Source organism: Pseudomonas piscis (assembly GCF_009380155.1).
Taxonomy (GTDB): Bacteria; Pseudomonadota; Gammaproteobacteria; order Pseudomonadales; family Pseudomonadaceae; genus Aquipseudomonas; species Aquipseudomonas piscis.
On sequence record NZ_WHUV01000008.1, the window covers coordinates 57,069 to 112,478 of the forward strand.

A 55,410-nucleotide genomic window follows, 5' to 3' on the forward strand; every position below is an offset into this window, starting at 1 on the left:
CGCCCAAAGGTGGTGTACCTGGCGGCCTGCGTGTCGCGGGTGATGGGGCCGGCGGCAGGCGACAAGGAGCAAGGCTCGCTGTACGAGAAAACCCGCGGCCTGCTGGAAAAGGCCGGCTACCAGGTAGTGCTGCCGGACAACCTGGACAACCTCTGCTGCGGCCAGCCGTTCGCTTCCAAGGGTTATGCGACCCAGGCCGAGGACAAGCGCCAGGAACTGATCGGCGCCCTGCTCCACGCCAGCCGTGGCGGCCTCGACCCGATCTACTGCGATACCAGCCCCTGCACCCTGCGCCTGGTGCAGGACCTGGGCGACGTGCGCCTGGACCTCTACGATCCGGTGCGCTTCATCCGCACCCACCTGCTGGATCGCCTGGAGTTCACCCCCCAGGAAGCACCGATCGCCGTGCACGTCACCTGCAGCACCCAGCACCTGGGGGAAAGCCAGGCGCTGATCGAACTGGCCCGACGTTGCAGCAACAACGTGGTGATCCCCGAAGGCATCCACTGCTGCGGTTTCGCCGGCGACAAGGGCTTCACCACCCCGGAGCTCAATGCCCATTCGCTGCGCAGCCTCAAGGACGCGGTGCAGTACTGCAGCGAAGGCATCTCCACCAGCCGCACCTGTGAAATCGGCCTCAGCCAGCATGGCGGGATCGACTATCACGGGCTGGTCTACCTGGTGGACCGGGTCACCCGCGCCAAGTCCGCCTGAGGCCCAAGGTGCCCGGCGACGGGCGCCTGCTCCGGCCTTTTCGTACAAAAAACGAACCCCGGCCCACGGGCGCAGTCCACTCTCCAGGCCCACGATAAAAGTGGGCCTTCCCCCTGTGATCCAAGGAGACGACCATGAAGCGCTCTGCACTGGCTGGACTGTTCATCACTGCTGCAATGTTGGCCTCACCGGCGTTCGCCGCCGGACAAGAAGACCTATGCCAGATCAACCTGCAAAAGATCCGCGACGCCAAGGTCAGCACCGAAGCCATGAGCTCGGACCTGAGCAGCGACATCGACTCCAAGGTCCAGCAAGCCACCGCCGAACAGGCCAAGGGCACCGAGCAGGGCACCAAGAACTGCATCTCCCTGACCACCCAGGCGATCCAGATGTTGCAGAACAACACCAAGGGCGATCAGTAGCGCACCACCAAGGCCAACCTTCGGGTTGGCCTTCTGACGACGATTAGCGTAGAATCCGCCAACCTGTTGTCGATGCATGACAGGCTCGGGGCCGTTTTGGATTCGACGCCGGTTGCGAAACTTTAGGTGCATGCCGAGTTGGTAACAGAACTCGTAAATCCACTGTTGCAACTTCCTATAGTTGCCAATGACGAAACCTACGGGGATTACGCTCTCGCTGCGTAAGCGGCGCTAGCCCTTCCCCCCTGGTACCTTCGGGTCCAGCAATCATCAGGGGATGTCTGTAAACCCGAAATGATTGTCATATAGAACAGAATCGCCGTGCAGTACGTTGTGGACGAAGCGGCTAAAACTTACACAACTCGCCCAAAGCACCCTGCCCGTCGGGTCGCTGAGGGTTAACTCAATAGACACGGCTAAGCATGTAGGACCGACAGCGGAGTACTGGCGGACGGGGGTTCAAATCCCCCCGGCTCCACCAAATGATCAATCAAAGACGTCCACGGACGTCTTTTTTTGTGCCCAAAATCCGCCAATTCAAGGGCGATCCCAAACAGCACCGCCCCCTCCAGGCGATCATGCAGGGACAACGCCGAGCGCTCTCCCTGCATCGTCCATCACCCTCAGTTCTTCACCGTCTCTTCCAGCGACAGACGGCCCAATGGGCTCTGCTGGAAGTGCTCGATGTTTTTGCGCGAGATGTTGATGTACGGGCTGTAGTAGAGGTCGATCCAGTGGGTGTCCTGCTTGGCGATGGCCTGCAGCTCGGTGTACATCTGCTGGCGCTTGGCCGGGTCGGCCTCGACCCGGGCATCGGCTACCAGGGCCTTGACCTTGTCGTTCTTGTAGCGGGTCATGTAGTTCATGTTGGTGTCGTGCCCGAGGACGAAGGTGCTCTTCTGGTCGGGGTCGAGGATGTCGTTGGTCCAGTACATCACCGACAGGTCGTAGTCGCCGTCCACCAGCATCTGCCAGCTCTGGGTCGGGTCGACTTTCTGCAGGTTGGCAGTCACGCCCACGGCGGCCAGTTGCTGCTGGACCAGGACGGCGATCTGCTCGTCGGCCTCGTTGCCGGCATTGACCACGTAGTTGAGCTTCAGGCCCGAGGCCCCGGCATCCTTCAACAGCTGCTTGGCCTTGACCGGGTCATAGGGGCGCTGCGGGTTGTTGGCGTTGTGATACAGCGCGCCCTTGGGGATGTAGGAATAGGCCACCTGGCCCAGGCCGAAGGTCACGGTGTCGACCAGGGATTTCTTGTCGATCGCCATGTCCAGGGCCTGGCGCACTTCGGGTTTGCCCAGCAGGCCGTGATCGTGGTTGATCAACAAGTGATCTTCACGGGTGGACGGGTCCATGTGGATCACCAGGTTCGGGTCTTTCTTCAGGGTCTCGACCCGGGAGAACGGCACGAAGATCGCCGAGTCCAGCTCGCCGGCCTGGACCTTCAGCATGCGGGTGTTGTCGTCCGGGATGGAGATCCACTCCACGCCATCCAGGCTCACCTTGTCGGCCTGCCAGAAGTGCGGGTTCTTCTCCAGCACCACGCGCTCGCCGCGCAGCCATTCCTTGACGATGAAGGCACCCGAGGCCACGGGCTCCTGGGCATAGGCGTCCTCGCCGAGTTTCTCCATGGCCTTCTGCGACAGGATCGAGACGTTGGGCGTGGCCAGTTGCGCGAGGAAAGGCACGGACGGTGCCTTGAGGGTCACCACCAGGGTCTGCGGGTCGGTGGCTTGGGCCTTGTCGATGATCTTGTAGGAATCGCTCCACAGCGAGCCCTTGTTGTCGCGAATCCGCAGCAGGCTGAACGCGGCATCGCCAGCAGTGATCGGCGAGCCGTCGGAGAATTTGGCCGGTCGCAGCTTGAAGGTGTAGGTCAGGCCGTCGGCAGATACTTGCCAGCTTTCCGCCAAACCCGGCAGCAGCTTGGTGCCGGTGTTGTCGACCCGCACCAGCACGTCGTAGACGTTGGCAAAGACCCAGCTGTCGCGGTTCTGCGCGCTCTTGATCGGGTCGAAGGTGGTGCTTTCCTCACGGCAACCGATGGTCAGTACCCCAGCCGCCTGGGCGATACCGGCGGCCAACGAACAGAGGGTCAATGTGGCGGCGGTCAGCAACCGCAGGTGTTTCGAACGCATGGTCAAACTCCTTTTTGATGAACGTATTTCAAAGCACGGGTTCGGCGAGCACACAACGGTAGCTGTGCCCACCCAGGTTTCGATGGGGTGGCGGTGTTGCGGCGCAGGTGGATCGGGCCTGCCGGCAGCGCGGATGGAAGGCACAGCCGCCTGGCAGTTCCAAGGGGCTGGGTGGCTCACCCGGCAAGGGTTCGCTCGCCAAAGGCCGATGGGGGTCGATATGCGGGATCGACTGGATCAACGCAGCGGTATAGGGATGGCGCGGGGCACCGAACACCGCATCGGTAGGCCCTTGCTCGACGATCTGCCCCAGATACATCACCGCCACCCGGCTGCACAGGCGCTGGACGATCGCCAGGTCGTGGGCGATGAACAGGATCGCCAGGTTCATGCGCTCGCGCAGCTCCAGCAGCAGGTTGATGATCTGCCCCTGAATGGACACGTCCAGCGCCGCCACGCATTCATCGGCGACGATCAAGCGCGGTTCCACTGCCAGCGCCCGGGCGATCCCCACACGCTGGCACTGGCCGCCACTGAGCTCGCCCGGCTTGCGCCCGGCCAGTTCAGGGCGCAGCCCGACCAGGGTCAGCAACTCGTCGACCCGGCGCGCAATCAACGGCGCCGCGATCACGCCCTGTACCCGCAGCACTTCGGCTATGGCCTGGCCGATACTCAGGCGCGGGTTGAGCGCGGCATAGGGGTCCTGGAAGATCATCGCGGTCTGCCGGCGCAGGTGCTGGATATCCGGCTTGCGGCCGCGTGTCACGTCCACGCCATCGAACAGCACCTGGCCTGCGTGGATGTCATTCAGGCGCAGGATGGCGCGGCCCAAGGTGCTCTTGCCGCTGCCCGACTCGCCCACCAGCCCCAGGATTTCCCCGGGGGCAAGGTGCAGCGACACCCCGTTGACCGCTTGCAGCCACTGAGGCTTGAAACCGAACAGACCCGTGCCGGGAGCGGCGAAGCGCACCTCTAGGTCCTTCACTTGCAGCAGGTTCATGACGGGCTTCCAGCCAGCAAGGGGTAATGACAGGCCACCCGCGTGCCCTGCCCCAGGGCTTGCATGTCCGGCAGCGCCTGCGCGCAACGGCTGCCCGGCTGGAGGCAGCGGGGATTGAAACGGCAACCCGCCGGCAGGGCATCGAGCAACGGCGGCTGGCCGGCGATGGTACGCAGCCGGGCTTCACCGGCGCCATGGGTCGGCTGGCAACCGATCAGCGCCGCGGTATAGGGATGTCGTGGATGGGCCAGCAGCGCCTGCTTGTCGCCGTGTTCGCAGAGCCGGCCGGCGTACATCACCGCGATGGCATCGCAGGTCTGGGCGACCACGCCCAGGTCGTGGGTGATCATGATGATCGACAGCCCATGCCGGTCGCGCAGGTCCAGCAGCAGGCGCAGGATCTGCGCCTGCACGGTGACGTCCAGGGCCGTAGTCGGCTCGTCGGCGATCAGCACCTGGGGATTGCAGCCCAGGGCCACGGCGATCATCGCTCGCTGGCGCATGCCGCCGGAAAACTCGTGGGGGTAGCTGTCGATCCGCCGCTGCGGGTCGGGAATGCCTACCTGGCGCAGCACATCGATGGCCTTGGCCCGCGCCTCGCGCCTGGAGGCGCCCTGGTGCAGACGGATACCCTCGGATATCTGCTCGCCGATGCGCATCAGCGGGTCGAGATGACTGCTGGGGTTCTGGAAGATCATCCCCAGGCGCCGACCGCGCACACTGCGCATACCGCCCTCATCCAGTTGCAGCAAGTCCTGGCCGGCCAGTTGCACGGCCTTGCCCTGGACCCGCAGGTTGGTCGCCGGCAACAGGCGCATCAGCGCCCGGCAGGCCATGGTCTTGCCCGAGCCGCTCTCGCCCACCAGGCCAAGGATCTCGCCCTCGGCCAGGTCGAATGACAAGCGATCCACCAGGGTGACCTCACGGCCATCGTTTTGGGCGATCACGCTGAGTTCTTCGACACGCAATACCGGCGAGCTCATGGGCGCCCCCCGAAGTGCTCGGCGACGCCGTCGGCCAACAGGCTGAAGCCCATGGCCAGGGTGACGATGGCCAATCCCGGGAAAGTGCAGAGCCACCAGGCCGAGGTGATGAAGCTCTGGCCCTCGGCGACCATGGTGCCCCACTCCGCAGTAGGTGGTTGCACACCAAGGCCCAGGTAGCTGACCGCTGCGCCATTGAGCAGCACCAGCACCGCGTCGGACATGGAGAACACTATCGAGCCGAACAGCGCATTGGGCAGCAAATGGCGGAACAGGATGCGCCCATGGCCGAACCCCAGGCTCTTGGCCGCCAGGACGAAATCGCTGTGCTTGAGCACCAGGATCTGCGAGCGGATCAGCCGCGCGTAGGACACCCAGCCCACCAGGGCCATGGCGATGTAGAAGTTGCTCAGGCCCGGCCCGAGGATGGCCATGATCGCCAGCATCAGCACCAGGAACGGGAAGGCCAGGATCACATCGATCAAGCGCATGCACACCGTGTCGAAACGCCCGCCGATGTAACCGGCCAAGGCGCCGATGCAAGTGCCGATGAGGAACGGGAACAACACGCCGATCACCGCCAGTTGCAAGTCGATGCGCGCGCCCCAGATCACCCGGGAGAGGATGTCGCGCCCGAAGTTGTCGGTGCCAAAGGGATGGGCCAGGCTCGGCGCCAACAGGCGGATATCGGTGTTCTGCGCGATCGGGTCGAAAGGCGCGACCCAGGGCGCGCAGAGCGCCAGCAGCAACCAGCCGCCGACGATGGCCAGGCCCAGCACCGTGGCCAACCGGCCATTGCGCAAGCCCAGGCCCAGGCGCCCGGCGGGGATCGAGGCCTGGACGCTCATCGCATGTTCACCCGGGGATCGATCGCCACCGTCACCACGTCGGCGAGGAAGTTGACCAGCACCGTGGCGCAGGCCAGCACCATGGCCACGCCCTGCACCACCATGTAGTCACGGGTGAAGATGCCACGCACCAGCAACTGGCCGATGCCGGGAATGGCGAACAGGCTTTCGATGACCACCGTGCCGCTGATCAGCCAGCCGATGTTCACCGCCAGCAGGTTGACCGCCGGCACCAGCGAGTTGGGCAAGACATGCCGGCGAAAGATCGCCCCTTCGGACAAGCCTCGGGCCCGGGCAGCAGTGGCGTGGTCGGCCTGCAGCTCCATGAGCATGCTGGCCCGCAGGTTGCGCACCAGCACCGCCGATAGCGCCAGGGCAATGGTCAGGCACGGCAGGACCATGTGGTGCAGCTTGTCGGCCAGGGTGCGGCCATAACCCGAGACCGGGAACAGCCCCAACTGCACGCTCAACAGCAGGATCAGCATGATCCCCAGCCAGAACGCCGGCATCCCGAGGCCGGCGGTGGTGAACAGGCGGATCAGGTGATCGCTCCAGCCGCCCTTGTTGCGCGCCGCCAGCGTGGCCAGGGGAATGGCGATCAACAGCGCCAGCACCACGCTGCCGGACACCAGCAACAGCGTCGGCTCGATGCGGCTGGCAATCAGCTTGAGGGCATCGACCTTGTACAGCAGCGACTGGCCGAGATCGCCCTTGAGCAGGTTCTTGAGGAAATAGAAGTACTGCAGCCACAACGGCTGGTCGAGGCCGTACTGGGCACGGATCTTGATCAACGCATCCGGGGTACTGCGCGAGCCCAGCAACGCCCGTGCCGGGTCGCCAGGAATCGAGCGCACCAGCACGAAGGTGATCAGGCTGATGCCGAACAACACCGGCAACAGCTGCAGCGGGCGCGACAGGATGAAGCGATAACGCGCCAGGTTCATGCACTAGCTCCGGTGGCGCTGCAGAAAGTCCAGCAACACCGGGAAGTAGGCCTGGGGTTCTTCGTAGAACGGCATATGGCTGCTGTTGGGGAAGACATGCAACTGGGCATCCTTGAGCGCCATCTTCATGCGCATGGCGCAGGCCGGGGTCAGCTCGTCGTGCTGGCCGGTGGTGATCAGTACCGGCATCTGGAAGCTGGCCATCTCCTGGATGCGGTTCCAGTCCTTGAGATTACCGGTATAGAGGAATTCGTTGGGGCCCTGCATGGTGACGTACGGCCCCATGTTCCAGTCGCCCAGGGAACGGTTCACCGGTGCCGGCCATTGGTCCAGGCGGCACACGTGCCGGTAGTTGAGCAGGGTGACCGCGGCCTGGTACTGGGGATGATCCAGGGTGCCCATGGCCTCGTGGCGCTGCATCATGGCCAAGGTCTCGCTGCCCAGGGCGCTGCGCAGGCGCTCCAGTTCCAGGGACAGGTGCGGCAGGTCGCCGGCGGTGTTCTCCAGGATCAGGGTCTTGAGGGCCTGGGGATGATGGATAGCGTATTCGATCCCCAGCCAGCCACCCCAGGAATGCCCCAGCAGGTGGACCTGGCCCAGCTCCAGGGTCTGGCGCACGGTCTCCACCTCGGCCACGTAGCGGCCGATATCCCACAGCGCCGGATCGGTGGGCCGGTCCGAGGCGCCGGTGCCCAGCTGGTCGAAGGCAATCACCCGCAACCCATGCTCCTTGAGCCAGCCATGGCTATCGCGCAGGTAATCGCAGGGCAGGCCCGGGCCGCCGTTCAGGCACAACAGCACCTCATCGCCTTCGCCAAAGCCATAGGCCACCAGTTTGTGACCATCGACTTGCACTTCGTATCGCTGGTCTGGCTCGACTTCACGCCACATCCTTGTTCTCCATCTGGTCAATGCCCTTTTGGCGAAACCTTACCGAGGAAGCCGTACGTCCATAACCTAGTATTTCCTATAGGTTTGGTCTGGCAGTCCTTTGTCCGGGCGTGGCATTCTACCGGCCCGATTTCAGGATTGAAATTGCCAAGGGAGCTGAATGGATGCAGACCAAGCTGTCTGATTTCAATGCCCGTCTCGTGTCCGGCAGGAGCCTGGACGAACAGATGGACAACGTATTGCGCATGGCCCAGGCGCTGGGCTTCGATGCCCTGGTCTACGACTACAGTCCGGTACCGCTGGACCACGAGGGAATATTGCTCACCCCTTCGGTGGTCAGGCTGCGCAACACCCCCGATGACTGGCAGTCGCTCTGGTGCCAGGAAGGCTTCTACCAGATCGATCCCGTCCAGCACGTGGCGGTCGATGCCGTTTCCCCTTTTGCCTGGTCCTATCGCCCGGAAGACGAGACAGTGCTGCAGCGGTTCATGGACCGCAACCATGCGCCCGTGATCAGCTACCTGCATGATTCGCAGATGACTTGCGGGGTCACGGTGCCGATCCATCTGCCCAAGGGCGGTTTCGCCACCCTGACGGGGCTGCGCTCGGACACCAGCGCCAGTTCCCTCGCCGATGCCCGCCAGGCCCTGGGGGATTTCACCCTGATCTCCCACGCCCTGCAGGAGGCGGCCTTCCCGCTGCTGGCCAAGGAGTCCCCGGCCTGCCGGATCCACCTGACCAAACGCGAGCGCGAGTGCTTGAAACTCGCGGCCGACGGGCTGACAGCGGCCGAAATCGCCAGCCGCCTGAACCGCTCGCTGGCCACCATCACCCTGCACCTGACCTCGGCGATGCACAAGCTGGGTGCCAAGAACCGGGTCCAGGCCGTGGTCAGGGCGACCCACTACCGCCTCCTGGATAGCTGAGCCGGCAAAAACCTATCTGTTTCTCTAGTTATCCCGAGGACCGCGCCCCGGTATCTTGTGTTGCAGGGTTTTTCACAGAGCGGCATGAAATGGAATTTCTCGCAACACGCGAAGGCTTTGCATCTTTTGGTCCCTATCAGACCTGGTATCGCATCACCGGCGACCTGGACAGCGGCTACACGCCGCTGGTGATCATCCATGGCGGCCCGGGCTGCACGCACGACTACCTCGACGCCTTCAGCGACATCGCCAGCAGCGGGCGCCCGGTGATCCACTACGACCAACTGGGCAACGGCCACTCGACCCACCTGCCGGAAAAAGACCCTGCGTTCTGGAACCTGCAACTGTTCCTCGAAGAACTGGACAACCTGCTCGACCACCTGCGTATCAGCAACGACTACGCGCTGCTGGGGCAGTCCTGGGGCGGCATGCTGGCCAGCGCCCATGCGGCCCGGCAGCCGGCCGGCCTGCGCGCGCTGATCGTCGCCAACTCCCCGGCGGACATGCGCACCTGGGTCGAGGAAGCCAATCGTCTGCGCCAGCTCCTGCCAGAGGATGTGCAGCAGACGCTGCTCGAGCACGAGCGGGTTGGTAACTACGGGGCCGCCGAATACCTCGCCGCATCACGGGTGTTCTACGACCGCCATGTGTGCCGGATCAGCCCCTGGCCGGACGAAGTGGCGCGCACCTTCGCCCAGGTCGATGCCGACCCGACCGTCTACCACGCCATGACCGGCCCCAACGAATTCCACATCATCGGCAACACCAAGGACCTGTCCATCGTCGATGGCCTGCACCGGATCAAGGTGCCGACCCTGTTGATTTCCGGGCGCCACGACGAAGCCACGCCAACCGTGGTCAAGCCGTTCCTGGATCTCGTGCCGGATATTCGCTGGGCGCTGTTCGAAGCCTCCAGCCACATGCCCCACATCGAGGAGCGCATGGCCTGCATGGGCACCGTGGTGAAATTCCTCGACGAATCCCTGGCCCGCTGATTTCCCCCTCGCCCCAGGCCTCTCGCGGCCTGGGCCGGCAGGCGCCGGGCTCAGCGCTCGGACATCACCACCATCACCTCGGCGTCTTCCACGCCTTCGGCCAGGTAGATATGGCCGATGCTGCTGTTGAAGTAGGCGGTTTCCTGCGGCCCGATGCTCACCTGCTCCCCCGTCTCGAACTGGATGCGCACCCTCCCGGACAGCACCAGGGCGAACTCCTGCCCGGGGTGGCGGATGTAGTCCTCGAACTGCTGCAGCTCACGGGCGAAGATCCGCGCATACATGGGCGTCATGTTGCGCCCGGGAAAGTCGCCGGCCATGGGGTGGTAGTCATAGTTGCCGGTGCTGTAGCCCGGGGCATCGGCGATGGTGGTGCTGACCACCGTGGGCTGCACCGCCCGGCTGGCCATGGCCGACGGGGCGAATAGCTGGGCGATGTCCACACCCAAGGCCCGGGCCGCCGCCGCGAGCTTTTCATAACTCACCGAAACCTGGGCCAGCTCCATTTTCGACAAGGTCGACAGCGCCACGCCGGAGCGCTCCGAGAGCTGCTTGAGGGTCAGTTTCTGCGCCTTGCGGATGCTGCGCAGGCGCGCCCCGACCTGGGTCCGGTCGGTCAGTGGATGGGCGGGGGAGCACGAGGCGGGCTGGGCTCGGTCGGCACTCATGGAGGCTCTCTGTCAGGCGGATAAGGACTGCCGCGACAGGAGCCGGGGCCAATGGCGAAATATTACCCCATGATTCCCGGTTGACTGGAAAATTCTCATATCTTAGATTTCTCGTATGCGAGAATTTATCTCGCAGCCCTTTTCCGGACAATGAAGGTAGTTCGCCATGCACGACACCCAATGCTTCGATTTCGTCATCATCGGCGGCGGTATCGCCGGAGCCTCCCTGGCCTACCGCCTGGCCGGCCAGGCCAGCGTGCTGGTGCTGGAACGCGAATCGCAGCCGGGCTATCACGCCACCGGGCGCTCGGCGGCGATGTTCATGGAGGCCTACGGCACCCCGCAGATCCAGGCCCTGACCCGCGCCAGCCGGGCCTTCTATCAACGGCCTCCGGAAGGCTTCAGCGAGCACCCGCTGCTCGAACCCCGGGGTTGCCTGTACGTCGCCAACCACGAACAGCTGGATCAATTGCAGCAGACCTACGACGAAACCCGCGCCCGCTCGGCCAATGTGCGCCTGATCGACGCCGACCAGGCCCAGGCGCTGGTGCCCTGCCTGCGTCCCGAGGCCATCGCTGGCGCCATGCTGGAAACCGCCGCCCAGGACCTGGACGTGCACGCCCTGCATCAGGGCTTCCTGCGGGCCATGCGCCGAGCCGGCGGGGTCTTGCAGTGCGACGCGCAGATAGTCGAGGCCACCCGCGAAGACCGCCAATGGCTCCTCAGGCTCAAGGATGGCCGGCAGGTGCAGGCCCGCAGCCTGGTGAACGCCGCCGGCGCCTGGGCCGACGAAGTGGCCCGGTTGTGCGGCGTGGCGCCCGTGGGCCTGCAACCTTGCCGGCGCAGCGCCTTCACCTTCGAAGGTCCACAAGACACCGACTTCAGCCGCTGGCCGGCAGTGATCGGCATCGACGAAAGCTTCTACTTCAAGCCCGATGCCGGCCAGCTGCTCGGTTCCCCGGCCAACGCCGACCCGGTGCCGCCCCAGGACGTGATGCCCGAGGAGCTGGACATCGCCACCGGCATCTACCACATCCAGAACGCCACCTCGCTGAACATCCGCCGTCCGCGCCACAGCTGGGCCGGCCTGCGCTCCTTCGTCGCCGATGGCGACCTGGTGGTGGGCTGGGACGACGACCGCGAAGGCTTCTTCTGGCTCGCGGCCCAGGGCGGCTACGGCATCCAGTCGGCCGCCGGTGTCTCGCAACTGGCCTGTGCCCTGTTGCTCGGCCAACCGGTCCCCGAAGAACTGCTCAGCCAGGGCGTCGACCCGCAGCGCCTGGCCCCGGCACGCTTGCGTTAATCCAAACCCCGTCCACGAGGAATACTCCATGTCCAACGAAATCCAGCGTTACCCCAGCTCCCTGCCCCTGCCCTTCTCCAGGGCGATCCGGGTCGGCGGCTTCCTGTTTCTCTCCGGGCAGATCCCCATGAGCGCCGAAGGCGAAGTGGTACGTGGCGATATTCGCGTCCAGACCGACGCGGCCATGCAGCGCATCGGCGACACCCTGGCCGAGTGCGGCGCGAGCTTCGACCAGGTGGTGAAAAGCACCGTCTGGATCACCGACATGCAGCACTTCGCCGGCTTCAACGAGGTGTACCAGGGCTACTTCAAGAACGGTTTCCCGGTGCGCTCCACGGTCGCTGCGCAACTGGCGCTGGGCGTGGACGTAGAGATCGAAGTCCAGGTCTGGGTCGGGGACAACTGAGCCACCCGCCCAACCTTCAAGTGCGATGCCCAGGATGACCACGGCCCTCCAGCGCCGTGGCGTCCTCCTTACATAACAAGAACAATCCGAGGCCAATCGTCATGAAAGAAAGTCTGAAGATCGCCGGCGCCTTCGTCGGTGTGATTGTCGGGGCGGGGTTCGCCTCCGGCCGGGAGCTGCTGCTGATGTTCGTCGACTTCGGCGTCTGGGGCTTGCTCGGGGCCGTGGTCAGCGCCGCGCTGTTCACCTTCCTCGGCATGGCCCTGGCCAGCCTGGGCAGCCGCTTGCGGGCTGCTTCGCATAAAGACGTGGTGCATGCCCTGTGCGGCCGGCACCTGGGCGCCCTGGTGGACCTGATGATCACCTTCTTCATGTTCGCCGTGACCGTGGTCATGCTCGCCGGCGGCGGCGCCCTGCTGGAGCAGCAGTTCGGCATCCCGGCCATCACCGGCAGCGTGCTGGTGACCCTGGTGGTGGTGGCCATCGTCTGCCTGGACGTGCACAAAGTGATCGGCATGATCGGCGCGGTGACCCCGTTTCTCATCATCACCGCCGTGGGCATCGCCCTGTACGGCGCCGCGACCCGCCACCTGGACTTCGAGCAACTCGACCACCTGGCCAGCCAGCAACAGGCCGGGGCCAGCCACTGGCTGCTGGGCGCCCTGCTCTACGTCTCCTACAACATCGTCGCCGGGGTGCCGATCCTGGCGATCATGGGTGGTGCGGCCAAGGGTGAGAAACAGGCAATGTGGGGCGGCATCCTTGGTGGCGCCTTGCTGGGCGTCTTGATGCTGGTGATGAGTCTGGGCCTGCTGTCGCGCCTGGACAGCGTGGCACAGTTGCCAATGCCGATGCTGTCGATCGCCAGCGAAGTCTCGCCGACCCTGGGCCTGCTGATGGCGCTGATCATCTTCTGCATGATCCTCAACACCGCCGTCGGCACCCTGTACTCCTTCTCCGCCCGCCTGCTGCCCGCCGGCACCCGGCAGTTCCGCATCGGCTCGATCCTGGCCGGGGCCCTGGCCTTCGTCGGCAGCCTGGTGGGCTTCATCAGCCTGGTGGGCCAGGTCTACCCGTTCTTCGGCTACCTGGGGTTCCTGCTGATCGCCGCCGTGATCATCGGCTGGCTGCGCCCACGGCGGCTGGCCATGGCGTAAGGCGCCAGCTCGGATAGGCTCGGTACAAGCCACAAAAGCCCGGCCTGAACCGACAGCGGGTGCCCGAAGGCACCCGCTGTCTCGTTGCGCCAGGCAGCCCTACGGCTGAACCGGCTCGGCCTGCGCCAGGGCATGCACCGAGCCACCGGCCAGCTTGCGCAGGGTCACGTAGAACACCGGGGTCAGGAACAAGCCCAGGAGCGTCACCCCGAGCATGCCGAAGAACACCGTAATCCCGGTCGCGGCGCGAATCTCGCTACCGGCGCCCGTACCGATCAGCAACGGCACAGCCCCGGCGATGAAGGCCACCGAAGTCATGACGATCGGCCGCAGACGCAGGCGGCAGGCCTCCAGCGCCGCGTCGACGATACCCCAGCCCTGGGCTTCCAGCTCCCGGGCGAACTCGACGATGAGGATCGCGTTCTTGCAGGCCAGGCCCATCAGCACCACCAACCCGACCTGGACGAACACGTTGTTGTCGCCACCGCTGAGCCATACCCCGCTCAGCGCCGCCAGCATGCACACCGGCACGATCAGGATCACCGCCAGGGGCAGGGTCCAGCTTTCATAGAGCGCCGCCAGCACCAGGAACACCAGCATCACCGCAAGGGGGAAGACCACCAGCGCCGCATGGCTCTGGGTCACCTGTTGATAACTCAGGTCGGTCCACTCCAGGACGATGCCCTTGGGCAGCACCTGGTCGGCGATCTCCTGCAACTTGACCAGGGCCTGGGCCGAGGACAGCTGCTTGGGGTTGGCATCGCCGATCATCCCCGCCGCCGGGTAGCCGTTGTAGCGCACCACCGGGTCCGGGCCGAAGGTGTGGGTGACGGTGATCATCGCTGCCAGCGGCACCATCTCGCCCCGGTCGTTGCGTACCCGCAGCGCGCCGATGTCCTCGGCGCTCTGGCGATAACGGGCGTCGGCCTGGGCCATCACCCGGTACACCCGCCCGAACAGGTTGAAGTCGTTGACGTAGGCCGAGCCCAGGTAGACCTGCAAGGTGTTGAACACATCGCTCAGGGCCACACCCTGGGCCTTGGCCTTGACCCGGTCGACCTGCACCTCCAGCTGGGGAATGTTGGCCTGGTAGGAACTCACCGGGAAGCTCATGCCCGGGGTCCGGGCCACGGCCGCCTGGAAGGCGCTCATGGCCCCTTGCAGGGCGCCGTAGCCCAGGCCCTCGCGATCCTCCAGGTACAAGGCGTAGCCCGAGCCGTTGCCCAGGCCCTGGATCGGTGGCGGCAACAGCGCATAGGCGAAGCCTTCATGCAGTTGCGACAGCTTGGCGTTGAGCTCGGCGTTGATCTGCGCGGCGCTGCGGGTGCGCTGGTCGAACGGCTTGAGGATGATGTACGCCGCCATCACGTTGGGCGTATTCACCCCCTGCAAGGCATTCAGGCCACTGAAGGCCGGCGCCATGTCCACGCCTTCCACGCTCAGGGCGGTCTCGATGACCTTGCGCGTCAGCTCGTCGGTGCGCGACAGCGACGACCCCTCGGGCAGCTTGGTGCCGGCGAACAGGTAGAGCTTGTCCTGGGTCGGGATGAAACCGCCGGGCACGATCTGGAACAGCCAGACCGTGGCCACCAGCAACAGGCCGTAGATCGCGAAGACACTGCCGCGATGACGCAGGATCCCGGTGACCGATCCCTGGTAGCGCTCGGAGCTGCGATTGAAGAAGCGGTTGAAGACCTTGAAGAAGCCGCCCAGCAGGCGCTGGATCAAGCGTTCCAGAGGGTCCTTGGGGGCATCGTGGGGCTTGAGCAGCTTGGCCGCCAGCGCCGGCGACAGAGTCAGCGAGTTGATCGCCGAGATCACCGTGGAGATGGCGATGGTCACCGCGAACTGCTTGTAGAACTGCCCGGTGACGCCCGAGAGGAAGGCCATGGGCACGAACACCGCACACAGCACCAGGGCGATGGCGACGATCGGCCCGGAGACCTCCTTCATCGCCCGGTGCGCGGCCTCCCGCGGGCGCAGGCCCTGGGCGATGAAGCGCTCGACGTTCTCCACCACCACGATGGCGTCGTCCACCACGATGCCGATGGCCAGCACCATGCCGAACAGCGTCAGGGTGTTGATCGAGTACCCCAGCAGGTAGAGCCAGGCGAAGGTGCCGATGATCGACACCGGCACCGCCAGCAGCGGAATGATCGAAGCCCGCCAGGTCTGCAGGAACACGATCACCACCAGCACCACCAGGATCACTGCCTCGATCAAGGTGTGCTGCACTGCGGCGATGGACTCGCGGACGAACACCGTCGGGTCCCAGATCGCCTTGTAGGCCACATCCTCGGGGAAGGTCTGCGCCAGCTCGTCGAACTTGGCATAGACCGCATCGGCCACCTGCAAGGCGTTGGCCCCCGGCAGCAGGAAGATGCCCACGGTGGCCTGCTCCTTGCCGTCCAGGGAGGCACGCAGGGTGTAGTCGCCAGCCCCCAGCTCGATGCGCGCCACGTCGGACAACCGCACCACCTGGCCGTCCCTGCCGGACTTGAGCACGATATCGCCGAACTCCTGCTCGCTGCGCAGGCGTCCGCGAACGTTGATCGACAACAGGAAATCGGCCTTCTGCGGCGATGGTTCGGCCCCCAGCTGGCCCGCCGAGACCTGCACGTTCTGCTCGCGCACGGCGCTCAGCACGTCGGCCGCCGTCAACCCGCGAGACGCCAAAGCATCGGGGTCCAGCCACAGGCGCATGGCGTAGTCGCCGGAGCCATAGACCCCGACATCACCGATGCCGGGCAGGCGCGACAGCGCATCCTTGACGTGCAGGGTCAGGTAGTTGCGCAAGTACAGCGAGTCGTAGTGGCCTTCCTTGGAATACAGGCTGACGTACATCAGCGGGGTCGGCGACTGCTTCTGGGTGGTGACGCCGTATTGCCGCACCTCCTCTGGCAAGCGTGACAACGCCTGGCTGACGCGGTTCTGCACCCGCACTGCGGCGGCGTCCGGATCGATGCCGGGGCTGAAGGTCACGGTCAGGGCCAGGGTGCCGTTGGAGCCGGCCACCGACTTCATGTACATGATGCCTTCGACGCCGTTGATCGCCTCCTCCAGGGGCACCGCCACCGACTCGGCGATTTCCTTGGGGTTGGCGCCGGGATAGGTGGCGCGGACCATGACGCTGGGCGGCACCACCTCGGGGTATTCCCCGGAGGGCAGCAGCGGGATCGAGATCAGCCCCAGGGCGAAAATGATGATCGACAAGACAATGGCGAAGATCGGCCGGTCGATGAAGAACTTCGAGAAATCCATGTTCCGTCTCCGTCAGTGGGCCGACAACGCCGGGGCATCAGGGCTCAACGACGGCTTCGCGACGGGCGGCGCCACCTCCTTGGGGCGGATCGGCATGCCGGGGTAGAAGATCTTCTGTGCGCCGCTGACCACCACCTGGTCGCCTGGGGCCAGGCCCGACTCGATCACCCGCAAGCCATCGAGCAAGCGCCCGAGGGTCACGTCCTTGCGCACGGCCTTGTCCTCCGGGCCCAGCACATACACGTACTTGCGGTTCTGGTCGGTGAGGATCGCGCGATCGTCCACCAGCAGCGCCTGGGTTTCCCCGGCGCCCTCCAGGCGCACCCGCGCATACAGCCCGGGGGTCAGCTTGCCGTCGGGGTTAGGTAGCACCGCCCGGGCGCGGATGGTGCCGGTGGTGGCATCCACCCGGTTATCCAGGAAGTCCACCTGGCCGCTGAAGGGGAAACTGTCGCGCTGGCTGGCCAGGCCGACCCGCACCTGATGGGCCAGCCCCGGGCGGGCACCCGCCACGGCCTGGTCGCTGTAACGCAGGAAGCTGTGCTCGTCGGCATCGAAGTAGACGTATATCGGGTCCTGGGACACCACTGTGGTCAGTACTGTCTGGTCGGCTTGGGCCAGGTTGCCCGCGGTGATCTGCGCCCGCCCGGCGCGCCCGGCGAACGGCGCCCGTACCTGGGTGAACCCCAGGTTGAGCCGGGCCATGGCGACATCGGCGATGGCCGCATTGACCTGGGCCTGGCCCTGGCCCAGGGAGGCGCTGCGGATATCGCCCTCCTCGCGAGAAATCGCCGCCTGGCGAACCAGCGCCTGGCCGCGCTGGTCCTGGGCCTTGGCCAGGCGCAGCGAAGCCTGGGCCTGCTGCAGGCGCGCCTCGGCGCTGGCCAGGGCCTCACGGTAAGGCCGCGGATCGATCTCGAACAGCACCTGGCCCTGGCGCACCTGTTCACCATCGCGAAACGCCACCCGGTCGACATAACCGCTGACCCGAGGCCGCAGGTCGACGGTGTCCACCGCACTGATGCGCCCATTGAACTGGTCCCACTCGCGGATACTGCGCAAGGCCAGGGTACTGACCTCCACCTCCGGAGCCTGCGCCGCCGGGGGCGCCTTGCTTTCACCACAGGCCGCCAAGGCCAGGACCACGCCGTACAACGCCACACCTCGCGATACACCACGGGCCCGGTAGAGAACTCGCTGGGCTGAATTCACGAACATGCACTCCCCGACAATCGAACATTGGTTTTTTGCTGCCGGCACGGTACAAGTTAAAGTCAACTTTAAGTAAAGCCCTCCCAGGAGCGAGCATGTATTCCCAAGGCGATCCTCACCTGACCATCACCGAAATCGCCCGACGCAGCGGAGTCAACGCCTCGGCGCTGCGTTTCTACGAGTCCCGCGGGCTGATCAATTCAGCCCGTTCCGGCAGCGGCCACCGGCGCTATCCACGCTCGGTGCTGCGGCGCGTGGCCTACATAGTGTTCGCCCAGCGGGTGGGCTTCTCCCTGGAGGAAATCAGCGAGCAGCTCGACGGCCTGCCCAACAACCACGCCCCCATGGGCGAAGACTGGCAACGCCTGTCCGCCACCTGGAAAGCCCGGGTGCAACAGCGCATCGCCGAGCTGGAACGGCTGAACATGAGCCTGGAGGAATGCATCGGCTGCGGCTGCATGTCCATGGACCATTGCAAGATGAACAACCCGGGGGACATCTACTCGCGCAACGGCTGCGGCGCCCGGCGCTGGATCGGCGACGAGAAGATCGATGTGGAGGAATTGCGGGGGGAAGCTTGAGTTTCTGGCAGCTCAGTGGCTATCGGGGCTGCCAGCGTGTGCCTGGAGCTAGCCGAAGGTTCTCATGAACGGCTCGGCACACTGCCTGATTGCGGCGACGACCTGCGGTGCTTGTTCAACCCATTCTGGCGAACGGGCCAACACTCGCTCCACAACTTGTAGCTGCTCGCGAATGACCTCTTCAGGCCGCGCTACATCACAGACCCTGGCAAATTCCAGCAAGCCTTGGCGCGAAGAGAACAGAGACTTGTTGCCAAGCAGATCCAGTGCAAGGACATCTTCCGGAATGTACGCGGTGGTATTGACGATGTCGTAGGCCGGCGCAAGCCGTGCGTTGCGCTGGGTAGGATCGGAGTACAACAGGCCAAAATTCTTCAGGTGGGCATCGCCATTACCCACGATGCAACTCAGGCTTACCATGGCAAACAACTGGTCTAGCGAGCCCCGCACGTGCTCGGGCGCACAGAACAGGCGGACTGCCTTGGCAATCGCCGAATAACTCTTGCTGTACTTCTGTTCGGTGCCCAGCCCCATCAGCGCAGCCATGTCCTCGAACCCCAGTGGGTCGAGCCGCTCGTCCCGATCGAAGCGACGCATGACGAACAATTTGCCGTTGGCGGATAGATAGAACTCCGGAACCGCAATTCCCGCCTCCCGGGCCATGGACATACAAAGAAATTCGTTGATCGCCAGCCCTGGAAACTCATCCCGGCCACTTTTGATGATCAAGTCGGAAGTCTTCGAGGTAAAACGCGCTGGCATGGTGTCCTGCTGCTCAGGCACCAGCACCTTGGGCTGAACACCCGAGATACCGGCGCGCAGGATGTAGCGATCCACCAGGCCAGCGAAAATATCCTCGGTACCGTCCCAGGCCAGGATTTCCTCAAGCCGTTCTCCGGCAAACTGCTGGCGTTGCAAGAGCGCATCGATTTCAGGGGAGTGCACCATTACCCGGCCGATGGGAGAACTGCTGCCAGACAGGGCCAACAGCAACATGGGATCGATGCTCACCAACTTGGCCAGACGGTTGCGCAACTGCTCCAGAACATAACCTTCCGGCAGGTTCATCTGGAAAATCGGGTGCAGTTCGCGGTAGCGGTATTCCTCCAGGCGCACAGGCATCAACAGACTGATAGCGGCCTGGGCCACGGCGTCTTCGTGGTAGCGAAACAGATAGTCCCCGGCGGTATTGAAGACCTTTCCGCTCCCACCCTCTGGCGTTGCCACTTGCAGCATGGCCGGCATCACTCGAACACTCCCTGGATCTCGTCCAACGTGGGCATGGCGGCAGGCATCAGAGTGAACTCACAGTCCAGAGCTGCCAGTACTCGTGCGTACGCCATCATGCCCACCGACAAATCGCCCCTTTCGATGGTTATGACTTTCTGCCGGGTAATGCCCGCCAGGGAGGCCAAGCTGGCCTGGGTCAACCCGCGGTTCAGGCGGCGCTGGCGAATCTGCTCACCTAGACGCAATGTGATGAGTGCATGATCCATGTTCTATATACGTAACAATCAAATATAAAAGTAACGTATACATTACCTATAAAAAACATCAAAGCGACTCCGACCAGTTGCATTCGAGGCCCCAGGAAAAGCAGCTTCTGACCATCGGCGATACGGATTCCAGCCGCTATTGCTGACTTCTACGAACAACTGTATTGAGCATACCTGCCTGTTTCCCCCAGGCCGCGCCACGTACCTTGGCCCCACTGCAACCTGCCAAGGATTTTCCCATGTTCAATCGCTTGATCCTGCCCTTCACCCTGGTGTTTTCCATCGGTGCGGCCCATGCCGCCGATACCCAGAAGTGGTACCCCTCCAAATACGGCGCGCAAGACGAGATCGGCGCGGTCAACCTGCTGGATGCCCAATCGGTGCTCGATGCCGCGAAGCTGATCAAGACCGGCAAGACCTACCCGCTGGCGGTGCCCATCGACAAGAACCTGCCGGCCTTCCGCCACCGCAGCTTCCACCTGACCAACGTGCAACCCGGCGAAGCCGGCGGTACCTCCCTGGGGCCCAACAAGTTCACCTTCAACGATGAACTGGTGGTGGGCTGGACCGGGGTCGGCACCCAGCTCAACGGGATCGGCCACATCGGTATCGACAACGTCTACTACAACGGCAATCGCGCGGCGGACTTCGTCAGCGTCGAGGGCGTGAAGAAGCTCGGCATCGAGAAAGTGCCGCCGATCGTGACCCGGGGCGTGGTGCTGGACATGACCGCCGTCTACGGCGAGGCCATAGTCCCGGAGAAGACCGAGTTCACCGTCGCTGACATCCAGAAAGCCCTCGACCTGCAGGGCGTCAGCATCCGCAAGGGCGACGTGGTGCTGTTCAACACCGGCTGGCTGGAGCTGATCGGCAAGGACAACCAGAAATTCCTCGCGGTCGAGCCCGGTATCGGCATGGAGGCCGCCAAGTGGCTGGTGGACAAGCAGATCGTGGCCTTCGGCGGCGACACCTGGGCCTCGGAAATCTACCCGGCCAAAGATGGCCAGGAGTTCCCGGTCAACCAGTACATGCTGGCCAAGAACGGCATCTACAACCTGGAGCTGATCGACAGCCGGGCGCTGGTCCGGGACAAGGCCTGGGAGTTCATGTTCGTCCTCGGCCAACCGCTGTACAAAGGCTCGACCCAGGTCAACATCAACCCGGTGGCGATCCACTGATCGGCTGACCCGGATACGACCCGGCCGCGCCCTTCTCGGAAGGCGCGGCTTTTTTATCGCCCTTCCTCAAAGCGGGCGCTCCATGACCAGGGTCCGCTCCTCGCCGTCGAACTGCTCGCGCACCGTGCGAAACCCCAGGCGCGCGTAAAAACCTTCGGCGGTGATCGAGGCCGGGACAATCAACGACTGCTCGCCGGCCTCCCTGGCCGCTTGCTGCAAGACGGTCATCAGGTGCCGACCGACACCGCGCTTATGCCAGGAGGGCTCGACGAACATGGTACGCACCACATTGGCGTCCAGGCTGGCGGTACCCACCAGCACGCCATCGACCCAGGCGACGAACATCCGCCGGCGCTGCATCAGTTGCAGTACCCCGGCGGCGGTGAAACTGTGCCGGACCCGTTCGATCACGCTTGCCGGGTAATCCCGGGCATTGCTGGTGAGCAGCGCCGCCAGGATCACCTGGCTGATCCGCGTGGCATCGGCCGCTGCGGCTTCCCGTACCTGACACTGCATGAGCGCTCCCTGCCTGGCCCTGGTCAAAGGGTCAAATTACGTTGTGGAGTGCCGGTTGCCAAGGCGCTAGGGCAACTTGAACACCAGGCTGGCATTGTCGTTCAGGCGTCCCTCGTACACCGGTTGGAGCTGTTCCAGCGAGGTGCCTCGGAGCTTGTCGCGCTCCTTGCGTGCAACTATCACCCAGGAGCCGTGGGGGAGCCGGTTCAACTGGTCTGCAGCATCGCCCATGACGAACAGCGGACGCTCGTCGTAGTCCAGGTTCATCATGTAGCGCACCGCCCCCGTGTCCTGGCCGAGGTCGAAGAACACCAATGGCCCTGGGCGCTCGGCACGCAAGCGCTCGACCTGGGAGACGAAGCCCCGGGTGTCGTATTGCCGGTCCTTGGCCGGGTCCAGCACCGATACCAGCAGCAACCATTGCGCCGCCAGGGCCAGGCCACTGAGCAGCACCAGGCGGCGTCCCTGGTCTGCCACGGTGCGCCGCCAGTGATACAACGCCAGCGCTTGCAGCAAGGCGAAGATGACGACCAGCAACGGCATCGACACCGGCGGCCAGTAGCCGTGCTTGTGCCAGCTGTGGCGCAGGATGAACAACACCACGATGCATAGCCCCGGCAACAAGGCCACCAGCCACTGGTAACCCTGGCCCAGGCGGGCCAGCCACCCCTTGGCGTTGAGCAAGCCATAGGCCGCCACGGCAGCGAACATCGGCACCATGGGCAGGATGTAGTAGGCGCGCTTGAAGTGGGGCAGCGACAGCCCGACCAGGATCATCAAGCCACAAGCTCCCAGGCGCAGCACCAGTTGCAACTGCGCATCGACATGGCGTCGGGCCCACTGGCGCCGTAGCACCCAGAGCGTGGCCAGGGCCAGGGGCACGACCGGAAAGTAACGGTACAGCGACAGCTGGAAGTAGAAGTAGAACGGCTCGCCGCTTTCATCCAGGCGCCCACGCACCTGCATGCCGTAGACCTGCTGGACAAAACCGTCACCGCCACTGATATAGGCAAGCTTCATCAACAGCCACCAGCAGCCGGCCAGGAGCACCAGCCCCGCGATGCCGTAACCCACTACACGTGTGAACATCGCCTTGCGCGCTTCTGGGGTACGAGCATCGCCCAGCAACCAGTAGAAGCAGATCACGCCACACACCTCCACCAACCCCAGGGGCCCGCGGATGGCAAAAGCCAGCACCAGCAGCGGCAACACCGCCAGTTGTCGCCACCGCGAGCCCTGCTGCTCGCCGGAATGCAGCAGGTAGAAAGCGCCCAGGCACAACAGGGAAATCATCTGGTCCAGGCAAACCGAGCGCGACTTGTCGAGCAACTGGCTGGTCAGCGCCGTGAGCAGTACCGACAGCAGGGCCCAGGTCCGCCTCTGGGGCGCCAGCAAGCGATACAGCAGGGCCAGCACCCCGGCCGAGGCCAGGGCTGTGGGCAGGATATTGGCCAGATGGTTGGGGGCGCCGAATGCCTGGGCGAACAGGTAGCTGAGAAAGGTCGCGGTCCCGGGGTAATCCGGATAGGGCTGGCCATAGGTGGTGGGAAACAAACTGGCACCGTGGCGGAACATCTCCTGCAGGAAAAACGCCCAGCGCCCATCGAAGCCCTGGGGCTGCTCGTCCCAGATGCCCCAGGTGAACAACACCAGCGCCACCAGGTACACCGCCCAGGACTCTGCACCGAAACGTTTTTCTCGAACCATCTTCGCTCCACCAGAAAGTGCCGTTGCCAGGGCTCGGCGCAAAGCAGGCAATGTTGCCGGAGCGAGCACTGAACAGTGCCTGAACGTCCGTTGAAAACCGCTGCGCTTCGTCAGCGGGCCAGCGCCACCCGGCGCCAGCGCACCTGGCCCACCACCAGCGCCAGCAGGACCAGGGCCATGGACAATCCGTCGTCCAAGCTGATGCCTTGGCCCAGCAACAACATCGAGCCTGCGGTACCGAACAGCGGAATCAACAGCGACAAGGGCGCCACCCGTGACACCGGGTACTCACGCAGCAGCAGGTTCCACCCCCAGTAGCAGAAGTGCGTCGCGGCATAGACCTGGAACAACAGCGACAGCACGGCGCTCCAGCGGAGTTGCCCAAGCACTTGCACGAAGGGCGCCGGGCCATGGACCAACCAGGTCAGCGCCAGCAACGGCAGCGGCGCGAAGAGACTGGCCCAGACCACGAAGGCGAATACCTCGCGCACCCCGCAGCGCTTGATGATCACGTTGCCCAGGCTCCAGCTGAAAGCGCTGGCCAATAGCAAACCATAGCCCAGGCTGGTGGCCTGTCCGGGGCTGGAACCGATGATCCGCAGCAGGCCCCAAAGGGCGATCGCCATGGCCAGCCACTGTGCCGGGCGCAGGCGTTCGCCGAACAACAGGGCTCCCCAGCCCAGGGAAAAGAACGCGCTGAACTGAATCAGCAAGGATGCGGTGCCAGGGGCGACGCCCTGGTCGATCCCCAGGTTGATCAACGCCCACATGGCCACGCCGAAGATCAATCCGTAGGCCACCAGCCAACCCAGGGCCACCTGTGGCCGTGGCACCAGGAACACCCAGGGCAACGCCGCCAGGGTGAAACGCAGGGCCGTGAGCAGCAATGGGTCGATGCTCGCCAATCCGAGCTTGGTGATGGGAAAGTTCAAGCCCCACAAGGCCGTCACCAGCAAGGCCAGGAGCAAGTGTTTGTTCTGCATGTCGCACGATCCGTGGAAAGCGGCCGCGGGCCAATCCCCGACCGGGCTGGCACTATCACCTCGCGGCCTGCTGGCCCGCTTGCAGTATCAGGTCATATACCAGTAGATTCGGGCCATGCCACCAATCACCCTCGACCCCTACCAGGATTCCCCCCGGGATGCGCTGGTCACCGCCATCGACTACCAGGACGGACAGCACTTTGCCGAGCACCAACATCGGCGTGGGCAGTTCGCCTACGCCGCTTGCGGGGTGATCAGCGTATTCACCAACCAGGGCAACTGGGTGGTGCCGCCACGCCGGGCGATCTGGGTTCCCGCCGAAGTGCCCCACGCCATGCACATGAGCGGCCCGGTATTGATGCTCAACACCTATGTCCACCCGCAGGCGGCGCAACGCCTGGGCCTGCCGGGGCATTGCCAGGTGCTGGAGGTTTCCGAGCTGCTGCGCCAGTTGCTGCTGCGTGCCGTGGACATTCCCGCGCACTACGCCACCGAGGGGGCCCACGAGCAGTTGATGGGCCTGCTGCTGCACGAGATCGCGGCCATGGCGCCGCTGTCGCTCAATGCCCCGCTTCCCACCGAGCCACGCCTGATGAAGGCCTGCCGCACCCTGCTGGAACGGCCGTCGCTGCAATGGCCACTGGATGAAATGGCCCAACGGGCCGGCATGAGCCGCCGCACCTTCACCCGCCTGTTCCGCCAGCACACCGGCATCAGCTTCGTGGAATGGCGCCAGCAAGCCTGCCTGTTGGCCGCGGTGGTGCGCCTGGGCAATGGCGAGTCCGTGACCCGGGTGGCCATGGACCTGGGCTATAGCAGCCCGAGCGCCTTCACCGGGGTGTTTCGCAAGCTCCTGGGGCAGGCACCCAGTCGCTACTTCGTCCGGGACCGGGCTTGAAAGGCCGCAGGCCCGGCAGTTGAACTGCCAGGCCCGGCCTGCGAGATCCGCGCTACAGGAACACGGCGGACAACATGCCCAGCGCGCCCAGGCAGAAGCCGATCAGCGCACCGCGCCCGGGCATCTGCTGGAACAGCGCCCAGATCACCAGCGGTTCCAGGAGCAGCAGCGAAGTCACCGAGACCACGGTGACGATCCAGATATCCCCCACCGCCATGTATCCCAGCCAGTAGGCCGCCAGCAGGCAAAGGCCGCCCAGGCACATGATCAGCACCGGCACCAAGAGCCCGCTGCTCCCCGTGTTGCCGGCATGGGCCAGCCGCGCGACCACCACTTCACTGTAGATGGCGCAGAACTCGCCCAGCACCATCAGCCCTACAGCAGAAACTCCGAGTAATTCTTTGGACATGAAACAAACCCCTTCGTATTGAGAGCCCGATTTTTCAGCTCCCAGGCATTGATCGCTCCGTTGACGGAGCCGGCATGGCAATGCACAGGGGTACGGGGCAACTCGGTTACGTTGAGGAACTTGATCATCTCCATCTCCTTTTGGGGTGGGCTAAGCACAAGGCCCGCGGCAAGGTCGGCGGGCCGTCACCTGTATAGAGTATTTCGGCGATAGCTGTCATCCACCACCGGCAAGCGCCCCACACAAAACCCACACAAACTCCACTCAGCACCGCCGCCGCCGTCGATAACCTTGGACCGATCATCAACAGCTGGAAACGGACCCTTCCCATGCCTCATAACTCCCCGGCCATTCGCAGCGTGCAACCGCTGGAATGGTTCGCCACCTACTTCATCGGTATTGCAGCACTGGCCCTGGCGGTGGTGGTGTTGTGCTCGCTGCTGATCCTGGCCAGCAGCAGCGCATCCCTGTGGACGACCTTCACCGATATCTTCTCCATCGCGCTGCAGGCGATGCTGTTGATCACCGTGGTGGTCAGCATCCTGGCCGCCCTGCCCTGCGCGCTGTTCTTCTGGCTGGCCCAGCGCTTCGCCTGGCGCAACGTGCTGATCTATCTGTTCTGCGGCATCCTCGGCTCGCTGCCGACCATGCCGGTGGTGGCCAGCATGTTCTCGAGCAGCTTCTTCACCGACCCGCCCGAGGTCGAGCCCAAAGCAGGCGAGCTTGAAGACTACTTGGTCATGGCGCCGCTGTTCACAGGCTCCGGGGCCTTCCTGGGGGCGGTGTTCTGGTGGCGCACCGGGCGTCACCTGCGCCGAGCCTCGGCCTGATCGAATCCGGCTTCTCAGTGGTCGACACCGTCCTGTCGCGTCGGCCACCCGCTTGCCCGGCTGCCCACTTGCTCCCAGCCACCAACAGCTGAACCCGCGGAGCGGCCTGGCGCCCGCTCTGCTCCAGCGGGGCACGGCACCAAAACCCTCCACTTGTTCACAATTCGTTAAGACTCGCCTACGTATACTCCGGCGCTTGACCGCAGCCTTCGCCTGCCTCCCCGGACGCCATCCATGTCACGACCTGCCCCGCTGTTGTTCCTGCTGGCCTGCCTGCTGTTCTTCTTCGCCCTGGGCAACCATGAGTTGCAGGGCTCCACCGAAGCCCGGGTCGCCGGGATCGCCATGCAGATGCATCTAGACGATGACTGGGTCACCCCGCGCCTGTTTGGCGTGCCCTTCCTGGAGAAACCGCCGCTGAGCCTGTGGCTCGATGCCGGCGCCATTCGCGCCTTCGGCGGTACGCCCCTGGCGGTACGCCTGGCCTCGGCCTTTGCCGGGCTGTTCAGCGTCATGCTGCTGTATGGCCTGCTGCGGCGTTTCGGACGCCCTGCCGGGGTAGCGCTGATGGCCGGGCTGATGCTGGCGACCATGGCCAGCTACTGGAGCAACGTACGCGGCGTGGGCGAGGATGCGCTGCTGAGCCTGGGCGTGACCCTGGCCCTGCTGGCATTCTTCCAGGCCCACCGGCGCCAGCTGGAACGCCAGCCCGCCCCCCTGGCCTGGCTGGCATTCGCCACCGGCATCGCCATCGCCACCCTGAGCAAGGGAGTGCTGGGCCTGGCCATGCCGGGGGTGGTGATCTTCGCCTACCTGCTGGTGGACAGCCTGCTTGCCAAGCGCCTGGCCCTGGGCCACTGGGTGCGCCCTGCGTTGCTGACCCTGGTGGGCTTGGTACCCCTGGCGATCTGGCTGGCGCTGCTGTACCAGCGCGGCGGCACGGCCGCCCTGGCGGAAGTGCTGTGGACCAACAGCATCGGACGCTTCGGCGGCTCCTTCGTCGAGGCCGGCCACTACGAACCCTTCTATTACTACCTGGCCAAGCTGCCCCAGGCCTTCCTGCCGTGGAACATCCTGGTCTACCTGGGCCTGTGGCACTGGCGCAAGGAACTGGCGAACAACCGCTACCTGCTGTTCTTCGTGATCTGGCTGCTGGCGCAGTTCACCCTGCTGTGCCTGGCGTCGAGCAAGCGCACCGTGTACTTGATGTCGCTGACCCCGGCGGCAGCGGTGCTGGCGGCCGAGTACGGGGCGGTGCTGTACCAGCGCCTCGCCCGGCGTGCTGACGGCAATGGTTTCTGGAGCGCGGTGGGGCGCCGACGCAAGGGCCTGGTCATTGCCCTCATGAGCCTGGTGGTCGCCCTCTACCTGGCCAATGCACAGTGGTTCGCCCCGCGCCTGGACCGTGAACTGTCGTTCGTGCCGGTAACCGACCAGATCATGGCGCTCGAGGCCGACGGCCACCAGTTGGCGCTGTACCAGGCCAACGAGCGCATCGCCGGGGCCAGCGTGTTCTACACCCAGCGTCTGCTCGGAGATCTGCAGACCGAGTCGCAACTCATGGCATTTCTCGCCGAGTCGCCCCGCCACATGGCGGTGCTCGGCGGTGCCGAGGCTCCCAAACCACCGCTGCAAATACAAAAGACGCTGATGGTAGGACGCCAGGCCTACTACTTCGTCAACCTGGCGCCCGCCAACTGACAGAAACAAAAACGGCACCCATCCGGGTGCCGTCGAGCTTGTCGGGCCGAGTAGGTCGCACCCGGCAAGCGCAGGATTACTGCGGGTTCTTCAGCTTGACCACGTCACCGGAGACCTTGGTGGTGTAGCCGTTGAGCACCCAGGCCCAGAACCAGTTTTCCTGGACCTGGGTATTGATCAGCGCATCGCCGCCCTTGGCCTTGATGGCAGCATTCTGGGCGCGCACGAAACGGCTGTTCTGCTGGATCGGGATGAACCCGAACAGCATGATCCCGGTGGCGGTCGCTTCACTGTGGCCGATGACCGTGTACTGGCTGCTGTCCAGTTGCTGGGTTTTCATCGGGGTGCCAGTGCAACCGGCAAGCGCCAGGCCGAGACAGGCGCAAGCAACGACTTTACTGATGTATTTCACAACGCAACTCCATGGAAAAGCGCCCGGGATTCATTTCTCGGGCGCCGGCACTGTACTCGCCGCGCCCTGAAATGCCCATCCGCGCAGGCACACCCCTTGAATCCTTTCCCGCTGATACCCCCCCGCCACTGTTGCAACCATGACCGGCGCCCCCATGGGCATTCCCTCAAGGAGTCAGTCATGACCATCACTGTCAGCACCACCCGAAGCCAGGCCAAGGTTCGCAAACCGTCGACGAGCAAGGGCGGCACCGGGCTTGCCTAGCCCCCGCCAAGCCTTGCCTGTGGACGGCGCGATTGCGCCAAGATCCTTGCCCTGTTTGCGTACCAGCCCCGCGAGGGACTGGAAAGGAGTACCCCATGTTGATTCTGCGTTCACTGATCATTGCCCTGGGCCTGCTTGCCGGCGCCGCCCAGGCCCTGGAAACCACCAGCACCCCTCCTGCAACCCTGAAGGCCTACGCCGCCACACTGGAGCAAGCCGCCGCCGGCAACCAGTGGCAGCAGATGTGGAAACGCTCCCGGGACAACGGGGCATTTGCCCTGCAGGGCGAGCATCCGCGCTTCACCATCAGCCAGGACAAGCTGCCGGACATGGCCCATACCACCTTGGGCAGCGCCACCAGCGTCTGGGCCAAAAACACCACCCAGGCGCTGTACCGCTACGAATTCACCGCCCCCATCGGCAGCATCGCCAACCTGCCGGTCAACGCCCTGTGCCTGCTGGTGGACTGGCGCACCTTGCCCGCCAGCACTCGCCCCGATGACGCCGGCGCCATGGCCAGTGTCAGCCTGCTCCTCGCCTTGCCCTGCCCTTGAGAACCAGACCGCCCGGACCTTGGCCCGGGCGGTGCTGTTCACGGCTTGAGTTGCGAGCTCAGCAGGTCGGCCTCCTTGCCGCGCCGGCTCTTGTAGATATCACCGAAGTTGCGCAGGTTGGCCACCGCCTGGGCCCAGTCGCAAGCAATCACCTGGCGCCAGAAATTCGGCGTGCGGCTGGCCAGGTCTCCGTACTGAAAGGCCACCGAGGCAATCACCGTCTGCGCTGGCGCCGGCAACTGGGCGAAGTCCCGCCCACTGGCTGCGGCATATTTCTTCGCCAACTGCTCGATGAAGGGTGCCTTGAATGCCTCATCGATCAGGCGCGCTTCATCAGGGCTGATGGTCAAGGGGTTCTCGTCGAGTGCAGCCTGCGCGTCCACGGTGGTCAGGAACAGATAGGGGCTCAGGCGCCGCACCAGGTCCGCCGGCAGCTTGAGCGCCTGCAGATCCGCCAGCTTGCGCTGCCCCAGGTCGAAACCGGTGGCAATCGTGACCCCGCTCTTGCTATGGGCAATGGCGGGCACATACCCCTTGGTGCGGGCGCCGCCTTCTCGTTCGGAGATGAAATTGAAATCGATCGAATAGCGCGACATGGGAATTCCCTCATCCAGTTGAAGAAAATCCAGTGCAACACCCACGACCGATACAGCGTCAGGCTGTAATAGTTCCCCGCAATAAGGGGGATATTTCCCACTGCAAAGAGGAACCAACACCTCCTTAGGATCGAACCGGCTTTATCCATAATTCCAAGGAGGTACCAAATGGACGTAAAAGACCTCAGCCTTATCGATGTTCGCCAACTTCCCCATTCGCTCCAGGCCCTCATCGATTGCATTGGCCTGGAAAACGCCTATCGCCTGACCTGCGAATACGGTGGCCGCCCCAAGTACATCCCCAAGCACGCCGAACGCACGTCCCTGGCCCTGCTCCTGCCACCGGAAGCCCTCGACGCGCTGATCGAGCGTTTCGCCGGCCTGGCCCTGGAAATTCCCAAGGCCGATCACTTCTGCCGGCAGATCCGCAACCAACATATCCAGCTGGAAAGCCTGGGAGGGATCTCCCGCAGCGTACTGGCCGACAAGTACGGCCTGAGCCTGCGGCAGATCGGCAACATCCGTCGCCTGGACGCCAACACTCCCCGGTAATCGCTTCCCGCTGAAGCGTCGACAGCGGCCCGCATAGGCTGCAAGTGCGCAACCAGCGCATAGACGACAAGGAGAAAGACCATGGCAGAAATAGACAAGGGCCTGATCGGCGGCGTGATAGCCGCCCTGCCCCTGGACAAGATGATCACCGGTCCATTGATGGCGATGATCCAGGCGCAGGTCGCCGCGAGCAAAGCCTACGCGGACTTCCTGATGGGCGTGTGCATCCAGAACGGCCAGGCGGTATCGGTGCAGTTCGACTACGACGAGACCCTGGTGGATGATCAGGGCGTCTACAAGGGCACGGTGAAGAAGTCGATGCGCATCCCGCTGCTGGCGGCCATCAGTCACCCCAACATCACCATCGAGGAAGGCTCGATCGAATTCGAGCTGACCATCAGCCAGATGGCCGAGGACACCAGTTCCACCGAAGCCTCCGGCAGCTTCGAGGCGAAGATGGGCTGGGGACCCTTCAGCGTCTCGGTCAAGGGCGCAGCGAGCCACAAGTCCACCCAGACCCGCAAGACCGATACCCGCGCACGCTATGCCATCAACACCAAGATCGTCCGCCAGGACCCACCGGAAGCCCTGATGCGGGTGATCGACTTCCTCACCGATGCGGCGACCAAGCCGGTAATGCTGCCCAATGCCACCGCGACCGACACCGACAAGCTACCCACCGCCAATACGCTGAAGCAGCCTGATGCGCCTGCGGAAAAGAAAAAAGACAAAGAGTGATTGCCTCTGCCAACGAGCCCCGCCCCACCCGGCGGGGCACTTAAGCCACCTAACCAGGAGCGTGATCCATGGCGTTTTTTTCCCGCCGCAAGGAGCCCATGTCCGCCAGCGACCTGAGCCACATCACCCGGGGCATGCACCAGGCTGCGGCCGCGACCCACAACCTGATCGCCCAGCAGTACATCAAGCTGTTCGACCAGTTCTTCGACTACGACGTCAACGACCTGGGCACGCCGATGAAAGCCAAGATGGTCGAGGTGGCGCTCAACGACCAGCACATCATCAACGTCCCGTTGATTGCCCTGGTCTCGCCCAAGGGCTTGGCCCTGCACAAGATGACCGTCGACCTCTCGGTGCGCATGCAAGGCACCGAACTGCAGAAGGCCACCCACGACCTGGAGAACGGTGAACTGCAGTGCGAGAAGTTCTTCGTCACCTTCGGCCACGGCAAGCGCGAAGGCCATGAGCGCGACCCCGACGAGGTGCAGATCAGCATGGAGTTTCGCGATTGCGAGCCGCCGGAGGCGATCCAGCGCCTGATCGAAGAGTTCACCAACCTGATCAGCCCGCAGCGGCTCAGCGATGCCCCGCCGAACCTGCCACCGCGGCCCGGCCAGCCTGAAGAAGCAGACTTGCTGATGCCTTGAAGCCGCCAGCGTCCAGGGCGCGCCGCGCGCTCGCCTCAGCGCTTGAAGTCCACCGAGCGCCAGTCGCTGGCCTCGATCGACCCGAGCATCTGCGGGGCGCCGTCCAGGGTGTCGGTGGTGACGAACAGGGCCGAGCCGTATCCCAGGGTCGGGGTCGCCAGCTTCAGGTCGCGTTCCAGTTGCGCCATGCATTCACTGTGGGTCACCAACACCAGGTTGTGTCCGGCGACCTTGTGCGCCAGGGCGTCGCGCAACATGCTGCCCTTGCAGTTGAAGAGCCAGTTGTCGCCGCTGCTGACCTTGCTGAACATGTAGCCGGCAGTCTGCGCGGTGCGGGTCAGGGGGCTGTTGTAGATGTCGGTCCGCGCAAGGCCCAGTTGCTCGAACCGGGCGCCGAGCCCCACCGCCACGTCCCGGGCGCGGTCGGTGATACCGTCGGCCGGCCCCAGGCAAGGGGCATTGGAATGGTCGCAGCGCTCCACATGGCGCACCAGGGCGATCACGTCGCCCTTGGCCCAGCTGCTGGCCAATGCCTTGAGCCCACTGGCATTGCCGTGGGCCAGGTCGGGAACCGCCGCCGGCTGGAGCAGGTACAGGCCCGCCAAAAGGCTCAGGCCCAGGCCCAGCAACCACGCCAGATGCCGCTTGTAACGGGCCAGGGTGCGCCCCAGGGATGGGCCCCTGGCCTGCGCCAATACCAGTCTTGTGGTCACGTTCCAGTCGCCCTTCAGAGAATGATCCGGGATATCGAGCAACCCGTGCCGAGGCCAGGCAGGCCTGGTGGCAGACGAGTTGCGCCGCATGCCCAAGGGCAGCGACCGGCCAGACTCTAGGGGGATGACCGTGGGGCAGCGGTGAAATCAATGTGAAAAAAAGCTCAACGCACAGGTGGTTCATCCCGCAAAATAGCCGTTAAAGCCTGAAACATTGTCTTGGCGCAATGCCGACGAAATCGTTTTAGCTATGGCACATCCCGCCGATATACCCCCTACAAATCACCTTGCTGGTCACCAAGAACAACAATCTTCCGGCCAACTGAGATCAAGAAGCGCTACGTTCCTGGAGGAATTCAATGAATAGCTGGTTCGCCAACATCAGCGTCAACCTTAAGTTGGGCCTGGGCTTCGGCCTGGTCCTGGCCCTGACCACCATTCTTGCACTGACCGGCTGGACCAGCCTGGGCGGCATGATCGACCGCAGCAACTGGATGAGCGACATCACCCAGTTGAACATCGGCCTGACCAAGCTGCGGGTCACCCGCCTGCAATACATGCTGACCAACGGCGACGAAACCGCCGCGCAGAATGTCCAGGTCACCCTGGACGACTTCAGCGCCCAGCAGAAGAAGCTCCTGGCGTCGTTCCAGAGCCCGGAGAACATCAAGCTGCTGCAAGGCCTGGGCGCGACCATCGCCGCCTACCAGGACTCGCTGAACAAGATGCGCAACGCCTACCGCACCGGCAACGCCGCGCGCCAGACCATGAACCAGAATGCCGACGACGCCAACGACCTGATCAACGGGATCAACGAGCGGGTCAAGCAGATGCCCCTGAGCGACGAGCGTTTCGAGCAGTTCCAGGCCATCACCGAGGCCAAGGAAGCCTTCCAGCTGGCCCGCTATGAAGTGCGTGGCTACGTCACCACCAGCAACCCGGAGACCGAGCAGAAGGCCGTCGCCCAGCTCAACGCCGCGATCACTGAGCTCGAGCAACTGAACAAGCACTTCAGCCGCACCCAGGGCGATGTCCTGCAACGCCTGACCACCGCCCTGACCGGCTACCGCAGCTCGCTGCAGACCTTCAAGGCAGCCTTCTCCGACGCCGTGCAGGCGCGCAAGGAAATGACCGACCAAGGCGCCGATATCGTCGAGCGCAGCGATGCCCTGTACCAGATCCAGCTGGATCGCCGCGATGTCGAAAGTGCCCAGGCCCGTAGCCTGCAACTGACCAGCACCCTGCTGGCGCTGCTGGTGGGCGTGCTGGCTGCGGTGATCATCACCCGCCAGATCACCCGTCCGCTGCGCGAGACCCTGGTAGCGGTCGAGCGTATTGCCTCCGGCGACCTGACCCAGGACCTGCACGTCACCCGTCGTGACGAACTGGGCGTGCTGCAACAAGGCATCGCCCGCATGGGCGTGACCCTGCGCGAGCTGATCGGCGGTATCCGCGACGGCGTGACCCAGATAGCCAGCGCCGCCGAGGAACTGTCGGCGGTGACCGAGGAAACCAGCGCCGGGGTCAACAGCCAGAAAGTCGAGACCGACCAGGTGGCCACCGCCATGCACGAGATGACCGCCACCGTGCAGGAAGTCGCGCGCAACGCCGAGGAAGCCTCCCAGGCTGCGGCCGCCGCCGATGGCGAAGCCCGCGAAGGCGACAAAGTGGTGGCACAGGCCATCGAGCAGATCGAGCGCCTGGCCAGCGAAGTGGTGCGCTCCACCGACGCCATGAACATGCTGCAACAGGAAAGCGACAAGATCGGCAGCGTCATGGACGTGATCAAGGCCGTGGCCGAACAGACCAACCTGCTGGCCCTGAACGCCGCCATCGAAGCCGCCCGCGCCGGTGAAGCCGGTCGTGGTTTCGCGGTGGTGGCCGACGAGGTCCGGGCCCTGGCCCAGCGCACCCAGAAGTCCACCGAGGAGATCGAGGAACTGGTGGCCGGCCTGCAGAACGGTACCCAGCAAGTGGCGACCGTGATGCACAACAGCCGGGTGCTGACCGACAGCAGTGTCGACCTGACGCGCAAGGCCGGTGCCTCCCTGGAGAACATCACCCGCACGGTGTCCAACATCCAGTCGATGAACCAGCAGATCGCCGCCGCTGCCGAAGAACAGAGCGCCGTGGCCGAGGAGATCAGCCGCAGCATCATCAACGTGCGCGATGTGTCGGAACAGACCGCCGCCGCCAGCGAGGAAACCGCGGCCTCCAGTGTCGAGCTGGCCCGCCTGGGCGGCCAACTGCAAATGATGGTCAGCCACTTCCGCGTCTGACTTGTAGCGCGTCCTTCGCTCATGTAGCCGCAGCCTTCGGCAGCGGCTACATGAGGTCTGCCGGACAGGCATTTACAGCGTTCGCGGTTTGCCCTTACCTTTCCCGGTCTCCATCCTGCTGTCCGAAGGATTCGTTGCCAGGAACCCAATCATGCCCAGCCTCGGTTTTACCTCGGTCCCGCCCCTGCTCAAGTACCTGCTCTATGCCGAGCAGCTGGGTATCGCCACGGAACCGGCGCTGGCAGCCGCCGGCTTGCAGGCAGCGCAGTTGAACGACACCAGCCTGCGCCTGCCGGTAGAGGTCCACGAACGCCTGCTGGACTACTTCTGCCTGCATTCGGGCGACCCGCTGTTCGGGCTCAACTCGGCACGCTTCGTCAAGCCCGGGTCCTGGAACGTGTTGGGCTACATCACCATGAACTGCGCGACCCTGGGCGAAGCCATGGGCCGCATCATGCCGTTCGAGAAACTGGTGGGGGACATGGGCACCAGCCGCGCCGAAGTGCTAGGCGACGAAGTACGCCTGATCTGGAGCTGCCGCCACCAACGCCCGGATATCCGCCGGCATCTGGTGGAAAACGTGCTCGCCTCCTGGCTGCTGTATGCCCGCTGGATCGCCGACTCGCAGCTTTCGCCAGGTGCGGTGTGGTTCGAGCATCCACTGCCGGAACTGGCCCGGCTCGAACAATACGAGGCGCTATTCGGCTGCCCGGTGCTGTTCCAGCAACCCTGCTCGGCCCTGGTGGCCCCCCTGCACTACCTGCAATTGCCCCTGCGCCAGGCCGATGCGCGGCTGCTCAAGACCCTGGAAGACCATGCCCAGACGATGATGGCCTCGCTGGCCGATGCGCCGGTGGCGCTGCAGGTGCAGAACGTCCTGCGCCAACTGCTCAAGGATGGCCTGCCGCGCAAGGAACAGGTGGCCGAACAGCTGCAAGTGTCGGTCAGTACCTTGCAGCGCCAGCTGCTCAAGGCCGGCACCTCCTACCAGCAGATCCTCGACGACCTGCGCCAGGAACTGGCCGAGCACCACCTGCTGCACAGCGAGCTGTCGATCCAGGCCATCGCCGATCGCCTGGGCTTCACCGAGCCCCGCTCGTTCCATCGCAGCTTCAAGACCCGCACCGGCATGCCTCCCGGAGAGTATCGCCAGAAGCACCGCGGTCCCGCCGGGCCTTGAATCCCGGCCGGGCCTTCTTGTGTTCTATTGGGAAAGCGCCCAAAGAGGGTCGCTGGCCATGAGCAGCGTGACCCAGTCGGTGAACGCGCGGACCCTCGCGGAAAGGTGGCGGGTATAGGGGTAGACCACCGAAATGGGCATGCTCGCCATATGCCAATCCGGGAGTATTTCGACCAGCGCCCCGCTGCGAAAATGCGGCTCGGCCTCCGCCCTGGGCACAAACGCCACCCCCAACCCCGCGATGGCGGCGGCAGCCGTGGCGCTACCGTTGTTGAAGTACAAGGAAGGTGGGTGGTCGAGGGTGAAGCTTTCCGCTCCGCGCCTGAGCGTCGGCACATAGCGCCGGTCGGTCACCGGGAACTTGAAACCCAGATGCTTGTGGGTCGGCAGCTGCGTTGGCGCGGTGATCGGGGCAACCCCGGCCAGATACCGGGGAGCTGCGCAGAGGCAAAAACGCATCTGCCCGATTGGGCGACACACCAGGTCCTGGTCCGTGACGACACCACCGCGCAGGGCGCAATCGACACCTTCCTGGGCGAGGTCGACCACCCGCTCGCTGCAGCCGATATCCAGGTGGATCTCTGGATACCTGGCGGCAAAGTCCGGCAGTGCCGGAACGACGAACAGGATGCCGACCGGGGATGGCATCTCGATCCTGATCCGGCCGCGAACCACATTGCGGCTTTGCGAAACAGCAGCTTCCAACTCGTCTACGTCATCGATGACCGCCCGTGCGCGCAGGTAGTACGCCGCCCCCTCCGTGGTAGGCGACACCTTGCGCGTCGTGCGGTGCAGCAGCTTGATGCCCAGCAGGCTTTCCAGGGCCTGGACCTGGCCCGAAATCGTGGTTTTCGCCAGATCCAGCGAATCGGCCGCGCCACTGAAACTGCCCACTTCGACAATGCGGCAAAACGCGCGCATGGCCTCCAGCCGGTCAAATGCCATTGTACGAATATCCGTATAAACAAAACGATTGGAGCCAATTTATCCGAGTAATGGCTTTTTCTAAAGTACGCCCATTCCACAACATGTGGCGACATCAGGAGAAGCACATCCATGAGCAACAAACGCATCGATTACTACCAGGCCGCCCCCCAGGCCATGCGGGCGATGATGGGGCTGGAAAAAGCCGCCGCCCAATCCGTCCTGCCTGCCGCGCTGCGGGAGCTGGTGCGAATCCGCGCCTCCCAGATCAATGGATGCGCCTACTGCATCGACATGCACACCACCGACGCGTTGAAAGGCGGGGAAACGCCCCGGCGCCTGATGGCCATCAGCGCCTGGAAGGAGACGCCATTCTTCGACGCCCGTGAACGTGCGGCCCTGTTGTGGACCGAGACACTGACCCTGGTTGCGCAGCGCCAGGCCCCGGACGAGATCTATGCAGAAGTCAGCGGGCACTTCAGCGAACAGGAACTCTGCGAGCTGACGTTCGTTATTGCCGCCATCAACGCCTGGAACCGTTTCGGTGTCGGTTTTGCCATGCAGCCGCAGCACTAGGCCCCAGTGATTGCCAGGCGCCCCGCCGCCATCGGCGAACCGGATACCGGCTTGCCCGCTCATTTTTTCAACGCCACACAAGGACCATCCCGTGCGTGCCCGATCAACCAGCGCCAGCGTCGTCATCATCACGCTCTTGTTGATGACTGGCTGCAACAAGGAACCCGGCCCGACCACAGCCGCCAGCGCCCCGGTCGTGGATGTGGCCAGGGTTGCCATGCAACCCGTCAAGGCCTGGGACAGCTTCAATGGCCGTATAGGCGCCATGGAAACCGTAGCTATCCTGCCCCGCGTGAGCGGCCACATCACCCAGGTGGCCTACCGGGAAGGTAGCGAGGTCAAGGCCGGCGACCTGCTCTTCGTCATCGACCCGCGCCCCTACCGCGCCGCATTGGCCAATGCCCGCGCCCAGCTGGAACGGGCCCGGACATCGCTGCTGTTCGCCGAACAGCAGGACCGGCGGGCACAGCAGTTGCTCAAGCTCAACGCAGTCTCCAAGGAAGAGGCCGAGCAACGGCACACCAGCCATGGCCAGAGCCTGGCCGAAGTCCATGCCGCCGAGGCGGCGGTGGCAAGCGCGGCCCTGAACCTGGAGTTCACCGAAGTCCGCTCGCCCATCGATGGCCGCACCAGCCGCGCCCAGCTGACGCGAGGCAACCTGGCCGTCGCCGATCAATCGGTCCTGACCTCGGTGGTGTCCCAAGATCCGCTTTACGTTTACTTCGATCCGGACGAGCACCATGTGCCGGGGTTTCGAAAGGCCTTGAAAGAATCGCGCGAAACCCAGGTGCGCATTGGCCTGGCCAGCGACGAAGGCTTCCCCTACGAGGGCGACTTGAGCTTCATCGACAACCAGGTCGATGCAAGCACCGGGACCATTCGCGCCCGCGCCACGGTGCGCAATCCGGAGCGACGGCTGACACCCGGCCTGTATGCCAGGGTGCAACTTGCGATCGGTGGGTCGGTACCGGTCATCGTGGTACCCGAGCGGGCGATCCTGACTGACCAGGACCAACAATACGTGTACCGCTTGAGCCCGGAAAACACCGCCGAAAGACGCTACATAAAAACCGGCAGGCAGGTCGGCAACCAGCGCGTCGTGACGGCGGGGCTGACCCGCGAAGACAAGATCGTCGTTGCCGGCCTGCAGCAGATCTACGCCAGCGGAACCGCCGTCACCCCCCATGAGCTCCCCCCCGAAGACAGTGCGCTGCAGGTCTCCCGCGCGATCTTGATCGGAAAGTAATTGCCAAAGGCTCCTCCCCCATGGATTTCTCAAGGTTTTTCATCGACAGGCCAACCTTCGCGATCGTGCTGTCGCTGGTCATTTTCGCCGCAGGCCTGATTGCCATGCCGTTGCTCCCGGTTGGCGAATACCCGGAAGTCGTGCCTGCGACCGTGGTGGTGAAAGCCACCTACCCTGGCGCCAACCCCAAGGAAATCGCCGAATCGGTCGCCGTCGTCCTGGAAGAAGCGATCAACGGCGTCGAAGGCATGCTGTACATGAAGTCGGTCGCCAGTTCCGACGGCACGTTGCAAGTGGTCACCACCTTCAACCCGAAGGTGGACCCCGATACAGCGGCGGTGCGTGTCCAGAACCGGGTCAGCCAGGCGCTCTCGCGCTTGCCGGAGCCCGTGCGCCAGTACGGAGTCACCACCCAGAAACAATCGCCGACACCGTTGATGTACCTGGACATGTACTCCAGCAACCCGCAGTTCGATGCGCTCTACCTGCGTAACTACCTGCGCCTGCATGTAAAGGATGAACTGGCGCGCATCCCGGGCATCGGCGAGGTGATTCTCTACGGCTCGGGCGACTATGCGATGCGCATCTGGCTCGACCCCGAAAAACTCGCCACACGCGGCATCACGGCCCAGGACACCATCGCGACAATTCGCCAACAGAACGTCCAGGTCTCGGCGGGCCAACTGGGCGCGGAGCCGTCGCCGACAACCACCGACTTTCTGGTTTCGCTCAACGTGCAGGGGCGCTTGAAGACCCAACAGGAATTCGGCGACATCATCATCAAGGCAGGTAGCGACGGCCAGGTCACCCGCCTTGCGGACGTGGCGCGCATCGAACTGGGCTCGGGCGATTACAGCCTGCGTGTTTTTCGCGGGCAGAGCCAGGAAGTCGCGGTGGGCATTTTCCTCACGCCAGGCGCAAACGCCATCGAGGTCGCCGACGCGGTCCATGCCCGGTTCGCGAGCCTGTCCAAGGAGTTCCCGCAAGGCGTGGGCTACACCAGTGTCTGGGACCCGACCGTTTTCGTCCGCGAATCGATCAGCGCCGTGCGCCATACCTTGTTCGAAGCAATGGTCCTGATCGTCCTGGTGGTGGTGCTCTTCCTGCAGACCTGGCGGGCCTCGATCATCCCGCTGATCGCGGTGCCGGTATCGATTGTCGGCACCTTCGCGGTCCTGTACCTGCTGGGCTACTCCATCAATACCCTGACCTTGTTCGGCCTGGTCCTGGCCATCGGCATCGTCGTGGATGACGCGATCGTGGTGGTGGAAAACGTCGAGCGCCACATCGAGCTCGGCCTGAGCCCGTTGCAAGCGGCCCATCAGGCCATGGCCGAAGTCTCGGGGCCGATCCTGGCGATCGGGCTGGTGCTGTGCGCCGTGTTCATTCCCATGGCCTTCATGAGTGGCGTCACCGGGCAGTTCTACAAGCAGTTCGCCGTCACCATTGCGATTTCGACCCTGATCTCGACAGTCAACTCGCTGACCTTGTCGCCGGCCCTGGCGGCCCGCCTGTTGCGTCGGCATGACGCCCCCAGGGACCGCATGACCCGCTGGATGGATGGAACCCTGGGCTGGCTGTTGCGACCGTTCGAGCGATTCTTCAAGCTCAACGCCGAACGCTACGGGGCCAGTATTGCCCGCCTGCTGCCACGGCGCGGAGTCGTCTTCGCGGTGTATGGCGTATTGCTCGGCGCCACCGGGATCCTGTTCAACGCGATTCCCAGCGGCTTCATCCCCAACCAGGACAAGCTCTATCTGTTCGCCGGAGCCACCTTGCCCCCGGGCGCTTCGCTTTCCCGCTCCGAGGCCGTGGCCCGCGAAATGTCGGCCATCGCCTCGAGCGTAGAGGGTGTCGACTACAGCAACTCGTACGTCGGTTCGAACGCCCTGCAAAGCACCACCACGCCGAACCTGGTGACCTCCTACGTCATTCTCAAGCCCTTTGGCCAACGCTCCCGCAGCGCCGAGCAGATCAACGCCGAATTGAACCGCAAGTTCGCGGCGATCAAGGATGGGGCGGCCTATGCCCTGTTGCCGCCACCGATCCAGGGGCTGGGCAACGGCTCCGGATACGCGTTGTTCCTGACGGACCGGGGTGGATTGGGTTACGCGGCACTGCAGCAGGCGCTGGACAGGTTCCAGGCCGAGATCGCCAGCACCCCGGGCATGACCTTCCCGGTGAGTTCCTACCAGTCCAACATCCCGCAGTTGCAAGTGCAGGTCGATCGGACCAGGGCCCAAGCCCAGGGGGTGGAGCTGACAGCCATCTTCGAGACCCTGCAGACCTACCTGGGCTCGGTCTACGTCAACGACTTCAACCTGCTGGGACGGGTGTATCGGGTCGTTGCCCAGGCGGACGCCAGCTTCCGCCAAACCAGGGCGGATGTGGGCAACCTGCAGGTGCGCAATGCCCGGGGCGAAATGCTGCCGCTCAGTTCCGTGGTGAACATCGTGCCGACCTTCGGCCCGGATCCGGTCATGCGCTACAACGGCTATCCGGCGGCTGACCTGATCGGCGACGCCGACCCTCGCATCCTGTCGTCGGGCGAGGCCATCGAGACACTGCAAGAGATCGCCGCCCGCACCCTGCCACGCGGCATCGAACTGGAATGGACCGACCTGAGCTACCAGCAAGTGACCCAGAGCAACAGCGCGGCGATCGTCTTTGCGATCGCCGCCATGCTGGTGTTCCTGGTCCTGGCCGCCCTGTACGAGAGCTGGCTGCTGCCGCTTGCCGTCATCCTGATCGTGCCCATTTGCCTGTTTGCCGCCTTGACGGGGGTCTGGCTGGCGGGTGCGGACAACAATGTCTTCGTCCAGGTGGGACTGGTGGTCCTGATGGGGCTGGCTTGCAAGAACGCGATCTTGATCGTCGAGTTCGCGCGGGAACTGGAAATGCACGGCCAAAGCACCGTCGACGCGGCGCTGCAAGCCTGCAGGCTGCGCCTGCGACCGATCGTGATGACCTCCGTGGCCTTTATCGCCGGTGCCGTTCCGCTCCTGATCGGCACTGGGGCAGGTAGCGAAGTGCGCCATGTCACGGGAGTCACGGTGTTTAGCGGCATGCTCGGGGTGACGGTGTTTGGCCTGTTCCTGACCCCGGTGTTCTACGTCGTGCTGAGAAAGCTCGGAGCCACCATCCCCGGCCGCCCCTCAAGCAGCGTGTCTGAAGAAGCACAGGGCCCGAGCCACGGTTGACAGTGGCAGCACGCCGGTCGAACTCCCGATGGCAACCCACGACAGGGCCTGCCATCGGCCACCGCGCCTGGCGGCGAGAGGGTCGGTCAGGCGCTGATGGTGCGGGTGAACACCAGGCGATTGCCGAACGGATCGTCGATGGTCATGTCCAGGCTGCCCCAGGGCATGGCCTGGATACGCGGATCGGTGAACGGCAGCTGCTTGGCCAGCAGTTGCTGCTGGAAGTCTTCCAGTTCGTCGGTATGGATGCGCAGCGCGGCGCCGGGGCTGCCGTCGCCCTGGTGCTCGGACAGATGCAGCACGCACTCGCCCCGGGAGACCTGCATGTACAGCGGCAGGTCGTGGGTGCAGCGATGCTGCCAATCGAGGTGGAAGCCCAGGAAGTCCAGGTAAAACGCCCGGGCCTCGGCTTCATCGAAGATGCGCAGGACGGGGGTGGTTTTGCCAAAGCTCATTAGGTGACTCCCTGACTGGAAACAGGTCGCTGAGAGCGACCCCGATTGCCAGCACTTCGGCGCCACGCGAGCTTTCTTTAATATCAATGCGCCACCACTGTGACGGCGATCAACAAATCAGCCTGGCGCATCGAAGCCCTGGCGCAAATCGCCCTCCCGGGGCAGGAAGCGCCCGTGGCGCTGCTCGCTGGCCTGGCCGGCGGCATAACTGCTCACGCCATTGACCCAGACCCCGTCGATCCCCTGGGCTGGGCGCCGTGGTTCCTGGAAGTCGGCCACGTCCCGGACCCGCTCTGGATCGAACAGCACCAGGTCGGCCCAATAGCCTTCGCGGATCTCGCCACGCTGGCGCAGGCCGAAGCGCGCCGCCGACAGGCCGGTCATCTTGTGCACCGCGGTGTGCAGCGGGAACAACCCCAGGTCACGACTGAAGTGGCCCAGCACCCGGGGAAAGGCGCCCCATAACCGGGGATGGGGGAACGGGTCTTCCGGCAAGCCATCGGAGCCGACCATCGTCAGCGGGTGGGCGAGGATGCGCCGCACGTCGCTTTCGTCCATGCCGTAGTACACCGCTCCCGCCGGTTGCAGGCGCTTGGCGGCGGCCTGCAGGTCCAGGCCCCAGTCGGCGGCGATCTGCGCCAGGTCGCGTCCGCCCTGCTCGGGATGCGGCGTGGACCAGGTGATGGTGATGCGATAGGCATCGGTGACCTGCTTGAGGTCCAGGGTCGAGGAACTGGCGGCATAGGGATAGCAGTCGCAGCCCACCGGATGCTCCTGCGCCGCCTGTTCCAGGGCCGCCAGCAGTTGCGGGCTGCGCCCCCAGTTGCCGGCGCCGGCGCACTTGAGGTGGGAGATGATCACCGGTGCCCTGGCCGAACGGCCGATCAGGAAGGCTTCGTCCATGGCCTCCAGCACCGGCTCGAACTCGCTGCGCAGATGCGTGGCATACAGCGCGCCGAAGGCCGTCAACTCCTCGGCCAGCTGACGCACCTCATCGGTCTCGGCGCAGAAGGCACTGGCGTAGGCCAGCCCAGTGGACAGGCCCAGGGCGCCCTGCTCCAGGCTGTCGCGCAGTTGCCCGCGCATCGCCGCGATCTCGCTGGCGGTGGCCGTGCGGTACAGGTCCGCCAGATGGTTGCTGCGCAGGGCGATATGCCCCACCAGGGCCGCGACATTCACCGCCGGGCGGGCCGCATCCACCGCCGCGCGGTAGTCGGCGAAACGCGGGTAGACGAACATCTCGCGCTGCCCCAGCAGGTTCATCGGGTCCGGCGGATCGCCCTTGAGGGTCACCGGCGCAGCGCTGATGCCGCAGTTGCCGACCACCACCGTGGTCACCCCCTGGCTGAGCTTGGGCAGCATCTGCGGCTGGCGGATCACCACCGTGTCGTCATGGGTGTGCACATCGATGAAGCCCGGGGCCAGCACGCGACCGGCGGCATCGATCTCGACCTCGGCGACCGCACCGGCCAGCTCGCCGATGCGCTGGATGCGCCCGTCGAGGATAGCCAGGTCGGCGTGATAGCCAGGACGGTCGCTGCCGTCGATGACCAGGGCATTGCGGATCAGAGTGTCGTAGCGCATGTCAGTCTCCCAGGGGCAGGCTGTCGGCGCCGCCACGGTAATGGTCCAGGGCCAGCTTGATCCTGCGCAGGCGCTCTTGATTGTCGTCGGGCATGGCCAGGGCCAGTTCCGTGGCCAACACGTCGATGGCCAGCAGCATGCCGTAGCGGGCAGCGGTGGGCTTGTAGATGAACGGGGTCTCGGCACTGTGCAGTGGCAACAGTACGTCCGCCAGCCCGGCCAGGGGCGAGTCGGGCAAGGTGATGGCGAGCACGGCGGCGCCGTAGCTGCGGGCCAGGGTCACCGCGTCCAGCAGCTCCGGGGTGAGGCCGCTGAGGGAACAGGCGATCACTGCGTGCTGCGGTCCCAGGGAGGCAGCGGTCACCCGCATCATCACCGGGTCATGGCAGGCGGCGATGCAGTAGCCCAGGCGCACCAGGCGCACCTGCAGCTCGGCGCTGCACAGGGTCGAACAGCCGCCGGTGCCGAAGGCGTGGATCATCCGCGCGCGGCCCAACAGGCGCACCGCATCGGCGAATTGCGCCTCCTCGAAACCTGCCAGGTGCCGGTGCAGCGTCGCCTCGATATCGCCGACGATCTGCCGGTAGAAACCGGACGCCTCGGTGCTCGCCCCCGGATCGAGGAAGCGGCTGCCCACGCCGCTGGCCTGGGCCAGTTGCAGGCGCAGCTGGCGCAAGTCCCGGCAGCCGACGCTGCGGGCGAAACGCGACAGGGTCGCGGCACTGACCTCGGCGCGCCGGGCCAGCTCCTCGAGGCTGGCGGAGGCGGCGAAACCCACGTCATCGAGCATCAGCCGGGCGATCCGCGCCTCCCCGGTGCTGAGATCGTCCAGGCGCGAGCGGATCTGGTAAAGGATGTCCATCTAGAGAAACTCCGCGAGAACCAGGGTCAGGCCGAAGGCGATCAGCGAGATCAGGGTCTCCAGCACGGTCCAGGTCTTGAAGGTCTGGATGACGCTCATATTGAAGTATTCCTTGACCAGCCAGAAGCCGCCGTCGTTGACATGGGAGAGGATCACCGAGCCGGCGCCGGTAGCGATCACCAGCAGTTCCGGATGGGGATAACCCAGGCCGACGGCCACCGGCGCCACCACCCCCGAGGCGGTGGTCAGGGCCACGGTGGCCGAACCGGTGGCGACCCGCATCAGTACCGCGAACAGCCAGCCCATCCACAACGGCGACAGCTGGAACTGATGGGCCAGGCCGGTCACCTGCTCGGTCACCCCGGAGTCGATGAGGATGCGGTTCAGGCCGCCACCGGCGCCCACCAGGAGGGTGATGCCGGCGGTCGGCGCCAGGCATTCGTTGGTGAACCTGAGGATCGACTCGCGGTTCAGCCCCTGGGCCAGGCCCAGGGTCCAGAAGCTCACCAGGGTGGCGATCAGCAGGGCGATCACCGAGTTGCCGATGAACAACAGGAACTGGTTGAGCCCGGTACCCGGCGCGGCGATCAGGTTGGCCCAGCCACCCAGCAGCATCAGCACCACCGGCAGCAGGATGGTGCCCAGGGTCAGGCGAAAGCTCGGCAGCCGCACGCGCGGTTCACGGTTGATGAACTGCTGCTCCAGCGGGTTGTGCGCCGGCAACTGGATGTGCGGCACGATCAGCCGCGCATACACCGGGCCGGCGATGATCGCCGTGGGCACGCCGATCAGGATCGCGTACAGCAAGGTCTGCCCCACCGGTGCCTGGTAGGCCTGCACCGCCAGCATCGCCCCCGGATGCGGCGGCACCAGGGCATGCACCACCGACAGCCCGGCGACCATCGGCAGGCCGACCATCAGCAGCGATACCCCGACCCGCCGCGCCACGGTGAAGGCGATCGGCACCAGCAGCACGAAACCCACCTCGAAGAACAGCGGCAGCCCCACCAGGAAGGCAATGCAGACCATGGCCCAGTGGGCGTTGCGCTCGCCGAAACGGGCCACCAGGGTGCGCGCCACCTGCTCGGCCCCGCCGGATTCTGCCATCAGCTTGCCGAGCATGGTGCCCAGGGCCACCACCAGGGCGATATGCCCCAGGGTCTTGCCGACCCCGGCCTCATAGGCCGCCACCACCCCGGAGGCCGGCATGCCGGCCACCAGCGCCAGGCCCACCGAGACCAGGGTAATGACGATAAAGGGATTGAGCCGGTAGCGCGCGATCAGGACGATCAACGCGATGATGGCGACTGCGGCGTAACCCAGCAGTCCGTAAGCCGATACAGGAGCCACGGATACCTCCTTGAAAACAGCGTCGTTTCGAATGGTTATGAAAGTTTTTAATCACTTCAGGCAGTGAATTTCAAACCATATGAAACTGATTTTCGTAAAGAGGCAGGCTTTGTCGTGCATGGCTATGCCAAGGCGCCGGTGATGAAAATCGGCACCGGTTATTTTCATGCATATGTCGGGCGGGACGGGCGAGCGCGAAGGCTCGCCCGCAGGCCGTCAGTCGTGCTGGACCCGGGCGCGCTTGAGCAGCTTCTTGCAGCGCTCGGACAGGTGCAGCACCCGCAACTGCTTGCCGGCCTTGGCATAGCGTTCGCGCAGGGTCATGAGCGCGGCGATGGCCGAATAGTCGACGAAGCTCAGGTGCCGACAGTCGATGGTCACCCGCGATGGGTCGTTGGCCGGGTCGAACTGGTTGAGGAACGGCGTGGTGGAAGCGAAGAACAAGGTGCCGTGCAGGTGGTAGAGCTTGCTGCCGTCGGCTTCCAGGTGGCTGTCGGCGTACAGCTCACGGGCCTGCTGCCAGGCGAAGTTGAGGGCGGCGATGACGATGCCGCACATGACCGCGGTGGCCAGGTCGGTGAACACGGTGATCACCGTCACCGCGAGGATCACCAGCACGTCGTTGAGCGGCACCTTGTTGACCACCCGCAAGGAGGCCCAGGCGAAGGTCTGCTGCGACACCACGAACATCACGCCCACCAGCGCCGCCAGGGGAATGCGCTCGATCAGCGGCGACAGGAACAGCACGAACAGCAGGATCAGCACGCCGGCCACGACCCCGGACAAGCGCCCACGGCCGCCGGAACTGAGGTTGATCACGGTCTGGCCGATCATCGCGCAGCCACCCATGCCGCCGAAGACGCCGGAGACCATGTTCGCCGCGCCCAGGGCCACGCACTCGCGGTTGGTGTAGCCGCGGGTCTCGGTGATCTCGTCGGTGAGGTTCAGGGTCAGCAGGGTTTCCAGCAGGCCGACCATGGCCATCAGGAAGGCATAGGGCGCGATGATGCCCAGGGTTTCCAGGGTCCAGGGCACGTCCGGCAGCGCCAGCGCCGGCAAGCCGCCGGCGATGTGGGCCATGTCCCCCAGGGTGCGGGTCGGCAACCCCAGCACGTACACCAGGAGGCCCACGCCGAGGATCGCCACCAGCGCCGGCGGCACCGCCCGGGTCAGGCGCGGCAGCAGGTAGACGATGGCCATGGTCAGCGCCACCAGGCCGGCCATCAGGTACAGCGGCTGGCCGCTGAGCCAGTGCTCGCCGCTCTTGAAATGCTCCAGCTGGGCCAGGGCGATGACGATCGCCAGGCCGTTGACGAAGCCCAGCATCACCGGGTGCGGCACCATGCGCACCAGCTTGCCCAGGCGCAGCAGGCCGAAGGCGATCATCACCAGCCCGCCCAGCAGCACTGTGGCCAGCAGGTACTGCACGCCGTGCTGCACCACCAGGGCGACGATCACCACCGCCATGGAGCCGGCAGCACCGGAGACCATGCCCGGACGGCCGCCGAACAGCGCGGTCAGGGTGCAGATGAAGAAGGCGCCGTACAGGCCCATCAACGGGTTGAGGTGGGCGACCAGGGCGAAGGCGATGCATTCGGGCAGCAGGGCGAAGGAGGTGGTGAGTCCGGCCAGGACATCGGCACGCAGACGTTTTGCTTTCATGATTGACCTGATAGTTGGGCCGCGCAGGGGCCCGGGGAATGGCGGGGGAAAACAGGCGGGAATGGTACGGAATCGAAACGCCGCCGACCAGCCGGCCGTCGGCGCGCAGCCAAGCCCTTGCCGGAACCGGCGTACCGGCTCAGGCAAGGGTACAGCGGTTACTTGACGACTTTGCCGACGCCACGCCCGCGTGGGTCGGAAGCGGTTTCAAGCTGGGTGCCATTGACCCGGATGGCCTGGATGTCGCCCATCTCCCAGCCCTGGTCCTCGAGGGTGTAGCCCATGGCCTTGAGTTCATCGGCGACCTGGCCGGTGAGCGGCGCATAGGCGTCGTAGTAGATCGTGTCCTTGGGCAGCAGTTGGTGATGCACACGCTGCGCGGCCACGGCTTTCTCCAGGGGCAGGTGGAAGTCGTAGAGGTTGTTCAACACCTGGAAGATCGAGGTGAAGATCCGCGACCCGCCCGGAGTGCCCAGCACCAGGGTAACCTTGCCGTCGCGGGTCACCAGGCTCGGGCTCATGGACGACAGCATGCGCTTGCCCGGGGCGATGGCATTGGCATCGCCGCCCACCACGCCGAAGGCATTGGCCACGCCGGGCTTGGCGCTGAAGTCGTCCATCTCGTCGTTGAGCAGGAACCCCGCGCCCTTGACCACCACGCCGCTGCCGTAGTCCCAGTTCAGGGTGTAGGTATTGCTCACTGCATTGCCCTGGGCATCGACGATGGAGAAATGGGTGGTCTGGTGTCGTTCCAGCCCCGGGCGCACCTTGTCGGTGGGCGAGATGGCGTCGGGGTTGACCTGGGCCGCGCGCTGCTTGAGGTAGGCCGGGTCGGTCAATGGCTTGACCGGCACCTCGGAAAACGCCGGATCGCCCAGGTAGTCGGCACGGTCGGCGAACACGCGCTTCTCGATTTCCGCCAGCAGGTGGATGTACTTGGCCGAATTGAGCTCGACGCCCTTGAAGTCGGCGGCGCGTTCTTCCTTGATGCCGATCAGCTGGGCCAGGGCGACCCCGCCGGAACTGGGCGGCGGCGCGGTGTACAGCACGTTGCCACGGAAACTCACCTGCAGCGGCTGGCGCCACTGGACCTTGTAGTCCTGCAGGTCCTGCTTGGTGATCAGGCCCTTGTCGGCCTGCATCTGGGCCACCAGCAAGTCGGCGGTCTTGCCGCTGTAGAACTCCTTGGCACCCTGGTCGGCGATGCGTTCCAGGGTCGCCGCCAACTCCGGCTGGCGGAAGGTCTGGCCGGGTTGCATGCTGCCAAAGTAATCACCGAAGTTGGTGCTGCCGTTGAACAGCTTCAAGGCATCCTCGCGGTACTGGTACTGCTTGTCCGCCACCTTGAAGCCGTTCCTGGCGTAGGCCACTGCCGGGGTGACGAGTTCGCTCCAGGGCAGCTTGCCGAATTTCCGGTGGGCCTCCCACAGGCCCATCACGGTGCCCGGCACCCCGGCGGCGCGGGCGCCCACCAGGCTGAGGTTCTCGATCACCTCGCCCTTGTCATTCAGGTACATGTCGCGGGTCGCAGCCTTGGGCGCGGTTTCCCGGTAGTCGAGGAAATACGGCTTGCCGTCGATGAACAGCGTCATGAAGCCGCCACCGCCGATATTGCCAGCCTCGGGATAGGTCACGGCCAGGGTGAAGGCCGTGGCCACCGCAGCGTCCACCGCGTTGCCGCCCTTCTTGAGGATCTGCGCCGCGACATCGGCGCCGTACTGGTTGGGTGCGGCCACCGCACCGCCTTCAAGGGGCGCGGCGAAGACTGGAACGCTGGCAGCGAGCGCCAGGCCCAGGGTGAGGGTCGTGCACGGCAAGATACCCATGGAGTCCGTCCTTTATCGTTGTTTTCAGACCAGACGAACCTTAGCAGGCCGTTGAAAAACTATCTGCGTTGCCATCGCTGCGTTAAAAACAGGCTGGTGCGCCAGCCCGGTCAAAATGCTCATTGACCACTCGTAAACTGCGCTTTTTCGCCTGTTTTCGCCTTGCGCTGGCTGCCTCGCCTACGTTTTTCAACGGCCTGTTAGGCGCTTTGTTGCGCGGAGGGCAAACGCCCACAGCAAAACGGCCGCCCGCAGGCAGCCGTTTGTCGCAGATGGAGCAGTGGAGCAGCCGCTCCTCAGACCATCTCGTGCTCGATCCACTCCAGCACCGAAGTCCGTCGTGGTGCCCAGCCCAGCAGCTCGCGGGCCTTCTTGCCGCGTACCCGGCTGTTGGAGCCCAGGCCATAGTTGGCCATCTCGTAGCCCCACTCGGCCTCGGCGGCAGGCAGCGGCCAGTCCTCGGGTTCGCCCAGATGCAGGGCACGGGCCATGGCGCGGGTCATGTCGATGAAGGACGCCTCGCCGCTCTCGACGAAGTAGAAACTGCCCGGGGTGTTGCCGGTCAGGGCCAGGGCGTAGAGCGCCACCACGTCCTCGATGTGCACGTTGGACCAGATGTTCTGCCCCGGCCCGACGTGGCGCACCACACCGCTCTTGCGCGCTTGCTTGAGCAGGCGCGGCAACTGCACGCTGTCACGCTTGACGCCCAGGCTGTGACCGTAGATCAGGGTGTTGCACAGCACCGCTGAGTTCACCCCGTCCTTGGCCGCCGCCAGGATCAGGTTGTCGATGGCCACCCGGGCGGCCTTGTCCACGGTGGGCTCCGGCAACTGGTCTTCGTAGTAGAGGGTATCGCTGGCCTTGCCGCCGGAAGCGTCGCCGACGATGCTCGAACCGCTGGTGTGCAGGAACGGCTTGTTCGAGCCCTTGAGCGCGGCCAGCAACACTTCTACCGCACCACGATGGTCGCTGCTGGCAGCGTTGATCACCGCGTCGGCGGCCCGGGCCTGTTCGCCCAGCAGGGCGCTGTCGTCCAGGCTGCCCACCACGGGCTTGATGCCCAGGGCCGTCAGCTCGGCGGCTTGCTCGGCGCTGCGCACCAGGCCAGTGACCTGATGCCCGGCCTTGACCAGGCCGGTGGCGATGGAACCGCCGATGAAACCCGCGGCACCGGTAACGAATACGTTCATGGAGAGACTCCCTGGGTGGATAAGTGATGGCGCCAGTATCGGCGCGCCTGTTCCGACGAAACAGCCGGGCTGGACCAAATCACTCTTGCGCAGGAATCACGAATCCCCAGCCTGGGAAGCAGGACCTCAGCCCTCGAAGTCCGGGTCAGCGTAGTCGGCCAGCTTGCCCTGGATGAAGTCCAGGAAGCACTGGATGCGCAGGGCCAACTGCGAGTTGCGGTAGTACACGGCGTTGATCGGCTGGCGGTAGCCGCTGTTGAACTCGCCGAGGATCGGCGTCAGGCGCCCGGCACGGATGTCGTCGATGGTCATGAAGTGCGACAGGCAGGCGATGCCCTGCCCCTCCAGTACCAGGTGGCGCAGGGTCTCGCCGCTGGAGGCGCTGATGCCCGGCTGGATCTGCCAGCGGTCGCCATGGGGGTGGCGCAGCGGCCAGTGGTTGAGGCTTTCGGTCTGGGTGAAGCCCAACAGCGTGTGTGCGCTGAGCTCGGCAACGCTGTGCGGGGTGCCATGACGTTCCAGGTAAGCCGGGCTGGCCAGGATGCGCAACGGGCTGCAACCCAGGGAGCGGGCATGCAGGGTCGAGTCGGCCAGGGTGCCGATGCGGATCGCGATATCGGTGCTCTGCTCCAGGAGATCGATGATCAGGTCGTTGCTGTTGAGCTCCAACTGGATATGCGGGTACAGACTGCGGAACTCGGCGATGTAGGGCACGATTGCATGCAGCATGAACGGCGAGGCGGCGTTGATCCGTAGGCGTCCCGAAGGGGTCTGCTGGCGCGACGACAGGCGCTCTTCCAGTTCGTCCATCTGGTCGAGGATCGACTTGGCCTGCTCGAAGAAATACTTGCCCTCCTCGGTCAGGTCCATGCGCCGGGTGGTGCGGTTGATCAGCGTGGTATCGAGCTTGGATTCCAGGCGCGACAAGGTGCGGCTGACCGCCGATGGCGTCTGCCCGACCTGCTCGGCGGCGGCGGAGATGGAACCGCACTCGATGACACAGACGAAGATCTGCAGTTCGTCGGATCTGGCTTTCACAGGGAACCCTCTATCGATTGGTAGCTGTAGCCGCGCGCAGACTGCGACGCGCGGCTACAGGAACGGCCTACCGATATTAGCGGCTTTGGGCCTTAAGACCGAACACCTGGCGCAGGTGCTGCTCATAGCGGCGCACGTCGCCCTCGACGTCCGGGCACTTCATCACGTCAACGCAGAGGAAGGTCGGCAGGGGGCTCATGCCCAGGAACTGGTTGGCCTTGTGGAACGGGAAATAGACCGCGTCCACCCCTTTGCCTTCGAAGAAATCGCTCGGGTCGTCGAAGGCCTGCTGCGGCGCATTCCAGGTCAGCGAGAGCATGTACTGCTTGCCCTGGACCAGGCCGCCGCTGCCGTACTTCTGCGAAGCGTCGGAGCGGGTCCGGCCGTCGTTGGCATACAGGCTGCCGTGGCCCTGGGTGAAGACTTCGTCGATGTACTTCTTGACGATCCAGGGCTCGCCCATCCACCAGGCAGGCATCTGGTAGACGATCACGTCGGCCCAGAGATACTTCGCCACTTCTTCCTGGGCGTCGTAGCCCTGGTCGATATGGGTGACCTTGACGTCCAGGCCGCCACGATCCAGCACCGCCAGCGCAACCTCATGCAAGGTGGTGTTGTAGCGGCCATCGGAGTGGGCGAATTGCTTGGCGCCATTGAGCAGCAGTACTTTCTTCATGAGCGGGCCCTGTCGCGGGAACGGCCCCTTGCATGCGTCGCGCGACGCCAGGCCGTTGGGGTGGAAAACGAGGGCGGCAGGTTAGTGAAGGGCTCGCGCGGGAATAAGCCCCGGGCGCTCAAAATACATTTGCCGTAAAGGCACGAATCAAACCTTGATTGTTGCCTTAGAATTCCTGGCAATTTCCTTTGCCATGAGTGCATCGCCATGTCCCGCCAGGCTTTCATCCTCCATGCCAAGACCCGCCCCGAACGGGCTGCCGAATTCGAAGCGCTGTTCCTGGGTTATGTCGCCGCCAGCCGGGCCGAACCCGGCTGCATCGAGTACCACATGCTGCGCGACCGGCAGGACCCCAGCCTGTTCATCTTCTACGAAGTCTGGGAGTCCCAGGAGGCACTGGACGTGCACTCCAACCTGCCGCACATGAAGCAGTTCCGCGATGCTCGCATGGAGTATCTGGAACGCGACTTCGAGATCCGCGCCATCGACATGCTCAGCCCGGCTTCTGCTAGCCGCTGACGAGCAGGTGGGCCCCCAACAGGGCCAGGCCGATGAAGAACACCCGCTTGAACAGCAACGCGCTGATGCGCTGGCGCAACCACTGCCCCAGCCACATGCCCAGCAGCGCCGGAACCAGGGCCAGCAACGAGGCCCCCAGCTCCGCACCGCCCAGTTGACCGCCCCAGGCCAGGCCGGCGGCCAGGGCCAGGGTCGAGACGGTGAATGACAGGCCCAGGGCCTGGACCAGCGCATCGCGGCCCAGGCCCAACGCTTGCAGGTAAGGCACCGCCGGAATCACGAACACCCCGGTGACCGCAGTGACCAGGCCAGTGGCCAATCCACACAAGGGCGCCAGCCAACGCTCATGGGCCGGGGCGATGCGCAGCTGCGGCAAGCACAGGCCCGCCAGGGCATAGAGCAACAGCGCCGCGCCCAACCCCCGCACCACCCACGGCCCACCATCGATGCCCAGCCACAGGCAGCCGCCCAGGGTGCCGGCGCAGGTCGCCAACAACAGCGGCCACAAACGCCTGAGCAGGGCCGGCAGGTGCCCACCCAAAGCCAGTTGCCAGAGATTGGTCAGGGTCGCCGGAATGATCAGCAAGGCCGCAGCCTGCGCCGGAGCCATAGCCAGCCCCAGGAGCCCCATGGCCACCGTGGGCAGGCCCAGGCCGATCACACCCTTGACCATGCCAGCCATGACGAAGATGCCGAGAACCCATAAAGACAGGGCCAGGCCGAGATCCTGATAGAACGCGAGGGAAGTATTCATGGGCCTATCCTGCACCCGCCCCGCTGCGCTGAAAATCTGCCATATACTGAGCCAGCCTCTTGCCGTACAAGAGGCTGGTTCCCAATACCCTGGCTGTGGAGGCCCCGCATGCACTTCGACCTGGTGGACCTGCGCTTGTACTTGAATGTCCTCGAAGCCGGCAATATCACCGCCGGCGCCCAGCGCAGCCACCTGTCCCTGGCTGCCGCCAGCGCGCGGATCCGCGCCATGGAAAGCTCCCTGGGCATCGAGTTCCTCGAACGTGGCCGTCGCGGGGTCAGCCCGACACCGGCCGGCAAGGCCCTGGCCCAGCACGCCCGGACCCTGCTGCGGTATGCCGAGCACCTGCAACAGGACCTCACCGAATACGCCAGGGGGGTCAAGGGCCAGGTGCGCTTGCTGTGCAACACCAGCGCCCTGAGCGAATACCTGCCGGAGTTGCTGGCGGACTTTCTGCGTGGCCGGCCCCAGGTCGACATCGAGCTGCAGGAGCTGCCCAGCATGCGCATCACCCATGCCCTGCGCCAGGGCGCGGCGGAGCTGGGCATCGTCTCCGACGCCGTGGATACCCATGGTCTGGAGAGCCGGCCGTTTCGCGACGACCCGCTGTTCCTGGCGATGCCTGTGGACCACCCATTGCGCCAGCAGGCCGAACCGCGCTTCAGCGACACCCTGGCCTACGACTATGTCGGCCTGGCCAGCCACAGCGCCCTGGCGGTGTACCTGGAAGAACAGGCCCTGCACCTGGGCCGGCGCATGCAGTTGCGAATCCGCGCCGAAGGCTTCGACGCCGCCCTGCGCATGGTGGCCCGTGGCGCCGGGCTGGCCCTGGTACCCCAGGCCGCCGTGGAACGCAACCGCCACCTGGCCCTGCATGCCCGGCCCCTGGGCGAGCCCTGGGCCCGGCGCCGGTTGCTGCTGTGCGCCCGGGATTTCGCCACCTTGCCGCTGTATGCCCAGGAGCTGTGCCAGGCCTTGCTCGAACCTTGACTCTACCCCTAGGGGCAGACCTTAGCCTGCGGGCTTCTTCCTCAAGGACCAAGGCAATGAGCAAACGCATCCTGGTGATTCTCGGCCACCCCTCCCGCGCCAGCCTGTGCGCGGCATTGAGCGAGCGCTATGTCGCCGCGGCGCAGCAGGCCGGCAATGAAGTGCGGTGCCTGTACCTGGGCGACCTGCGCTTCGATCCGGTGCTGCAGGAGGGTTACCGACGGATCCAGCCACTGGAGGACGACCTGCAGCGAGCCCAGGCCGATATCCTCTGGGCCGAGCACCTGGCCTGGGTCTTCCCCATCTGGTGGGGCGGGATCCCGGCCTTGCTCAAGGGCTTTCTCGACCGGGTGCTGCTGCCCGGCTACGCCTTCAAGTACCGCCCCGGCAAGGCCTTTCCCGAGCAGTTGCTCAAGGGCCGCACCGCCGACCTGTTGGTGACCATGGACACCCCGC

At 64.7% G+C, this 55,410-nt stretch carries 53 protein-coding genes, 1 other RNA gene and 1 pseudogene (2 of these 55 running past the window's edge); 26 read left to right on the top strand and 29 right to left on the bottom strand.

Going from position 1 to position 55,410, the window contains the following annotated elements:
- From GDH07_RS30680 to ssrA, 3 genes are all read left to right on the top strand, one after another.
- On the top strand, positions 1–714 hold the 3' portion of the coding sequence (locus GDH07_RS30680; protein ID WP_152899739.1) for an FAD-binding and (Fe-S)-binding domain-containing protein. Its footprint begins 2,097 nt before the window's first position; 714 of the gene's 2,811 nt are visible here — the last part of the coding sequence; its start codon lies off the left edge, out of view; its stop codon occupies positions 712–714.
- A 134-nt stretch (positions 715–848) separates the two neighbouring features.
- Positions 849–1,136, top strand: a complete 288-nt coding sequence (locus GDH07_RS30685; protein ID WP_068577741.1) for a hypothetical protein — start codon at positions 849–851, stop codon at positions 1,134–1,136.
- Between the two features lie 87 nt (positions 1,137–1,223).
- Positions 1,224–1,617, top strand: a transfer-messenger RNA (tmRNA) gene (gene ssrA, locus GDH07_RS30690).
- 142 nt (positions 1,618–1,759) lie between these two features.
- Here the strand turns inward: ssrA and GDH07_RS30695 are convergent.
- Genes GDH07_RS30695 through GDH07_RS30720 form a run of 6 tightly spaced genes read right to left on the bottom strand, consistent with a single transcriptional unit; the run spans position 1,760 to position 7,940 of the window.
- On the bottom strand, positions 1,760–3,274 hold the full coding sequence (locus GDH07_RS30695) for an ABC transporter substrate-binding protein (RefSeq protein ID WP_053136882.1): 1,515 nt from the start codon (positions 3,272–3,274) through the stop codon (positions 1,760–1,762).
- Positions 3,275–3,302: 28 nt separating this feature from the next.
- Complete coding sequence (locus GDH07_RS30700) at positions 3,303–4,274, bottom strand: ABC transporter ATP-binding protein (protein WP_053136879.1); 972 nt, start codon at positions 4,272–4,274, stop codon at positions 3,303–3,305.
- A complete protein-coding gene (locus tag GDH07_RS30705; protein ID WP_031319936.1) occupies positions 4,271–5,257 on the bottom strand; it encodes an ABC transporter ATP-binding protein in 987 nt (328 codons plus the stop codon). The genes GDH07_RS30700 and GDH07_RS30705 overlap by 4 nt, the downstream gene beginning before the upstream one ends.
- Positions 5,254–6,105 carry an ABC transporter permease gene (locus GDH07_RS30710; RefSeq protein WP_022638993.1) on the bottom strand — a complete coding sequence of 284 codons (852 nt, stop codon included), beginning with the start codon at positions 6,103–6,105 and terminating at the stop codon, positions 5,254–5,256. Before GDH07_RS30710 ends, GDH07_RS30705 begins: the two co-directional genes overlap by 4 nt.
- On the bottom strand, positions 6,102–7,049 hold the full coding sequence (locus GDH07_RS30715) for an ABC transporter permease (RefSeq protein ID WP_053136871.1): 948 nt from the start codon (positions 7,047–7,049) through the stop codon (positions 6,102–6,104). The genes GDH07_RS30710 and GDH07_RS30715 overlap by 4 nt, the downstream gene beginning before the upstream one ends.
- A gap of 3 nt (positions 7,050–7,052) precedes the next feature.
- Positions 7,053–7,940: a proline iminopeptidase-family hydrolase gene (locus GDH07_RS30720; protein WP_152899740.1), complete on the bottom strand. Its 888-nt coding sequence runs from the start codon at positions 7,938–7,940 to the stop codon at positions 7,053–7,055.
- Positions 7,941–8,104: 164 nt separating this feature from the next.
- Here GDH07_RS30720 and GDH07_RS30725 point away from each other — a divergent pair, with 164 nt between their 5' ends.
- Both GDH07_RS30725 and GDH07_RS30730 read left to right on the top strand, forming a co-directional pair.
- On the top strand, positions 8,105–8,866 hold the full coding sequence (locus tag GDH07_RS30725; RefSeq protein WP_022638990.1) for a LuxR family transcriptional regulator: 762 nt from the start codon (positions 8,105–8,107) through the stop codon (positions 8,864–8,866).
- Between the two features lie 89 nt (positions 8,867–8,955).
- On the top strand, positions 8,956–9,861 hold the full coding sequence (locus GDH07_RS30730) for a proline iminopeptidase-family hydrolase (protein ID WP_053136865.1): 906 nt from the start codon (positions 8,956–8,958) through the stop codon (positions 9,859–9,861).
- 50 nt (positions 9,862–9,911) lie between these two features.
- On the opposite strand, the gene GDH07_RS30735 is transcribed toward GDH07_RS30730, so the two are convergent.
- Positions 9,912–10,529 carry a helix-turn-helix domain-containing protein gene (locus GDH07_RS30735; protein ID WP_022638988.1) on the bottom strand — a complete coding sequence of 206 codons (618 nt, stop codon included), beginning with the start codon at positions 10,527–10,529 and terminating at the stop codon, positions 9,912–9,914.
- 166 nt (positions 10,530–10,695) lie between these two features.
- Here GDH07_RS30735 and GDH07_RS30740 point away from each other — a divergent pair, with 166 nt between their 5' ends.
- The 3 genes from GDH07_RS30740 (at position 10,696) to GDH07_RS30750 (ending at position 13,395) form a co-directional block, all read left to right on the top strand.
- A complete protein-coding gene (locus GDH07_RS30740) occupies positions 10,696–11,832 on the top strand; it encodes an NAD(P)/FAD-dependent oxidoreductase (RefSeq protein WP_152899741.1) in 1,137 nt (378 codons plus the stop codon).
- A gap of 28 nt (positions 11,833–11,860) precedes the next feature.
- Complete coding sequence (locus GDH07_RS30745) at positions 11,861–12,238, top strand: RidA family protein (RefSeq protein ID WP_022638986.1); 378 nt, start codon at positions 11,861–11,863, stop codon at positions 12,236–12,238.
- 101 nt (positions 12,239–12,339) lie between these two features.
- Positions 12,340–13,395: a YkvI family membrane protein gene (locus tag GDH07_RS30750; RefSeq protein ID WP_152899742.1), complete on the top strand. Its 1,056-nt coding sequence runs from the start codon at positions 12,340–12,342 to the stop codon at positions 13,393–13,395.
- 99 nt (positions 13,396–13,494) lie between these two features.
- On the opposite strand, the gene GDH07_RS30755 is transcribed toward GDH07_RS30750, so the two are convergent.
- Together GDH07_RS30755 and GDH07_RS30760 are read right to left on the bottom strand one after the other, a co-directional pair.
- Complete coding sequence (locus GDH07_RS30755) at positions 13,495–16,656, bottom strand: efflux RND transporter permease subunit (RefSeq protein ID WP_152899743.1); 3,162 nt, start codon at positions 16,654–16,656, stop codon at positions 13,495–13,497.
- 12 nt (positions 16,657–16,668) lie between these two features.
- Positions 16,669–17,868: an efflux RND transporter periplasmic adaptor subunit gene (locus GDH07_RS30760; protein ID WP_256578740.1), complete on the bottom strand. Its 1,200-nt coding sequence runs from the start codon at positions 17,866–17,868 to the stop codon at positions 16,669–16,671.
- 95 nt (positions 17,869–17,963) lie between these two features.
- Between GDH07_RS30760 and soxR the strand changes: the two genes are divergently transcribed.
- Positions 17,964–18,449, top strand: a complete 486-nt coding sequence (soxR, locus tag GDH07_RS30765; protein ID WP_022638981.1) for a redox-sensitive transcriptional activator SoxR — start codon at positions 17,964–17,966, stop codon at positions 18,447–18,449.
- Positions 18,450–18,497: 48 nt separating this feature from the next.
- On the opposite strand, the gene GDH07_RS30770 is transcribed toward soxR, so the two are convergent.
- A complete protein-coding gene (locus tag GDH07_RS30770; protein ID WP_152899744.1) occupies positions 18,498–19,694 on the bottom strand; it encodes a type II toxin-antitoxin system HipA family toxin in 1,197 nt (398 codons plus the stop codon).
- Positions 19,694–19,945: a helix-turn-helix transcriptional regulator gene (locus tag GDH07_RS30775; protein ID WP_022638979.1), complete on the bottom strand. Its 252-nt coding sequence runs from the start codon at positions 19,943–19,945 to the stop codon at positions 19,694–19,696. The genes GDH07_RS30770 and GDH07_RS30775 overlap by 1 nt, the downstream gene beginning before the upstream one ends.
- Positions 19,946–20,184: 239 nt before the next feature.
- On the opposite strand from GDH07_RS30775, the gene GDH07_RS30780 reads away from it, so the two are divergent.
- Positions 20,185–21,123 (top strand): cyclase family protein, encoded by a 939-nt coding sequence (locus tag GDH07_RS30780; RefSeq protein ID WP_152899745.1) that lies wholly within the window; start codon positions 20,185–20,187, stop codon positions 21,121–21,123.
- Between the two features lie 66 nt (positions 21,124–21,189).
- Here the strand turns inward: GDH07_RS30780 and GDH07_RS30785 are convergent, their stop codons facing one another.
- The 3 genes from GDH07_RS30785 to GDH07_RS30795 form a co-directional block, all read right to left on the bottom strand.
- A complete protein-coding gene (locus GDH07_RS30785) occupies positions 21,190–21,639 on the bottom strand; it encodes a GNAT family N-acetyltransferase (protein WP_152899746.1) in 450 nt (149 codons plus the stop codon).
- A gap of 66 nt (positions 21,640–21,705) precedes the next feature.
- The gene (locus GDH07_RS30790; protein WP_152899747.1) at positions 21,706–23,346 is read right to left on the bottom strand and encodes an ArnT family glycosyltransferase; all 1,641 of its coding nucleotides are present in this window, start codon (positions 23,344–23,346) and stop codon (positions 21,706–21,708) included.
- Between the two features lie 110 nt (positions 23,347–23,456).
- On the bottom strand, positions 23,457–24,329 hold the full coding sequence (locus GDH07_RS30795; RefSeq protein ID WP_152899748.1) for an EamA family transporter: 873 nt from the start codon (positions 24,327–24,329) through the stop codon (positions 23,457–23,459).
- Positions 24,330–24,444: 115 nt separating this feature from the next.
- Here GDH07_RS30795 and GDH07_RS30800 point away from each other — a divergent pair, with 115 nt between their 5' ends.
- The gene (locus GDH07_RS30800) at positions 24,445–25,227 is read left to right on the top strand and encodes an AraC family transcriptional regulator (protein WP_152899749.1); all 783 of its coding nucleotides are present in this window, start codon (positions 24,445–24,447) and stop codon (positions 25,225–25,227) included.
- Positions 25,228–25,279: 52 nt separating this feature from the next.
- Here GDH07_RS30800 and GDH07_RS30805 read toward each other — a convergent pair whose 3' ends face one another.
- Positions 25,280–25,597: a hypothetical protein gene (locus tag GDH07_RS30805; RefSeq protein WP_022638973.1), complete on the bottom strand. Its 318-nt coding sequence runs from the start codon at positions 25,595–25,597 to the stop codon at positions 25,280–25,282.
- Between the two features lie 368 nt (positions 25,598–25,965).
- Between GDH07_RS30805 and GDH07_RS30810 the strand changes: the two genes are divergently transcribed.
- Both GDH07_RS30810 and GDH07_RS30815 read left to right on the top strand, forming a co-directional pair.
- The gene (locus GDH07_RS30810; RefSeq protein ID WP_022638971.1) at positions 25,966–26,466 is read left to right on the top strand and encodes a hypothetical protein; all 501 of its coding nucleotides are present in this window, start codon (positions 25,966–25,968) and stop codon (positions 26,464–26,466) included.
- A gap of 234 nt (positions 26,467–26,700) precedes the next feature.
- Positions 26,701–28,167, top strand: a complete 1,467-nt coding sequence (locus GDH07_RS30815; protein ID WP_152899750.1) for an ArnT family glycosyltransferase — start codon at positions 26,701–26,703, stop codon at positions 28,165–28,167.
- 76 nt (positions 28,168–28,243) lie between these two features.
- On the opposite strand, the gene GDH07_RS30820 is transcribed toward GDH07_RS30815, so the two are convergent.
- Entirely contained in the window at positions 28,244–28,579 is a 336-nt protein-coding gene (locus tag GDH07_RS30820; protein WP_343038363.1) for a hypothetical protein, read from the bottom strand.
- A gap of 359 nt (positions 28,580–28,938) precedes the next feature.
- Between GDH07_RS30820 and GDH07_RS30825 the strand changes: the two genes are divergently transcribed.
- Positions 28,939–29,397 (top strand): hypothetical protein, encoded by a 459-nt coding sequence (locus GDH07_RS30825; protein WP_152899751.1) that lies wholly within the window; start codon positions 28,939–28,941, stop codon positions 29,395–29,397.
- A 38-nt stretch (positions 29,398–29,435) separates the two neighbouring features.
- On the opposite strand, the gene GDH07_RS30830 is transcribed toward GDH07_RS30825, so the two are convergent.
- On the bottom strand, positions 29,436–29,993 hold the full coding sequence (locus GDH07_RS30830) for a pesticin C-terminus-like muramidase (protein ID WP_022638967.1): 558 nt from the start codon (positions 29,991–29,993) through the stop codon (positions 29,436–29,438).
- 168 nt (positions 29,994–30,161) lie between these two features.
- On the opposite strand from GDH07_RS30830, the gene GDH07_RS30835 reads away from it, so the two are divergent.
- The 3 genes from GDH07_RS30835 (at position 30,162) to GDH07_RS30845 (ending at position 31,930) form a co-directional block, all read left to right on the top strand.
- The gene (locus GDH07_RS30835; protein ID WP_053136841.1) at positions 30,162–30,545 is read left to right on the top strand and encodes a hypothetical protein; all 384 of its coding nucleotides are present in this window, start codon (positions 30,162–30,164) and stop codon (positions 30,543–30,545) included.
- A gap of 81 nt (positions 30,546–30,626) precedes the next feature.
- Positions 30,627–31,283, top strand: coding sequence for a DUF2589 domain-containing protein (locus GDH07_RS30840; protein ID WP_022638965.1), 657 nt, complete (start codon positions 30,627–30,629; stop codon positions 31,281–31,283).
- 68 nt (positions 31,284–31,351) lie between these two features.
- Complete coding sequence (locus tag GDH07_RS30845; protein WP_022638964.1) at positions 31,352–31,930, top strand: DUF2589 domain-containing protein; 579 nt, start codon at positions 31,352–31,354, stop codon at positions 31,928–31,930.
- A gap of 35 nt (positions 31,931–31,965) precedes the next feature.
- On the opposite strand, the gene pmrG is transcribed toward GDH07_RS30845, so the two are convergent.
- Positions 31,966–32,643 carry a lipopolysaccharide core heptose(II)-phosphate phosphatase PmrG gene (gene pmrG, locus GDH07_RS30850; protein ID WP_425502178.1) on the bottom strand — a complete coding sequence of 226 codons (678 nt, stop codon included), beginning with the start codon at positions 32,641–32,643 and terminating at the stop codon, positions 31,966–31,968.
- 494 nt (positions 32,644–33,137) lie between these two features.
- Between pmrG and GDH07_RS32995 the strand changes: the two are divergent.
- The 3 genes and pseudogenes from GDH07_RS32995 to gliR form a co-directional block, all read left to right on the top strand.
- A pseudogene (locus tag GDH07_RS32995) lies at positions 33,138–34,016 on the top strand (methyl-accepting chemotaxis protein); the annotation flags it as partial.
- Between the two features lie 201 nt (positions 34,017–34,217).
- Positions 34,218–34,922, top strand: coding sequence for a methyl-accepting chemotaxis protein (locus GDH07_RS33000; protein WP_371857918.1), 705 nt, complete (start codon positions 34,218–34,220; stop codon positions 34,920–34,922).
- Positions 34,923–35,073: 151 nt separating this feature from the next.
- Positions 35,074–36,102 (top strand): AraC family transcriptional regulator GliR, encoded by a 1,029-nt coding sequence (gene gliR, locus GDH07_RS30860; protein ID WP_022638962.1) that lies wholly within the window; start codon positions 35,074–35,076, stop codon positions 36,100–36,102.
- Positions 36,103–36,126: 24 nt separating this feature from the next.
- Here gliR and GDH07_RS30865 read toward each other — a convergent pair whose 3' ends face one another.
- Positions 36,127–37,047, bottom strand: coding sequence for a LysR substrate-binding domain-containing protein (locus GDH07_RS30865; protein ID WP_152899752.1), 921 nt, complete (start codon positions 37,045–37,047; stop codon positions 36,127–36,129).
- A gap of 111 nt (positions 37,048–37,158) precedes the next feature.
- Here GDH07_RS30865 and GDH07_RS30870 point away from each other — a divergent pair, with 111 nt between their 5' ends.
- From GDH07_RS30870 to GDH07_RS30880, 3 genes are all read left to right on the top strand, one after another.
- Positions 37,159–37,602: a carboxymuconolactone decarboxylase family protein gene (locus GDH07_RS30870; RefSeq protein ID WP_022638960.1), complete on the top strand. Its 444-nt coding sequence runs from the start codon at positions 37,159–37,161 to the stop codon at positions 37,600–37,602.
- A gap of 91 nt (positions 37,603–37,693) precedes the next feature.
- Entirely contained in the window at positions 37,694–38,848 is a 1,155-nt protein-coding gene (locus GDH07_RS30875; RefSeq protein ID WP_053136832.1) for an efflux RND transporter periplasmic adaptor subunit, read from the top strand.
- 20 nt (positions 38,849–38,868) lie between these two features.
- Positions 38,869–42,048 carry an efflux RND transporter permease subunit gene (locus tag GDH07_RS30880; RefSeq protein ID WP_152899753.1) on the top strand — a complete coding sequence of 1,060 codons (3,180 nt, stop codon included), beginning with the start codon at positions 38,869–38,871 and terminating at the stop codon, positions 42,046–42,048.
- Between the two features lie 86 nt (positions 42,049–42,134).
- Here the strand turns inward: GDH07_RS30880 and GDH07_RS30885 are convergent, their stop codons facing one another.
- The 9 genes from GDH07_RS30885 to mdaB all read right to left on the bottom strand — a co-directional run bounded on the left by GDH07_RS30885 (position 42,135) and on the right by mdaB (position 52,691).
- Positions 42,135–42,503, bottom strand: coding sequence for a glyoxalase superfamily protein (locus tag GDH07_RS30885; RefSeq protein ID WP_022638957.1), 369 nt, complete (start codon positions 42,501–42,503; stop codon positions 42,135–42,137).
- A 117-nt stretch (positions 42,504–42,620) separates the two neighbouring features.
- Positions 42,621–44,087, bottom strand: a complete 1,467-nt coding sequence (locus tag GDH07_RS30890) for an N-acyl-D-amino-acid deacylase family protein (RefSeq protein WP_152899754.1) — start codon at positions 44,085–44,087, stop codon at positions 42,621–42,623.
- A gap of 1 nt (position 44,088) precedes the next feature.
- Entirely contained in the window at positions 44,089–44,949 is an 861-nt protein-coding gene (locus tag GDH07_RS30895; RefSeq protein ID WP_103325677.1) for a MurR/RpiR family transcriptional regulator, read from the bottom strand.
- A complete protein-coding gene (locus GDH07_RS30900; RefSeq protein ID WP_053136819.1) occupies positions 44,950–46,299 on the bottom strand; it encodes a GntT/GntP/DsdX family permease in 1,350 nt (449 codons plus the stop codon).
- Between the two features lie 216 nt (positions 46,300–46,515).
- Positions 46,516–47,961, bottom strand: a complete 1,446-nt coding sequence (locus GDH07_RS30905) for a SulP family inorganic anion transporter (RefSeq protein WP_022638954.1) — start codon at positions 47,959–47,961, stop codon at positions 46,516–46,518.
- A 158-nt stretch (positions 47,962–48,119) separates the two neighbouring features.
- A complete protein-coding gene (gene ggt, locus GDH07_RS30910; RefSeq protein WP_152899755.1) occupies positions 48,120–49,787 on the bottom strand; it encodes a gamma-glutamyltransferase in 1,668 nt (555 codons plus the stop codon).
- A 296-nt stretch (positions 49,788–50,083) separates the two neighbouring features.
- Positions 50,084–50,977: an NAD-dependent epimerase/dehydratase family protein gene (locus tag GDH07_RS30915; protein WP_152899756.1), complete on the bottom strand. Its 894-nt coding sequence runs from the start codon at positions 50,975–50,977 to the stop codon at positions 50,084–50,086.
- A gap of 126 nt (positions 50,978–51,103) precedes the next feature.
- A complete protein-coding gene (locus GDH07_RS30920; RefSeq protein ID WP_343038365.1) occupies positions 51,104–52,015 on the bottom strand; it encodes a LysR substrate-binding domain-containing protein in 912 nt (303 codons plus the stop codon).
- A 76-nt stretch (positions 52,016–52,091) separates the two neighbouring features.
- Entirely contained in the window at positions 52,092–52,691 is a 600-nt protein-coding gene (gene mdaB / locus GDH07_RS30925) for an NADPH:quinone oxidoreductase MdaB (protein WP_152899757.1), read from the bottom strand.
- Between the two features lie 207 nt (positions 52,692–52,898).
- Between mdaB and GDH07_RS30930 the strand changes: the two genes are divergently transcribed.
- A complete protein-coding gene (locus tag GDH07_RS30930; RefSeq protein ID WP_053136805.1) occupies positions 52,899–53,210 on the top strand; it encodes a putative quinol monooxygenase in 312 nt (103 codons plus the stop codon).
- Here GDH07_RS30930 and GDH07_RS30935 read toward each other — a convergent pair.
- A complete protein-coding gene (locus tag GDH07_RS30935) occupies positions 53,200–53,964 on the bottom strand; it encodes a sulfite exporter TauE/SafE family protein (protein ID WP_053136802.1) in 765 nt (254 codons plus the stop codon). The two genes, GDH07_RS30930 and GDH07_RS30935, sit on opposite strands and share 11 nt — an antisense overlap.
- 108 nt (positions 53,965–54,072) lie before the next feature.
- On the opposite strand from GDH07_RS30935, the gene GDH07_RS30940 reads away from it, so the two are divergent.
- Positions 54,073–54,954, top strand: a complete 882-nt coding sequence (locus GDH07_RS30940; RefSeq protein ID WP_022638947.1) for a LysR family transcriptional regulator — start codon at positions 54,073–54,075, stop codon at positions 54,952–54,954.
- A 56-nt stretch (positions 54,955–55,010) separates the two neighbouring features.
- Positions 55,011–55,410: the 5' portion of an NAD(P)H-dependent oxidoreductase gene (locus GDH07_RS30945; protein WP_103325682.1), read on the top strand. Its footprint extends 176 nt past the window's final position; only the first 400 of its 576 coding nucleotides appear in the window; the start codon lies at positions 55,011–55,013; its stop codon lies beyond the right edge, outside the window.

What these genes read in the sequence shown, in the direction of transcription:
- GDH07_RS30685 (WP_068577741.1), top strand. Translation starts at nt 849, where the DNA reads ATGAAGCGCTCTGCACTGGCTGGACTGTTCATCACTGCTGCAATGTTG.
- GDH07_RS30695 (WP_053136882.1), bottom strand. Translation starts at nt 3,274, where the DNA reads ATGCGTTCGAAACACCTGCGGTTGCTGACCGCCGCCACATTGACCCTC.
- GDH07_RS30700 (WP_053136879.1), bottom strand. Translation starts at nt 4,274, where the DNA reads ATGAACCTGCTGCAAGTGAAGGACCTAGAGGTGCGCTTCGCCGCTCCC.
- GDH07_RS30705 (WP_031319936.1), bottom strand. Translation starts at nt 5,257, where the DNA reads ATGAGCTCGCCGGTATTGCGTGTCGAAGAACTCAGCGTGATCGCCCAA.
- GDH07_RS30710 (WP_022638993.1), bottom strand. Translation starts at nt 6,105, where the DNA reads ATGAGCGTCCAGGCCTCGATCCCCGCCGGGCGCCTGGGCCTGGGCTTG.
- GDH07_RS30715 (WP_053136871.1), bottom strand. Translation starts at nt 7,049, where the DNA reads ATGAACCTGGCGCGTTATCGCTTCATCCTGTCGCGCCCGCTGCAGCTG.
- GDH07_RS30720 (WP_152899740.1), bottom strand. Translation starts at nt 7,940, where the DNA reads ATGTGGCGTGAAGTCGAGCCAGACCAGCGATACGAAGTGCAAGTCGAT.
- GDH07_RS30725 (WP_022638990.1), top strand. Translation starts at nt 8,105, where the DNA reads ATGCAGACCAAGCTGTCTGATTTCAATGCCCGTCTCGTGTCCGGCAGG.
- GDH07_RS30730 (WP_053136865.1), top strand. Translation starts at nt 8,956, where the DNA reads ATGGAATTTCTCGCAACACGCGAAGGCTTTGCATCTTTTGGTCCCTAT.
- GDH07_RS30735 (WP_022638988.1), bottom strand. Translation starts at nt 10,529, where the DNA reads ATGAGTGCCGACCGAGCCCAGCCCGCCTCGTGCTCCCCCGCCCATCCA.
- GDH07_RS30740 (WP_152899741.1), top strand. Translation starts at nt 10,696, where the DNA reads ATGCACGACACCCAATGCTTCGATTTCGTCATCATCGGCGGCGGTATC.
- GDH07_RS30745 (WP_022638986.1), top strand. Translation starts at nt 11,861, where the DNA reads ATGTCCAACGAAATCCAGCGTTACCCCAGCTCCCTGCCCCTGCCCTTC.
- GDH07_RS30750 (WP_152899742.1), top strand. Translation starts at nt 12,340, where the DNA reads ATGAAAGAAAGTCTGAAGATCGCCGGCGCCTTCGTCGGTGTGATTGTC.
- GDH07_RS30755 (WP_152899743.1), bottom strand. Translation starts at nt 16,656, where the DNA reads ATGGATTTCTCGAAGTTCTTCATCGACCGGCCGATCTTCGCCATTGTC.
- soxR (WP_022638981.1), top strand. Translation starts at nt 17,964, where the DNA reads ATGTATTCCCAAGGCGATCCTCACCTGACCATCACCGAAATCGCCCGA.
- GDH07_RS30770 (WP_152899744.1), bottom strand. Translation starts at nt 19,694, where the DNA reads ATGCCGGCCATGCTGCAAGTGGCAACGCCAGAGGGTGGGAGCGGAAAG.
- GDH07_RS30775 (WP_022638979.1), bottom strand. Translation starts at nt 19,945, where the DNA reads ATGGATCATGCACTCATCACATTGCGTCTAGGTGAGCAGATTCGCCAG.
- GDH07_RS30780 (WP_152899745.1), top strand. Translation starts at nt 20,185, where the DNA reads ATGTTCAATCGCTTGATCCTGCCCTTCACCCTGGTGTTTTCCATCGGT.
- GDH07_RS30785 (WP_152899746.1), bottom strand. Translation starts at nt 21,639, where the DNA reads ATGCAGTGTCAGGTACGGGAAGCCGCAGCGGCCGATGCCACGCGGATC.
- GDH07_RS30790 (WP_152899747.1), bottom strand. Translation starts at nt 23,346, where the DNA reads ATGGTTCGAGAAAAACGTTTCGGTGCAGAGTCCTGGGCGGTGTACCTG.
- GDH07_RS30795 (WP_152899748.1), bottom strand. Translation starts at nt 24,329, where the DNA reads ATGCAGAACAAACACTTGCTCCTGGCCTTGCTGGTGACGGCCTTGTGG.
- GDH07_RS30800 (WP_152899749.1), top strand. Translation starts at nt 24,445, where the DNA reads ATGCCACCAATCACCCTCGACCCCTACCAGGATTCCCCCCGGGATGCG.
- GDH07_RS30805 (WP_022638973.1), bottom strand. Translation starts at nt 25,597, where the DNA reads ATGGTGCTGGGCGAGTTCTGCGCCATCTACAGTGAAGTGGTGGTCGCG.
- GDH07_RS30810 (WP_022638971.1), top strand. Translation starts at nt 25,966, where the DNA reads ATGCCTCATAACTCCCCGGCCATTCGCAGCGTGCAACCGCTGGAATGG.
- GDH07_RS30815 (WP_152899750.1), top strand. Translation starts at nt 26,701, where the DNA reads ATGTCACGACCTGCCCCGCTGTTGTTCCTGCTGGCCTGCCTGCTGTTC.
- GDH07_RS30825 (WP_152899751.1), top strand. Translation starts at nt 28,939, where the DNA reads ATGTTGATTCTGCGTTCACTGATCATTGCCCTGGGCCTGCTTGCCGGC.
- GDH07_RS30830 (WP_022638967.1), bottom strand. Translation starts at nt 29,993, where the DNA reads ATGTCGCGCTATTCGATCGATTTCAATTTCATCTCCGAACGAGAAGGC.
- GDH07_RS30835 (WP_053136841.1), top strand. Translation starts at nt 30,162, where the DNA reads ATGGACGTAAAAGACCTCAGCCTTATCGATGTTCGCCAACTTCCCCAT.
- GDH07_RS30840 (WP_022638965.1), top strand. Translation starts at nt 30,627, where the DNA reads ATGGCAGAAATAGACAAGGGCCTGATCGGCGGCGTGATAGCCGCCCTG.
- GDH07_RS30845 (WP_022638964.1), top strand. Translation starts at nt 31,352, where the DNA reads ATGGCGTTTTTTTCCCGCCGCAAGGAGCCCATGTCCGCCAGCGACCTG.
- GDH07_RS33000 (WP_371857918.1), top strand. Translation starts at nt 34,218, where the DNA reads ATGACCGCCACCGTGCAGGAAGTCGCGCGCAACGCCGAGGAAGCCTCC.
- gliR (WP_022638962.1), top strand. Translation starts at nt 35,074, where the DNA reads ATGCCCAGCCTCGGTTTTACCTCGGTCCCGCCCCTGCTCAAGTACCTG.
- GDH07_RS30865 (WP_152899752.1), bottom strand. Translation starts at nt 37,047, where the DNA reads ATGGCATTTGACCGGCTGGAGGCCATGCGCGCGTTTTGCCGCATTGTC.
- GDH07_RS30870 (WP_022638960.1), top strand. Translation starts at nt 37,159, where the DNA reads ATGAGCAACAAACGCATCGATTACTACCAGGCCGCCCCCCAGGCCATG.
- GDH07_RS30880 (WP_152899753.1), top strand. Translation starts at nt 38,869, where the DNA reads ATGGATTTCTCAAGGTTTTTCATCGACAGGCCAACCTTCGCGATCGTG.
- GDH07_RS30885 (WP_022638957.1), bottom strand. Translation starts at nt 42,503, where the DNA reads ATGAGCTTTGGCAAAACCACCCCCGTCCTGCGCATCTTCGATGAAGCC.
- GDH07_RS30890 (WP_152899754.1), bottom strand. Translation starts at nt 44,087, where the DNA reads ATGCGCTACGACACTCTGATCCGCAATGCCCTGGTCATCGACGGCAGC.
- GDH07_RS30895 (WP_103325677.1), bottom strand. Translation starts at nt 44,949, where the DNA reads ATGGACATCCTTTACCAGATCCGCTCGCGCCTGGACGATCTCAGCACC.
- GDH07_RS30905 (WP_022638954.1), bottom strand. Translation starts at nt 47,961, where the DNA reads ATGAAAGCAAAACGTCTGCGTGCCGATGTCCTGGCCGGACTCACCACC.
- ggt (WP_152899755.1), bottom strand. Translation starts at nt 49,787, where the DNA reads ATGGGTATCTTGCCGTGCACGACCCTCACCCTGGGCCTGGCGCTCGCT.
- GDH07_RS30915 (WP_152899756.1), bottom strand. Translation starts at nt 50,977, where the DNA reads ATGAACGTATTCGTTACCGGTGCCGCGGGTTTCATCGGCGGTTCCATC.
- mdaB (WP_152899757.1), bottom strand. Translation starts at nt 52,691, where the DNA reads ATGAAGAAAGTACTGCTGCTCAATGGCGCCAAGCAATTCGCCCACTCC.
- GDH07_RS30930 (WP_053136805.1), top strand. Translation starts at nt 52,899, where the DNA reads ATGTCCCGCCAGGCTTTCATCCTCCATGCCAAGACCCGCCCCGAACGG.
- GDH07_RS30935 (WP_053136802.1), bottom strand. Translation starts at nt 53,964, where the DNA reads ATGAATACTTCCCTCGCGTTCTATCAGGATCTCGGCCTGGCCCTGTCT.
- GDH07_RS30940 (WP_022638947.1), top strand. Translation starts at nt 54,073, where the DNA reads ATGCACTTCGACCTGGTGGACCTGCGCTTGTACTTGAATGTCCTCGAA.